Below are 56,679 nucleotides of genomic sequence, written 5' to 3'. Positions count from 1 at the left end.
AAAGGCCTCGCGCTGCACGCCGAGAATGAGCTGCATGGGCGAGGCAACGAAGATCGAGGAATATGCGCCCACGACGATGCCGAAACACATGGCCACGGCGAACCCGTAGATCGCCTCGCCGCCGAAGAACAAGAACGGCAGCATGGCGAGGAGCGTCGTGACATGGGTGAGCACGGCACGCGACAGCATCTCGTTGATCGACCGGTCCAGCAGTTCGACGAGCGGCATGCGCTTGTACTTGCGCAAGTTCTCGCGGATGCGGTCGAAGATCACGACCTTATCGTTGAGCGAATAACCGATAATGGTGAGGATCGCCGCAATACTCGAGACGTTGAATTCGAGTTGCAGCAGCGCATAGAGGCCGATCGTGGCGGTGACGTCGTGCACCAGCGAGGCAATGGCCGCGACGGCGAACTGCCACTCGAACCGGAACCACACATAGATCATGATGCCGATCATCGCGACGACGACCGCCAGCGTTCCGCCCGCGATGAGTTCGGACGAAATCGTCGGGCCGACGATCTCCGTGCGCCGATAGGTAACGGTATCGCCCAGCGCCTCCTTGACCTTGCCGATCGAGGCTTGCTGTTCCTCCTCGGTCGGCTGGGAGGCGATCCGGATCAGCACCTCGTCCGGCGCGCCGAACTCCTGGATCTGCACCTCACCCAAACCGAGACCGCTGATCTTCGAGCGGATGTCCGCAAGCTGCGCCGGGTTCTCCTTCGTCTGCACCTCGATCAGCGTCCCGCCCTGGAAGTCGATCCCCATGTTGAGGCCGACCGTCGCGACCAGCACCAAGGGCGCGAGTGTGAGAAAGGCGGAAACGAACCACGTGATAGCCCGCTGACTGACAAAGTCGATCTTCGTATCCGGTGGAATAAAAGTGATTGCCGCGAAACATGGACGATTCCTAAATTGGCGAAGCTCTGAAGGTGCGAGGCTCTGTGGCGATACGCTCCTAAGAGGGCAATTCCGAAGGGGTAGCTCCTTGGGCCGCTTCCAGCGCAGCCACATGGCGACCAACATGCGTGTCACCGTCACGGCGGTGAACATCGATGCCAGAATGCCGATCGTCAGCGTGACGGCGAAGCCGCGCACCGGACCGGACCCTAGCCAGAACAGCACCAGCACGGCGATCAGCGTGGTGACATTCGAATCGATAATCGTAATCAACGCGCGCGAATAGCCCGAGTCGACGGCCGCGATCGGCGACTTCCCGGCCCGCATTTCCTCGCGAATGCGCTCGTTGATCAGCACGTTCGCATCGACCGCGATACCGATCACGAGCACGATACCCGCGATACCCGGCAGTGTCAGCGTGGCGCCCATCAGCGACAGCACCGCGAAAATCAGCGCGACGTTCACAAGCAGCGCCAGGTTGGCGAAGGCGCCAAACAGTCCGTATGCGATGAACATGAAGGCGACGACCAGGATCATACCGGCGATGGCGGCCTTCTTGCCGCTGTCGATGGAGTCGGCACCGAGGCTCGCGCCCACGGTCCGTTCCTCGATCACGCTCAGCTTGGCCGGCAGCGCGCCGGACCGCAGCAGGACCGACAGGTCGTTCGCTTCCTGAACCGAGAAATTGCCGCTGATCTGTCCCGTGCCGCCGAGGATCGGTTCGCGGATGACGGGAGCCGAGATGACCTTGTTGTCGAGCACGATGGCGAAGGGCAGGCCCACATTCTCCTGGGTGGCGCGGCCGAAGCGTTTCGCGCCCGCCGCATCGAAGCGGAAGTTCACCACGGGCTCGCCCGTGCGCGAGTCGAACCCGGGCTGGGAATCGACGAGGTTTTCGCCGCTCACCATGACCCGGTCCTTCAGCAAATAAGGAACGGGCGGCTCGTCCTCGGAGTAGAGCAGTTCATCGCCCGGCGGAATCTTCTTGCTCAGCGCGACTTCGCCCGCATTCACGGACGGATCGACGAGCTTGAATTCGAGCTTGCCGGTCTCGCCGATCAGCCCTTTCAGGCGCTGCACATCCGAGACGCCCGGTACCTGCACGAGAATGCGATCCCGGCCCTCGCGTTGAATGCTGGGTTCGGTCGTGCCGAACGCGTCCACGCGGCGGCGGATCGTTTCGATCGAGGCCTGGATCGCCGAACTGATGCGGTCGTTCAAGCCGAGTTCGGTGGCTGTCAGCGTGATCTTGTCGCCACTCTTCGCGATCTCCATGTCGTTCCCGGAGAAGCCGCCGAAGACATCGTTGCCGACCGGTGCCGCGAGCTTCTTCAGCTCCGTAAAGGCTTTGTCGACATCCTCGGGCTTGCGAATGCGAACGGACACCGACCGCGTCGCGGCGTTCTTGTTCAAGTCCACGTAGCCGATGCGGTTGCTGCGCAGGGTCTCGCGCACGTCGCCACGGATCGTACCGAGCCAATCGTCGACGAGCTCGGCCTTGTCGATGCGATAGAGCAGATGCGCGCCGCCCTGAAGATCGAGACCGAGATTGACCTGCTTGTGGGGCACCCAGCTGGGCAGCCCCTGCAAGGCGGAGGACGGAAACAGATTGGGAGCTGCGAAGATGAAGCCGGCGAGCACGACGGCGCCAACGAGAATCACCTTCCATTTTTGGAAATGCAGCATTGCCGGATTTTAACTCCAGATCGATCGACGGTTCGGCGCGGGCGCCCTAGTCCGCCGTCTTGGATTCAGATTGCGCCGGGGCGGCACCTTCGCCCTTGCCACGGACCTCCGAGATCGACGTCCGCAAGACCTTGATCCGCACGCCATCGGCGACCTCGACTTGCAGCTCGCCCTCGTCGGCCTTGGCGACCTTGCCGATAATTCCGCCAGACGTCACCACCGTGTCGCCGCGGCGGATCGCTTCGATCATGGCGCGATGCTCCTTCATCCGCTTTTGCTGCGGCCGGATCATCAGGAAATACATGATGCCGATGATCAGAATGGTCGGGATCAGCAGGCTGTTGAGAGCCTCCATGCCGCTCCCCCCCGCCTGCGCATAGGCAAAACCATTCATTGCTCGTCTCTCCCGGTTGGCTTAAGGATGGCCGGAATTGGCCGATTTGGCGTGTCTCGCAAGCGTTTGTGCGAGCAGGCTCCAGCGCGCGATTGTGCGCGACTATACTGAGCTTGCACGCCTTTGCAACGGGGCGGTTATGAACTTTCAGGAACCCATTTCGGGTGTTTTGGAGCGTATCGCACAAGCCCTGGAGCGGCTTGTCCCCTCGCCCCCCGCCAGCCCGGACTTTTCCGCGCGGGCGCGTTTCTGTTTCAGTCGGAATCGGGGACGTTCGTGCCGGTCCGGGCCGTCAATTCCGTGCCCCTTCCGCTTCTCAAAGGGGTCGATCGCAACAAGGACCTCCTGTTCGCCAATACGGAGCGTTTCGCGCGCGGTCTGCCGGCCAATAACGCGCTCCTTTGGGGCTCGCGCGGGATGGGGAAGAGTTCCCTGATCAAGGCGACCCATGCCGCTCTCTACCAGGCGCACCCCCGGCTGAAGCTGATCGAGATTCATCGAGAGGACATCAGCGCCCTCCCCCGCATCCTCGGATTGCTCCGGAACGCGCCCGCCGACCGCTTCGTGCTGTTTTGCGACGATCTGTCCTTCGAGGCCGTGGACGACTCCTACAAGTCGCTGAAGGCGGTGCTCGAAGGCGGCATCGAAGGCCGGCCGTCCAACGTTCTCCTCTATGCCACGTCGAACCGGCGTCACCTGATGCCGCGCGAGATGATGGAGAACGAGTCCTCCACCGCCATCAATCCGGGCGAGGCCGTCGAGGAGAAGGTCTCGCTCTCGGACCGGTTCGGGCTTTGGATCGGCTTCCATCGTTGCAGCCAGGACGACTATCTCGCCATGGTCCGCGGGTACGCCTCGCACTATGGGCTGGATGCGCCGGAGATCGATCTCGACCGCGAGGCCCTGGAATGGGCGGCCACGCGCGGCAGCCGCTCCGGCCGGGTCGCCTGGCAATTCATTCAAGACCTGGCCGGCCGCCTGGAACGGACGCTGTAGGGCGCCCGAGCGTCTAGTTGGCCTGCGCCGCCATGCTGCTCATATATTTCGTCGGGTCGACGGGACGGGAGCCCTTGCGCAGCTCGAAATGGACCTGAGGCTGGCTGACGGACCCGCTAGTCCCCGCCTTGGCGATGACCTGGCCGCGCGAGACCTTGTCGCCGCGCTTGACCAGGATCTGATCGTTGTTGGCGTACGCGGACACCCAGTTGTTGGCGTGGCGCACCAGGACGAGGTTGCCGTAGCCTTTCAGCTCGTTCCCCGCATAGGCCACGACGCCGTTCTCCGCCGCCTTCACCGGCGTGCCCTGAGGCACGGAGATGTCGATGCCGTCATTGTGGCCGCCATCGGACTTGGTGCCGAAGCCGGAAATGATGCGTCCCTTCACCGGCCAGCGGAAGCTGGCACCCGACAGCGGATCGGGTGCCGGAAGCTGCCCGTTGCTGGCCACACCAGAGGCGGCTGCCGCGGGCGCGGACGCCGGTGCCGCCGGAGCGGTCGTCGTCGGTGCCGCGACGGTCGTGGTCGTCACTTTGCGCGGGGCCGGCGTCGCCGGTGCTGTCGGCGGCGTATAGGAGGCTTGAACTGCGGCAGCGCCTGTCGCTGCCGGCGTGCTCTGCACGGACCGCTGCGCCGCGGCCATGTTGGCACCCGGCATGACCAGAACCTGGCCGGGTCTCAGCCGGGCATCGTACAGATTATTGGCGGTTTGGATCGTCCCGATGGGGACTCCGTAGCGCTGCGACAGGCCGCTCAGCGAGTCGCCCTGCTGCACGGTCACGCGCGGCGCCGACGCATAAGAGGCGCTGGACGCGGACCGCGCTCCCGTAGTCTGCGAGCCGTATTGGCGGGTCCGGCTTGGGGTATAGGCTGCCTGGCGCTGGGGCGCGGTGCCGTTATAGCCACCTTGGGGCGGGATCGACGACGTGGTCGAATAGTCGGCGGCCCCGCTCTCGGCCATGCTCAGCGCCGGATAATCGAAGCGGGTGGACTCGTCGCTACAGCCAGCGACGCCAAGCGCTGTACCCAATGCCAAAACGGCGCACGAAATCCCCCGGATAAGTTCCGGCCCACATGCCACGCGCATTCTTCGCTGGCCCCCACGCAATACTCGATGAGGGGCAGTAAAGCGCGCCGCGAGTAAACAAGGCTTTAAGGACTGAGGCTGCTCGACGTGAATGTTCGATGGCTACGCGTGACAGCGGGCCGCTCACCGCGCTTCACGCGCCCAAATCAATCGCGCGTCGCGCGCCATAGTCAGTCGCGCTTCACGCGTCCATGCACCAGCGGCACGAACCGCACGGGCAGAAGCGGCGTCTCGACCAACCCTTCCGGCGTCTTGTCGATCTGCACGAGCGATTGGGTATCGCGTGTCTCCCCGAGCGGAATGATCATCCGGCCGCCTTCCTTCAACTGATCGAGCAAGGCGGCCGGTGCGTCGAGCGCCGCGGCGGTCACGATGATGCGGTCGAACGGCGCTTGGGGCGGCCATCCCAACCAGCCGTCGCCGATGATGGTGGTGACGTTGGTGATCTTCAGCTTGGCGAGCCGCGCCTCGGCCGCTTTCTGCAGCTCACGCCAGCGTTCGACCGAGTAAACCCGGCGGCAGAGCTGCGACAGGATCGCCGCCTGGTAACCGGATCCGGTTCCGATCTCGAGCACCTTGTGGGTCGGTTTCAGTTCGAGCTTCTCGGTCATGAACGCCACGACGAAGGGCTGCGAGATCGTCTGTCCGCATTCGATCGGAAGGGCGATGTCCTGATAGGCATGCTCGGAGAAGGCTTCGTCCACGAAGAGCTCGCGGGGAATCCGTTCGATGGCGCGCAAGACGTCGGCGTCGCGGATACCACGGCGCCGGAGCTGCATGATCAGCCCGATTTGATTTTGCACGTCCGCCACCAGCGCCAGCCTCCTCCCGTATGGGGCTCACGGACAGTATCAGCCGATTCTCATAATCCCCGGTAAGGACTAACACGGTCTCCTGAGGACTATTTATCCTTTTCTTCCAAGACGGAAGCCAGATCCGGGAGGGCGCCGTGGTCGGTGAAATCGAGACAGAGCGGCGTGACGGAGATGAGATTGGCGCGGACCGCCCACAGGTCGGACCTTTCGGCGGGTTGGGACCGCGCTTGGCGATGCCGATCCAGTAATAGGCCTTGCCGCGCGTATCCATGCGGTCGTCGATGTCGAGAAGCGCGGTGTCGCGGAAGCCCTGAACGGTCGCCGCCACGCCCTTCACCTGGTCGGGATCGCAATCGGGAAAGTTCACGTTGATGACCGAGCCGGTCGGCCAGCCGGCGGCGAGCAGTTTCCGCACCAGGTCCGCGCCATGGACCATGGGCGTGTCCCAGGGCGGGATGCCGTGGTCGTAATTGTTGATCGCCTGGCTCATGGCAATCGAAGGGATGCCTAGGAGCGAGCCCTCGATGGCGCCCGCGACCGTCCCCGAATAGTTCACGTCGTCCGCGAGGTTCTGGCCCCGGTTGACGCCCGACAGCACGAGATCGGGCGGGTCGTTCTTCAGGAGATAGCGTACCCCCATGATCACGCAGTCCGTGGGCGTGCCTTTCACCGCGTAGCGGCGCTTCCCGAGCTCGCGCATGCGTAGGGGCTCGGCGAGGGTCAGCGAGTGGGACGCACCGCTATTGTCGGTCTCGGGCGCGACGACCCAGACATCGTCGGTGATGTCCGTCGCGATCTTCTCCAGCACGTCGAGCCCGGCCGCTTCGATGCCATCGTCATTGGTGATCAGGATGCGCATTTTCTCGAGTCGTTTCCGGTCCGTCCTGAGGATTCTTCACGTCTTGAGTCATACTATTAAATGCACGTCATGGCCGGGCTTGCCCCGGCCATCCACGTCTTTGCCGCCGTGCCGGGCCTTTCGTGGATGCCCGGCTCAAGGCCGGGCATGACGACGACAGAGAACACCGAACGACATGGGCATACCCGACAGCATCACCCAGAGGCTTCGATTCTCGTCAACCCGCCCATATAGGGCTGCAGTACATCCGGCACGCGGATGCTGCCGTCCGCCTCCTGGTAGTTTTCCAGCACGGCGATGAGCGCGCGCCCGACTGCGACGCCCGAGCCGTTCAGCGTATGCACGAGCCGCGCTTGCTTGGCGTCCTTCGGGCGGTAGCGCGCATTCATGCGGCGGGCCTGGAAGTCGCCGCAGACCGAGCAGGAGGAAATCTCCCGATACGCGTCCTGCCCCGGCAGCCACACCTCGATGTCGTAGGTCTTCTGCGCGGCGAAGCCCATGTCGCCGGTCGAAAGCACCACCACGCGGTACGGCAAGCCCAGCTTCTGCAGCACGGTCTCGGCGCATTTGGTCATGCGCTCGTGCTCCTCGGTGGATTGTTCCGGCGTCGTGATGGAGACGAGCTCCACTTTCGTGAACTGGTGCTGGCGGATCATGCCGCGCGTGTCGCGCCCGGCCGCCCCCGCCTCGGCGCGGAAGCACGGGGTGCCCGCGGTTACGCGGACGGGAGCTTCCGCTTCGTCGATGATGTCCTCGCGAACGAGGTTCGTGAGCGGGACCTCGGCTGTGGGAATGAGCCAATACCCCTCGCCTGCGGGAAACTGATCGTCTTCGAACTTCGGCAGCTGCGCCGTGCCGAACATGGTGTCGTCGCGCACGAGCAGCGGCGGGTTCACTTCCGTGTAGCCGTGCTGGTCCGTGTGCAGGTCCAGCATGAACTGCGAGAGCGCCGCGTCGAGCCGGGCGAGCGCGCCTTTCAGCACCACGAAGCGGGCACCGGATAGTTTCGCGGCCGTCTCGAAATCCATGAGGCCCAGGGCCTCGCCGAGCTCGAAATGCTGCTTGGGTTCGAAGTCGAAGCGCGGAATGGCGCCGACCTTGCGCAGCTCCACATTGGCGTCCTCGTCCGCGCCGACGGGCACGTCGTCCGCCGGCATGTTGGGGATGCCGGCCAATAGATCGCGCAGGGCCTGATCCTGGGCGCGCTCGTCGTCCTCGCCTTGTTGGATCGTCTCCTTGATCCCTGCCACCTCATCCATCAGACGTTTGGCTTCGGCTTCGTCCTTGGACTGTTTGGCCTTGCCGATGTCCTTCGAGGCGGCGTTGCGGCGCGCCTGCAGGTCCTGCAATTGCTGAATCGTTTCGCGGCGTTGCGAATCGAGCTTGAGGATTTGAGTCAGCGTTCCTTGCGGGTCGTCGAAACAACGGTCGGTGAGACCTTTGACGAAGGCCTCTTGGTTCTCGCGTATCCATTTGACGTCAAGCACGGGGGAAGTCTCTTTCGGGTCGTCGGCTGGTTCGAGTCTGTCGCCCCCGTATAGAGCGCGCGCCCGCCCTTGTCAGCCGGACATATGGGCCAACGAGACCTTATGAGGACGGCGCGGCCGAGGGAGCCTCGGCTTCCGCCCGCTTCTTCTCCACGAGCGTACGGCGAAGATCGAGATCTCGTAGAGCAGCAGCGTCGGCAGCGCCAAGGCCACCTGGCTGATCGGGTCCGGAGGGGTCAGAATCGCCGCCGCCACGAAGACGCCGAGAATGGCGTGGCGGCGATAGTGCGTCAGGGTGCCGGAGCCGACGAGACCGGCCCGCGCCAGAAGCGTCAGCAGGACCGGCAATTGGAAGCAGATGCCGAAGCCCAGGATCAGCATCATGATGAGGGACAGATACTCGCTCACCTTCGCCGTGAGCAGGATCTGCACCCCGTTCTCGCCCGTCTCCTGCATGGACAGGAAGAACTTCATGGCGAGCGGCATGGCGACGAAATAGACGAGCGCCGCCCCGATCAGAAACAGGATCGGCGTTGCGATCAGGAACGGCAGAAACGCCTTGCGTTCGCTGCGATAAAGGCCCGGCGCCACGAACATGTAGAGCTGCGTGGCGATCACCGGAAAGGCGATGAACACCGCGCCGAACAAGGCAAGCTTCACTTGCGTGAAGAAGAACTCCTGCGGCGCGGTGTAGATCAGCTCGATCGGCACGTCCACGCCCGCGGCCACGCGATAGGGCCACAGCAGCAGGTTGTAGATGGGCTTTGCGAACCAGAAGCAGACGATGAAGGCGACAAACGTCGCGGCGAGCGCCCATAGCAGCCGCTTTCTCAGCTCGATCAGATGATCGATGAGCGGCGCCTTGGTTGCATCGATGTCTTCGTCTTCGCTCACGGCTTCGGCTCGCCGTTCCCGTTTGCCGCGGCCTTTTTGGCCGCCCGCGGCGTCTTCTTTGCCGGCGCCTTCGTCTTGGCGGGGGCTTTCTTTGCGGCGCTCTTCCTGGCAGTCGGCTTCTTCTTCGGTGCCTTCGCTTTGGCCGGCGGCTCCGGAAGCGGTGGCTCGGCCGTTTCGGCTTGGGGCGGCGCGACGAAATCGGTCTCGCGCGCGGCCGCGGGTCCCGTCATCAACGGTTTGCCGATGGGCCGGTTCAGGTCCGGCGCGGGCCCCATATTGGCCCGGATCGCCTCGAGGTTCTTCCGCACCTCGTCGGCTTCGCTCTCGGCGATGGCTTCATTGAACTGGCGCTGGAACTCCCCGGCCATGCGGCGCGCCTTTCCGGCATAGAAGCCGATCGTGCGCATGAGCTTGGGCAGATCCTTCGGGCCGACCACCACGATCGCCACGATGGCCACCACCAACAGTTCCGACCATCCGATGTCCAGCATGGGCCTGATAAACGTGTCGTTAGAGCGCGCGCGATCCGCACGGGTCTCGCAGGACTTTCGCGCCTAGCTCGATTTCTGCTTCTCGGTCTTGCGCGACTTCGACGGCGGCACCTGCGTCTCGTGCTGGATGACCTTGGCGTCCGCCTCGCCCTCCTCCTCGTCAGCGAGACCGGACTTGAAGCTCTTGATGCCCTTGGCCACGTCGCCCATGAGATCGGAGATCTTGCCCCGCCCGAACAGCAGCACGAACAGAAGCAGCACAATCAGAATTTGCCACCAACTTGGTCCCATGACCGGCCTCCGTGGCGCTTCTCCCCAAAGGAGATGACGCCATAGGTTTCAACGATTTGGCCGCACTATGGCAGCAAAGAACACCGCACCGCAAGCGCAGGGCCGGCAGCCCGCGCGCGCCGGTTAGTCGTCGTGCGCCGGGAAGACGAGCACCGCACTTTCGTCGACGCTCACGCCGATTTCGGCGCCGCGCGCCGGCATGTCCGCCTCGCGCACCCGGGCCAGAATGGGCCCGTCGAGCCCGTCCACCGCGATCTCGAGGAGGCCGACATCGCCCAGAAAGCGCGTGTCCAGCACCCGTCCCAGGGTTCCCTCTCCGGGGTTCAAGAGACGAAGTCCGCCCTGGCGCACGCAGACGATCACCTCCGTACCGTCGGCGAAACCGCTCGCCGCGAAGCTCCCGAGCGCCGTCGCCGCCCTGCCCCCTTCCACCCGCGCCGGCAGTTCGTTCAGATCCGAAAACGTCCGCGCGGCGAAGATGTCCTTCGGCGTCCGGTAGAGCTCCGGCGCCGGGCCGGTCTGCACCACCCGGCCGCCGCGCATCAGGGCAATCACATCGCCCATGCGCATCGCCTCCTCCGGATCGTGCGTCACCACGATGCATGTGGCCCGGGACTCCCGGACAATGGCCAGGGTCTCTTCGCGCATGCTCTCCCGCAACTGCGCGTCGAGGCCCGAAAACGGCTCATCCATCAGCACCACGCCGGGGCGCGGAGCGATGGCGCGCGCAAGCGCCACGCGCTGCTGCTGGCCGCCGGAGAGGATGTGCGGATAGTCGTGCCCATATTGTCCAAGCCCCACCCGCTCCAGCGCCGCTTGCGCCTCGGCGCGCGCCTGCGGCTTCGTCAGCGAGCGGAGGCCGAAGGCGACATTGTCAAGGATCGTGAGATGGGGAAACAAGGCGAAGTCCTGAAACATCAGCCCGACGCCGCGCTTTTCGGGCGGCACGAAGCGATTGGGGCCCGCCACCTCCTCGCCGTCGATCAGCACGGCACCGCCGCTCGGCGCCTCGACCCCGGCGATGATGCGCAGCAGCGTCGTCTTTCCGCAGCCCGACGGCCCGAGCAAACAGAGGATGGTCCCCGGCTCCACTTCGAGCGACACATCGTCGAGCGCGAGGTTCTGGTCATAGCGGCGGGAGACGCCATCCACGGTGAGGCGGGCGGCGAAGGTAACGGCGGCCCTGCCGCGTCCGCTCCGGGACCGGCCATCGGCGTTTGCCCTTGCCCGCGGCTTGAAAACATTGAGCATCGCAATGGTCTACGCGACGGGGGCGCATCAACGCAACGCTACAAAGACGCGCGGCGGCCGCCCCGACCGGATGGGTCTCAGTCGCTTCGCTCTTCCGGATCGGCGTCCGCAAGCACATCGTCGTCGTTGGCACCGAGAGCCTCGTCGGCCTCGTCGTCTTCGAGCGGATCCTCGTCCTCCCGCAATTCGGCGGCGTCGTCCGGACTTGGCATCGCAAATCCAGGCGGCAGGTTCGAATCCAGAAGTCCCGCGCCCTTGAGCTCCCGCAAGCCCGGAAGGTCCTGAATCTGTTCGAAGCCGAAATGCTCCAGGAAGTCGGCGGTGGTTCCGTAGGTGACCGGGCGCCCCGGCGCACGGCGGCGCCCCCTGAGCTTGACCCAGCCGGTCTCCAGCAGCACGTCCAACGTGCCCTTGGAGGTCGAAACGCCGCGAATTTCCTCGATTTCGGCCCGCGTCACCGGCTGGTGGTAGGCAATGATCGCCAAGGTCTCGAGCGCCGCCCGGGACAGGCGCCGCTGCGCCACCGCCTGGCGCTCGAGGAGATAGGACAGGTCGTCGGCGGTGCGGAAGGCCCATTTTCCGGCCACGCGTACGAGATTGACGCCACGGCCCCCGTAAAGGCCCTGGAGTTCCTCCAGCAGCGCGCGAACGTCCTCGTCCGCCGCAAAGTGCAGGGCGAGATCGGCCTCTTTCAGCGGCTCCGGGGCGGCGAACAGAAGGGCCTCGATGATGCGCAACTTCTCCCGCCGGTCCGCCGACGGCAGCGCCATCACGTTGGACGGCAGCGGCAGCATCGGCGCATCAGCGCCCTGCTCTTCCCTGTCTGCCGTCACCTCAACTACCCTTTCCGCCTGTTCAGCCGACATTTGCACCCCCGCGCCTTTTGTTATCACCGTCTTTTCCGCCTCCGCGTGCGACACATTCGTGGACTCCCGCACGACCGCCTTCAAGACCTCGTCGAATTGCACCAGCGCCGCCTCGCTCTCACCGACGCTTTGGGCGAAGTCCGAAAAGTCGTTCAAGACCTCCGCCAGCGTTGGGGCGCCCGTCCCGGCGGGCATCCGCCCGGTGCCCTCTCGTTTCATCCGAGCGGACTTTGGTGGCGACACTTTGGGCTTCGGCATAGCGCACCCCTCGCAAGCTTGAATTCCGTCGACGCTAACCCTCGCTACTCGAACTCCAACAACGCAATCGCACGGCTCCTGAGAGCCCCTTGCTACCTCGCCTCGCTCCGGCGGCGGACCAGGAGCGGCGCGAAAGACTTCGCCTGGCGAATTTCCACCGTACCCTCGCGCGTCATCTCCAGCGTGGCGGTGAAGCTCGACGCCAGCGCCGTCCGCCTGATCTCGGGTTCCACCAGGAACTCGGCCAGGATCTGATCGAGCGGCGCCCACTCGCAGGCCATGCCCAGGAGGCGTTCCAGTTCGGAGCGCGCTTCCTTCAGCGACCAGACCGTACGCTTCTCCATATGCAGCGTGCGCACCGAATTGCGCTGGCGCTGCTGGGCATAAGCCTTCAGGAGGTCGTAGACATTGGCCTCGTACACGCTTTTCCGCGCGATGCGAATGGGCTCAGGCTCGCCGCGGGGAAAGATATCGCGCCCGAGGCGCTTGCGCGTCATCAACTGCGCCGCCGCGTCCCGCATGGCATCTAGGCGCTGCAGCCGGAAAGCCAGCATGGCCGCAAGTTCCTCGCCCGAGGGCTCGTCCTCGTCCGAAGGCTCGGGCGGCAGCAGAAGCTTCGACTTGAGGAATGTCAGCCAGGCGGCCATCACGAGATAGTCGGCGGCCAGTTCGAGGCGCAGACGTTTCGCCTCCTCGATGAACTCGAGATATTGCTTCGCCAGCGCCAGAACGGAGATCTTGGCGATATCCACCTTCTGCGTGCGCGCCATGGCGAGGAGCAGGTCCAACGGGCCCTCGAACCCCTCCACGTCCACGCGGAGTTTCTCGTCCTCGTCGGCGTCGTGCTCGATGCGTGCGTCCCACGCGGCCTCCGTGCCATCCGGCGCAGTGGCGTCCGGCGCAGAGGCTACCTGTTCAGGCTTGCCATCGCCTGTCTTGTTGTCGCCGGTCCTGCCGCCGTTCGTGGTGTCGTGCTCGGATTGTCCGTCTTCGATCATGCCTGCACCGTCGGGTCTGGTCCCACCTGCGCCACCCGCGTCTCGGCCGCCTCACTGACGAGTGCCAGCGCTTCGGCCTCGTCGAAGGGCTCAGGCGCGCCAAGGCACGCCAGCGCGCGATCGAACCGCTCCAGCGAAAGGCCGGAGAGCGCCGGCGCGGCGGCGGCGACGTCGACCATCTCGTCGAACTTGCCACTGCAGTGAAGCGCCACGTCGCACCCGCCGGCGATGACCGCGCGCGTCAGGTCCCCGGGGGTGCCCGAAAGCGCCTTCATGCCGATGTCGTCCGTCATGATCAAACCGGTGAGCCCCAATTGACCGCGAATCACTTCGTTCATTATAGCCGGAGAGAGCGTCGCGGGGTTCTGCGCGTCATAGACGGGCAACAGCACATGCGCCGTCATCGCCAACGGCGCATCCCGCAAGGCATGGAACGGCCGGAAGTCGACCGCCTCCAGGGCCTCCTTGGAAACATCGATATGGGGCAAGGACTTATGGCTGTCCGCCATGGCGCGGCCATGCCCCGGGACATGCTTGATGACGGGCAGGACACCCCCGGCCAGCATTCCGTCCATCACCGCGCGGCCGAGGACGCCGACCACTTCGGGATCTGTGGAAAAGGCCCGGTCGCCGATAATGTCGTGCGCGCCTTCCTGGGGCACGTCGATGCAGGGCGTGCAATCCACGTTGATCCCAAGGTCGTAGAGCTCGGCGGCCATGAGACGGGCTGCGGCGAAGGCCGCACGTTTGCCGGCCTCCCGATCCTTCGCATAGAGGTCGCCGAAGCAACGCGCCGGCGGCATGGCACGCCAGTATGGCGGCCTTAAGCGCTGGACCCGCCCGCCTTCCTGATCGACCAGGACGAGGACGTCCTCGGTTCCCACGGCCGATTTGAAGTCGGAGACGAGGGCCTGGACCTGGCCTGGATTGCCGACGTTTCTTCCGAAGAGAATAAGGCCGCAAGGACGCGTCTCGGCGAACAGGTCCCGTTCGGCCTTGGTCAGCGCCGTGGTCGCGCACCCGGAAATGAATGCCTTGAATGCCATGCCCCGGGGCTAGCCCCCGGACACGTTACGGTCAAGCGGCGTTTGCGCGAATTACTGCGCCATCACCAGGCAATCGCCATGGCCCTTGGACTTCAGCTGGCCGCAAAGCTTGTAGGCGGCATCCTTGTCGGCCATGGGACCGACCTGGAGCCGGTACCAGGTACCCTTGGGACCGAGATCGGTCTTGCGGACAAGCGGCTGATAATTGCCGAGCAGGCTCGGATATTTCTGCTGCGCATCGGCGAAGTTGGCCAGGGCGTCGGTCTGGCTCTGGCTGGAGCCGAGCTGCACCACATAGGAACTGGAAGCGGCGGCCGTTGCGGCGGCTGCGGCAGCCGGTGCCGCGGTGGCCACTTGCTGTCCGGCGGCAGACTGCTGGATTGCCGGAACCGGCATCATATTCGGCTGCGCCATCATGCCGTCCGCCTGCGCGGTCGCCCCCGCGACGGCCTGATCGGCCATGGCCGCGGGCGCTTGCATCGACCCGTCGGGATTGACGACCATCGTCTTGACCTTACGCGGCCCGCCATCCTCGCCGGCGGCGCCGTCTCGCGACGGAACCGGGCAATCCTGCCGTGGCGGTGGCCGGCGGCAGGGCCGGCACGGCGACGTCTTCCTGGCGCGGCACGAGGCGCTCGGACTCCGGCGTCCCCCCATTGGTCAGGCGGTCGTAGATCAGCTTGTTCTTGTGAGGAAACTCTTTGCCGCCCGGCGAGTCCGGTGCGGCTTTCACGGGGGACGCGTCCGCGGTCACGATCGGCGCATCGCCACTGCCGATACCGCCGCCACTCTGCTTGTAGGCGTATGCGAGGGCACCGCCGAGGGCAATGGCCCCCAAAAGCGCGCTGGCGACCATCACGGTGCTGCGCCCCTTGAGCGTGCCCATGACCTTGGACTTGAGGCCGCCCTCGGAGGCGTCAACGCCCGCATCCATGAAGTCGGCATCGCCGCCGGCGTCGAAGAAGCCTTGCGCGGCGGGCTGCATTCCGGCGCGCGGATCGCCAAGCGGGATCTGCGGCGCCTGGCCGTAATTGGGATCGAGGGTCTGCAATTGGCGGCTCGGATCGGCCGGCGGGACGTGGCCGTACGGCGCCCCTTGCTGATGGGGCTGCTGCGCATACATGGCCGGATCGTCCGTACCCGGCATCGGCTGGCCCGCATAGGCCTCGGGTTGTTGTGGCGCGTAGGCTTCGGGCTGATGCGGCGCAAAGGCTTCGGGCTGATGAGCCGCAAACGCCTCAGGCTGCTGCGGGGCGTAGGCGTCCGGCTGATAGGATGCCGGCGCGGCCTGGTACGCGGCCGCCGGGGCTGCGGGTTCGGGGAACGATGCGTCCTCTTCGGGGAAGCCGGCATCGGCCGCAAGCTCGTCCGCGGCCGGGGCGGCATGGTCCTCGAGACCCGCGCCAAGCTTCATGTCGCCGAAAATCGAATCCGGGAAGCCGGGGTCGACCGCGCCAAAGTCGGGAAGCTCGCGGCTCGGAGCCCCGGCCTGAGGGGCCGCGGGCGTGGCGTAGGCTTGCGGATGTTGGGGCGGTTGCTGGAAATCATGCCCGCCGGAATAGGCTTGGGGCTGTGCGGCCTGGGTCTGTGCGGCCTGGGGCTGTGCGGGCTGGGGCCGTGCAGGCTGGGGCTGAGACGCCAGGACGATGGGATGCGAGGGCGGGATCGGCAAAAGACTGCGGCTGAGGGCTGAAGGCTGCCGGCGCGGCCGCGGGGCGGCGGGCTGGGCTTGTGCCGGGGCCTGTTGGCCGCCACGCGTCACCGGGGTGAAGGACGGCATCTGCGCAAACGAGGGACCGCCGTTTCCGAAAATGGATCGCTGTCCGGGATTTGGCTGACCTGGCCGGCCGACTCCTTGAACCATGGAGGGTACCTCACTCTTTCCGGTGTTTGCCTGGCCTGTCCCCCACGATGGAACCCCAGACGTGCTTGCCGCGTTCTGCCCTTGCGCTTTAGCGCCATGGGCAAAGTTTGAATCGAATACAGAAGGTCCGGTATTTTGTCCGCCGAACCCACCATCTTGCGCGGACATGGTTACTACCCTCGAACCATCCCCGTGTTCTTAAGAGTTCAGCTAATGCAGCTCGTGCACCGCATGAACGCCGAGGATCCCCAAACCCAAGGCCAAGATCCGCTGTGTGGCTACCACAAGCGCAACACGAACACGTGTTAACTCTCGGTCACTTTGGTGAATAAAACGTAATTGTGGCAAGTCTTTGCCTCTGTTCCAAAGACCATGGAAGTCTCCGGCAAGATCGTAAAGATAGAACGCGATGCGATGGGGCTCGTGTGCTTGCGCGGCGGCCTCCACGACGCGCGGGAATTGGGCCATGCGCCGGATCAGCGTGAGGTCGCCCTCGTCGTCCAGCCGATCCAGGTCCGCTGATGCCAATTCTTCCCCCTCCAGCGCAAGGTCCGGAAATGCCTCGGCAACGTTCCGCAGGACCGAACTCGCCCGTGCGTGGGCATATTGGACGTAAAACACTGGGTTGTCCCGCGACTGCTCGGTGACCTTCGCGAAATCGAAATCGAGCGGCGCATCGTTTTTCCGGTAGAGCATCATGAACCGGACGGGACCTGCCCCGACCTCGTCCACGACCTCCCGCAGCGTCACGAACGTCCCCGCACGCTTGGACATCTTTACAGGCTCTCCGGACCTGAACAACCGAACAAGCTGACAAATCTTGACGTCGAGATCGGCGGCGCCGTCGGTGAGCGCCTTGAGGGCAGCCTGCATGCGCTTGATGTGGCCGCTATGGTCGGCGCCCCAAACGTCGATCATCGACTTAAAGCCGCGTCTGAACTTATCGAAGTGATAGGCGATATCCGCAGCGAAATAGGTGTATGAGCCATCGGCCTTGACCAGGGGCCTGTCTTGATCGTCGCCGAATTCGCTGGCGCGGAACAGCAATTGGATCCTGTCTTCCCAGTCCTCGTCCACCTTGCCCTTGGGCGGCGGCAAACGCCCTTCGTAGACCAGCCCCTTCGACTTCAGATTGGCAATGGTCTCGGCGACCTCGTCCTCGCCTTCGGTCATCGACCGTTCGGAGAAGAACACGTCGTGGTGGATGTCGAGCTGGGCCAGATCGTCCTCGATCATGCCGAGCATGGCTTTGAGGGCGACCCCCCGGACAAGCGGAAGCCATTCGGCTTCGGGCATCTCGAGCAGATCGCGCCCATGATTGTTCGCGAGGCTCTCGCCCACCGATTTCAGATAATCGCCCGGATAGAGCCCTTCCGGGATCTCCCCGATGTCCTCGCCCAGCGCCTCCCGGTAACGCAGGAACGCGGAGCGCGCGAGCACGTCCACCTGCGCGCCCGCATCGTTGACGTAGTACTCGCGCGTTACGTCGTAGCCGGCGAAGGCGAGAAGATTGGCGAGCGCGTCCCCGAACACCGCGCCACGGCAATGGCCCACATGCATGGGCCCCGTGGGATTGGCGGAGACATATTCCACGTTGACCGCCTCGCCCTTGCCTATGGCGCTGCGGCCGAATGCCTCGCCCTGCTCGAGCACCATGCGGCACACGCTGGGCCAGAAGCTCTGCTTCAGGGTGAGGTTGATGAAGCCGGGCCCCGCGATCTCCACGGACTCGACGAAGGGATCGGAGGCGAGCAAGGGTACGATGCGCTCGGCCAGCGCGCGCGGCGGCAACTTCGCTGGCTTGGCCAGCACCATGGCGGCATTCGTCGCAAGGTCCCCATGACCGGCGTCCTTGGGGGCGCTCAGGACAATCCCATCGACACTTGCCTCTATCGGCACGACGCCGTCGTGTTTCAGCTGCTGAACGGCCGCCAAGACGTGGCCGTGGAACCCAGAAAAAACGTCCATGGATGCTCCGGAAGAACTCATTTGCGCATGATCTTATCGGAAAACAGGTGCCCACTTTTCCGGATCATGCGTGGGCGCGCGACTATCGCAATTCCGGTGTCGCGTCAAACAAGCGGCGGTGTTCGGCGATGGCGTAGCGGTCCGTTTGGCCGGCAATGAAGTCGGCCACATGACGGGCCGAGGCCCGCGGATCGCCCCCGCGCGCTTCCTCGCGCCACTCCGGCGGCAGCGCCCCGGGATCGCGGGCATAGCGCTCGAAGAGTTCGACCACGATGTCCTCGGCATCGCCCATGATCCGCATCACGCGCGGATGGCGATAGACCCGTCCGAACAGGAACTTATGCAGCGCGTCGAGCTCGGTTCGCATGGGTCCGGAAAAGGCCACCATGGCCTGTTTGGCGGCCCGCACACTGTCCGCGCTCTGGGACGGCAAGTGCTCAAGGCGCTTACGCGTTTCCTCGAGCACGTCGTTGACCATGGCCGTGATCAGGCGCCGCTTCAGTTCGTAAAGGCGGCGCGCAGGCTCGAGGCCGGGATAAGCCGCATCCAGCTCGTCGAGATACCGTCCAGCCAAAGGGATGCGTCCGAGTTCGGAAAAGGTGAAGCACCCGGCGCGATAGCCGTCGTCGACGTCGTGGGCCGTGTAGGCGATGTCGTCCGCGAGCGCCGCAATCTGGGCTTCGACCGAGGCGAAGCTGTCCAGCTCGAGATCGTGGGTCGCGCAGTAGTCCAGAATGGGTTCGGCAATGGGCGCCTCTTCCGCGCGCAAAGGGCCGTTGTGTTTGACGAGGCCCTCGAGTGTCTCCCAGGTGAGGTTCAGCCCGTCGAAGTCGGCATAGATCCGTTCCAGCTTCGTCACCACGCGCAAGGACTGGGCGTTGTGATCGAACCCGCCCGCATCGGCGATCGCGGCATCGAGCGCCCGCTCGCCGGCGTGCCCGAACGGCGGATGGCCGAGATCGTGGGCAAGCGCGACGGCCTCCGTCAGATCCTCGTCGACGCGAAGCGCCCGGGCGATACTGCGCGCGATCTGAGCGACTTCCAGGCTGTGGGTCAGGCGCGAGCGGAAATGATCGCCCTCGTGGTAGATGAAGACCTGGGGTCTGTGGTTGAGGCGCCGGAACGCGGTCGCGTGCAGGATGCGGTCGCGGTCGCGCGCATAGGGCCTGCGAATGGGGCTCGCATCTTCCGCGATCCGCCGGCCACGGCTCGAGCGCACGTCCTGGGCGTAAGGCGCAAGAAGTCCCAGGCTCGCGATTGGATCGCGCTCTGCGGCTCCCTGCCGCAGATGGTCCTTCTTCCGGTGTTCGCTGATTGACAACGCCGTTGGCCGTTCGCATCTTTAGTGCACGAAGGAGTGGCTAACCGAAGATGAGCGAGCCGTCTATCACCATAAGCCAGAGCGCCGCCAAGCGCATCGTGGAACTCGTGAGCGAGGACGATAACGCGCATCTGTTCCGCGTCAGCGTCGAGGGTGGCGGGTGTTCCGGCTTCCAGTACCGCTTCGAGCTGATCGAGAACGCGGCGCCGGACGACACGCTGATCGAGCGCGACGGCGCGACCGTCGCCATCGACCCGACCTCGGTCCCCTTCATCGCCGGCTCGGAGATCGATTTCATCGACGAACTGATCGGCGCCCAGTTCAAGATCTCAAATCCCAACGCCACGGCGTCCTGCGGCTGCGGGACCAGCTTCTCGGTCTAGTGCAAAACTAGCCGGGCCCCGCGCGCAGCCGGTTGCCCCGCCCATGCGGGCATGGCTATGTGGCTGCATGAAAATCGCGACCTGGAACATCAACGGCATCAAGGCCCGTCTCGATACGGTCAGGACTTGGCTCGGTTCGGCCTCACCCGACATCGCCTGTTTCCAAGAAATCAAGAGCATGGACGAAGGCTTCCCCGCGGAGGTTTTCGAAGAGCTCGGCTACAACGTCGCCGTCCATGGCCAGAAGGGGTTCAACGGCGTGGCGCTTCTGTCGAAACTGCCGTTCGACGAGGTGATCCGCGGCCTGCCCGGCGATCCCGACGATGTGCAGGCCCGCTATATCGAAGGCGTGGTCTCGGTCCCGTCGGGGGTCGTCCGCGTGGTGAACATCTACCTGCCGAACGGCAATCCCATCGACTCCGACAAGTTCCCCTACAAACTCGCCTGGATGGAGCGGCTCAAGGCGCGGGTCAAGGAACTCCTGACCTATGAGGAGCCGTTCGTGGTCGCCGGGGACTACAATGTCATTCCGACGCCGGAGGACGTCTACGATCCGGCCGCCTGGCTCAACGATGCTCTCTTCCGGCCGGAGACGCGGGCGCAGTTCCAGAGCCTCGTCAATCTCGGTCTCACCGACGCGTTCCGCGCCTGCCACGACGAACCGCACCAGTTCACGTTCTGGGATTATCAGGCGGGTGCCTGGCAGAAGAACCACGGGATCCGGATCGACCATCTCCTGCTCTCGCCCCAGGCCGCGGACAGGCTGGTGTCCTGCGACATCGACTCAGAGCCGCGCAGCTGGGAGAAGCCCTCGGACCATGTGCCCGTGGTCATGGACCTGGCCCTGTAGAGCCCGTTCGAGGAATTCGGCAAGTCAGGAAGCAAGAGACAGCGGAGCGCGTAGGAAGCCCCTGCCCGCTACTGGAGGCGCCCATGCCGGTTTCCGAGGCACTGAAGCCGGCGGAAAGCCCCATAGCGGCGGGCGGAACCAAGTCCACCGGCCCGAGCCGCGGCCCGGAGCGCGCGGACAGCGAAGGCTGCTGCGCTGCCGGAACGGCGCGGGTCGCCGTGGGGGCAGTCGGGATGTTCACCGCCGTGGCCGTGCCGCGCGGGCCGCCCAGCCCCGGCATCAGCGCTTCGGCTTCGGCCACCGTGACGCGCTCCGCGATCGCGATCGTCCTGTCGTAGCTCTCGACGATCCATTTGGCATCGTCGCTCGAACCAAGCGCATTCTGACGCGCCAGCATGAGCAGAGCCAAGCCCTGCGCCTGCCGCTGCGCGATGCCGTCGCCACGCCAGAGCATCTCGCCCAGCACGGCTTGCGCGCCCGCATGCTGCTTGCGCGCGGCCATGGTCAGCCAGTTCGCCGCAATGGTCGGGTTCTTCTCGACGCCCGTGCCGGTCAGATAGAGCCGCCCGAGCCGGTACTGCGCTTCGGCATCGCCGAAATAGGCGCCCGCATGGCGCAGCAGCCCCGCCGCGTAGGCAGGATCGGGGGGCAGCGGCATGTCCGCGATCCCCTCGACATAGAACCGTCCCAGGGCGCAAAAGGCCTCGCCCACATAGCGCGCGATCGGGCTCGACGTCGGAACGTCCGCATACTGATCGGCAATGTGCTGATAATACTGGAAGGCCTTGGACTGGTCCTTCGGCACGGCGCCGCCCTTGGCATAGAGCCGCGCGAGCTTGAGCTGCGCCCCGAGCACGCCATGGTCGGCCGCATATTGCAGCGCCCGAAGCGCGGCGTCCGGACGGCCCGCGTCCATGGCGCTGACGCCTTGGCGATAGGCCTCCGTGGCCGACGTGTAAGGCGGCGGCGTATCCGTGCTGCTGCGCCCGCGGGCGCCAGAACGATAAAGGCGGCCAGGGCGCCACCGATCTGGGATGCGCTAAATATCGGCATAGCACTTCCCTTCCGCCGCGCCGCCCGGATGGGTCACCGCGCCTTCGCGTGCCGCGCCGACCTGCTGCGCGTATTTCCAGATATAGCCGCTGTTGAAATTCGGATCGGGCCGCGTCCAGTTCGCCGCGCGCGCCGCGAGCTCGTCTTCGTCGACCTCCAGGTCGATCCGGCCCTCGACCGCGTCCAGCGCGATCACGTCCCCGTCGCGCACGAGAGCGATCGGACCGCAGACCGCCGCTTCGGGGCCTACATGGCCGACGCAAAAACCGCGCGTGGCGCCGGAGAAGCGGCCGTCTGTGATGAGCGCAACCTTGTCGCCCATGCCCTGGCCGTAGAGTGCGGCGGTCGTCGACAACATCTCGCGCATGCCGGGGCCGCCTTTCGGTCCCTCGTAGCGGATGACGATGACTTCGCCCTCGTTATATCGTTTGGCACTCACGGCAGCGAACGCTTCTTCCTCGCTATTGAAGCACCGGGCGGGTCCGCGGAACTTCAGATTGGCCAGTCCTGCGATCTTGACGATGGCGCCATCGGGCGCCAGCGATCCCTTCAACCCCACCACGCCGCCTGTCGGTGTGATCGGGGTATCAGCAGAACGCACAACGTCCTGGTCTGGGTTCCATTCGACCTTGGAAAGATTTTCGGCGATCGTCCGTCCCGTGACGGTTATGCAGTCGCCGTGCAGATAGCCGTGGTCCAGAAGCGTCTTCATCAGAAGCGGCACGCCGCCAGCCTCGAACAGATCCTTGGCGACATAACGGGCGCCCGGCTTCAAGTCCGCGATATAGGGCGTCTTCTTGAAAATCTCGGCGACATCGAAAAGGTCGAACGGGATGCCGCATTCATGGGCGATGGCCGGCAGATGCAGCGCCGCGTTGGTCGAGCCGCCGGACGCCGCGACGACGGCCGCGGCATTCTCGAGAGAACGGCGCGTAACGATGTCGCGCGGGCGGATATTGAGCGCAAGAAGGTCCATGACCTTCTCGCCCGCCGTCATGCAGAACCGGTCGCGGATTTCGTAGGGCGCGGGTGCCCCGGCCGAATACGGCAGCGCAAGGCCGATGGCCTCGGACACGGTGGCCATGGTGTTGGCGGTGAACTGCGCGCCGCATGCGCCCGCGGACGGGCACGCCACCTGCTCCAGCTCGTCCAGATCCTTGCTCGACATGTTGCCGACCGAATATTGGCCGACGGCTTCGAACAGATCCTGGACCGTGACGGGACGTCCCCGGAACGTGCCGGGCAGGATCGACCCGCCATAGATGAAGATCGATGGGACATTGAGGCGGCACATGGCCATCATCATGCCCGGCAGGGATTTGTCGCAGCCCGCAAGACCGACCAGCGCGTCGTAGCAATGTCCGCGCATCGTGAGCTCGACGCTGTCGGCAATCACTTCGCGCGACGGCAGCGAGGACTTCATGCCCTGATGCCCCATGGCGATGCCGTCGGTGACCGTGATGGTGCAGAACTCGCGCGGCGTGCCGTCCTTGGCCACGACGCCCTGCTTCACCGCCTGCGCCTGGCGCATGAGGGCGATATTGCACGGCGCGGCCTCGTTCCAGCACGTGGCGACGCCCACGAAGGGCTGGTGAATCTGGCCGCGCGTCAACCCCATCGCGTAATAATACGAGCGATGCGGGGCCCGGGACGGCCCTTCCGTTACATGCCTACTTGGCAAACGGGATTTATCGAACGTCTTTGCGTCCATCTACCCATGCCGGCCAACAGTGGCCGCGCTGACGGTGTTCCGTCTCAGCCCAGCGTGTCAGCCAGTCGCTCCCTGGTCCGCCCCCCTCGCCTTATCTTTGCGAGTGTCTTACAGGACCAATGATCCACTGTACTGGTTTCGATTTCACAAAGTTTTATGGCGCAAACGAGGCGCAACGTCTTGGCTTTGTTGTAAATCAGCTACAGTCGAGGATATTCGCCGGTTTCGGCGTCTCCTGCCTATCGACGGCGGCCCCGAAACAAGCCTCCCGTCGATGGTATCCGACCTGCAGTGCCCGGCAGAACAGCGTCTCAGCCCCTAGAGCACCGCTTCCAGCCGCCTCAGCGCCTGTTCCAGCTTGACGGCGGTCGCCTCCGCATCGGCCTTGCGCTCGCGTTGCTCTTCGACCACGTGCTGTGCGCCCGGGACACAAATTTGTCGTTGGCGAGTTTGGCGTCGATCTGCGTGATCTCGGCGCCCACCTTGTCGATCTCGCGCTTCAGGCGGTTTGCCTCCGCATCGATGTCGATCACCCCCTGGAGCGGCAAGGCGATCGTGGCTTCGTCCAGGACGATCTGCACCGAGCCAGCCGGCGGCGTCTCGGCAAAATCGATGGTCTCGATCCGGGCGAGCCGCGACAGCGTGTCCCAGATGGGCAGCAACGCGGGCCTTGGTCGTGTCGCCGCGCCCGCGATCACCAGCGGCACCTTGGCGCCTGCGGGCACGTTCATTTCCGCCCGGACCGAGCGAACGTCGGTGACGAAGCGGATCAGCCACCCGATCTCCGCATCGGCGCTTGCGTCCTGAAGACCCTGATGGGTTGGCCACTCGGTGAGCATCAAGAGGCTCTCGCGGCGCTCTCCTTCGGGCGCGCGCTTCTCCCAAAGCTCTTCGGTGACGAAGGGCATGAACGGGTGCAGGAGCTGCAGCCCCTTGTCGAGAACGTAGGCCGCCATGGCCCGGGTCTCGGTCTTGGCTGCCTCGTCCTCGCCGGCAAAGACCGGCTTGCTGAGTTCGAGATACCAATCGCAGTAGATGTGCCAGATGAAGTGGTAGATGGCGCCCGCGGCGTCGTTGAACCGGAAGCCCTCGAGGGCCTCGGTGACGGCGGCGACGGTCCGTTCCAGCTCGCCGCCGATCCAGCGGTTCAGCGTCGTCCGCGCGCTCTTGGGATCGAAGCCTGAAACCGGGATGCAGTCGTTCATCATGGCGAACCGCGAGGCGTTCCACAGCTTGGTCGCGAAATTGCGATAGCCCTCGACCCGCGCGCCGGACAGTTTGATGTCCCGCCCTTGCGCGGCCATGGCCGCGAGCGTGAAGCGTAAAGCGTCGGCACCGTAGGCATCGATCAGTTCGAGGGGATCGATGACGTTCCCCTTCGACTTCGACATCTTCTGGCCCTTCTCGTCCCGGACCAGCGCATGGATGTAGATGTCGCGGAACGGCACCTCGTCCATGAAATGCAGGCCCATCATCATCATCCTGGCGATCCAGAAGAAGATGATGTCGAACCCGGTGACGAGCACATCGGTCGGGTAATAGCGGGCCAGCTCCGGCGTCTCGTCGGGCCAGCCGAGCGTCGAGAACGGCCACAGCGCCGAGGAGAACCACGTGTCGAGCACGTCCTCGTCGCGCGTGAGCGGTTCATCCTTGCCGTAATGTTCCTTGGCCAAGGCCTTGGCATCGGATTCGGTTTCGGCAACGAAGACCTCGCCGTCCGACCCGTACCAGGCCGGGATCTGGTGCCCCCACCAGAGCTGCCGCGAGATGCACCAGGGCTGGATGTTCTCCATCCAGTGGAAATAGGTGGCCTCCCAATTCTTTGGCGCGAAGGTGGTCCGCCCGCTCCGGACCGCCTCGATGGCGGGCTTGGCGAGCGTCGCCGCGTCCACGTACCACTGGTCGGTCAGGAAAGGCTCGATCACCGCGCCCGAACGGTCACCGTGCGGCACCGCATGGACGTGCGGCTCGATCTTCTCGAGATAGCCGTTGTTCTCCATGCACTCGACGATCATGGTGCGCGCGGCGAAGCGGAACACGCCGTTCCACTCGAGGACCTTCACTTCAAGCTGAGGCGTCATCTCAACGCCTTGCATGAAATCGCTCTCCGGCCCGATATCGAGCCGCGCGTCCTTGCTGAGCACGCTGATCATGGGCAGGCCATGACGCTTGCCCACCTCGAAGTCGTTGAAGTCGTGGGCGGGCGTGATCTTCACCGCGCCGGACCCCTTCTCGGGGTCGGAATACTCGTCCGCGACGATCGGAATGCGCCGGCCGACGATCGGCAAGATCACGTTCTTGCCGACCAGGTGCTTGTAGCGCTCGTCGTCGGGGTGAACCGCGACGGCCGTATCGCCCAGCATGGTCTCGGGCCGCGTGGTCGCGACGACGATGAAGGTCGAGGCATCGTCCGGATCGAAGGTGACGCCCTCGATCGGGTAACGCAGATGCCACAGATGGCCCTTGCTCTCGACCTGCTCGACCTCGAGATCGGAGATCGCGGTGAGCAGTTGCGGGTCCCAATTCACCAGTCGCTTGTCTTTGTAGATCAATCCGGCGCGATGGAGCTCCACGAAAACCTTACGGACTGCCCTGGACAGACCTTCGTCCATGGTGAAGCGCTGGCGCGACCAGTCGCACGAACAGCCGAGGCGTTTGAGCTGGCCGATGATCGTGTTGCCGGACTCTTCCTTCCACTGCCAGATGCGGTCGATGAATTTCTTGCGGCCCAGGGCCCGCCGATTGGGCTCCTGCCGCTCCATGAGCTGGCGTTCGACGACCATCTGCGTGGCGATGCCCGCATGGTCGGTGCCCGGCTGGCACAACACGTCGCGGCCCCGCATGCGCTCGAAACGCACCAGGACATCCTGCAGCGTGTTGTTGAGCGCGTGCCCCATGTGAAGCGAACCGGTGACGTTCGGCGGCGGGATGACGACGGCAAACGGCCGTGCCCCCTCACGGTCGCCCCGGCCCGCGGCGAAAGCGCGCGCGCGTTCCCAAGCTTGATAAACGGAGCCTTCGAAGTTCTTCGGTTGGTAGGTCTTGTCGAGCATGAACAGTCGTGAACGCCTGGATACGTGGGCCTTGAGAGAACCGCCCAGCGAGGTGGTGCCGGGCGAAAACTTGCGCCTGCGCGTCCTACGACCGCGACTTCCATGCTGTCAATGATCGTCTGTGCAGACGCGGCGGTCTGCCCCGATTCAATCGCGGTTCGCTCGTCCCCGCGATCCAATCCTGCGCGCAGCGTTCAGTCTTGGCCGCAGCGTTCAGTCTTGGCCGCGTCGCTCAGTCTTGGCCGTGTTGCGCAGCGTCCGAATCGAGTTCCTCGCGGATCATGCGCGGCATGTTCTCGTTCAGCCATTCGCGCAGCATCGGGCGAAGCATCTCCTTGATGCTGTCCTCGAGCGACTTGGACCCCGGCGTCTCGTGCGACGCGACGCCATTGGTCACGGCGACGACGGGCTCGGGCGCCGTTTCCGGTACGGGCGGCGTGAACATCGGTGCCGGCTCGGCCGGCGGCACGGCGGTGTCCTGCGGCGGCCAGAACGGCACGCTCTCGGGCTCGGCCTCCTCGAGAACCATCGTGTCCTCGGTCTCGGTCAGAACCAGCTCGTCCCCGGTTTCGGGCTCGAAGCCCTCCGGCGCGAATTCGCCCTCGGAGGCCAGCGGCAAATCCAGCGCGGCATCGGCTTCAGGATCCAGATGGGTTTCGGCTTCCGCCGTCTGCGCGCTCATGGGAACCGCCATCGGGATATCGGTGGGCAGCGGAATAACGCCGGTCGGCGTCTCGACAGCCTCGGCCTCAGGCGCTTCGGGGCTCAGCACGGCCTGTGCGGGGGCCTCGAAACTCGGGGCCGGGGCCTGGAAGCTCGGGGCCGGTGCCGGAGCGGCCGACGGCGACTGCCCGGCCTTCACGCGGCGATGGCCCGCTCGAGTGCGCTTGCCGCCTCTTCGCTGGCGGACAGCTTGGGCGCTTCCGGCTCGGCCTGCATAACCGGCTCCGGTGCCGGCACGGGCGGCATCTCGGGCACGGGCGGCATCTCCGGTACGGCAAACGCCTCAACCTGAGGTTCCGCCTCGACCGGCTCGGCAATTTCGGCGACTTCGACCGTCTCGACGACTTCAAAAGTTTCGGTGACTTCGACGTCCGGCATGAAATCGTCCGACATGAGATCGTCTGGCTGGATGTCGCCGAGCTCCAGCAGATCTTCGGTCTCGTCGACGAATTCGGGGGCCGTATCCAGGACCTCGGCGGTCTCGAGAAGTTCCTCGGGCTCGTCGTCCTCGACCAGCTCGAGCCCGCCAAGCTCGCCGGTGAGATCCATGATCTCCTCGTCCTCGTTGGCCGGGGCGTCGCCGCCGGAACTCAGGACGCGCGCGATGTCGTCGATAATCTGGTTATCGGCTTCGCCCTCAAGTCCCTCGTCTTCAGATTGGGCCGTGGCGGCCGATTTGTCGGCCGGGGCCTTGCCTGTTTCATCGTCTGTGATGATCCGACGGATGGAGGCCAGAATATCTTCCATCGTCGGCTCAGGAGCGCGCTCGGTGCTGCTCATTACGTGTTCCCTTGCCGCTTCTCAAACTGACGGGGCCCGGCGAACTCAGCCAGGACCAATTTCAATCAATAACTTAACACAATGCTAATAGCCAAGTCTCCGATTGGCTCGGAGATTGACGCCTATAGTTAACGTGACGGATTGGGAATGGTTCAGTTGTCCGCAAGCGGCGGTTCTGGCGGTTTTAGGCCAAAAAGCTTGTTCTTGACGATCTCGTAATGCTCGAATGGATCATAATACGGCACTGACAGACCGAGCGTTTGCGCATCCATGCGGCCGATCGCGGAGTATAGCGAATACTCGGCGACAACCCTGTCGCGCAGGGCCGAGACGAGCCCGATCTGGGAATTCAGAAGCTCCCGCTGCGCATCCAGGACATCCAGCGTGGTGCGCTGCCCGACCTTTTCCTCCTCGCGGACGCCGGTCAGGGCGATCTTGTTGGCCGAAACGGCGGACTCGGCGGACCGGATCGCCGGACCCGACGACTGCAGGATCCCCCAGTTGGCAATGACGTCCGCATGGACCCGGAGCCGGGCGTCCTCGACCTCGCGCTTCAGCTGGGTGTTGGTCTCCTTGGCCTGACGAACCCGCGCAGAGACGCTGCCGCCCTGGTAGAGCGGAACGCTGACCCGGCCGGTGACCGAGGTGGTCTCCACGTCCGCGATCGACGAACTTTGATCGAAGGCCTTCTCGTACTGCGCTTGGAGCGAAACCTGGGGCAGCATTTCGCCCATGATCCGCTCGACCGCGTAGAGCGAGGACTCCTCGTTGTAGACGGCTGCGAGAATGGTGGGGTTTTCGCCGTCCCCGAGCGTCATGGCCACATCCAAGGAATTCGGCAGGAGATGACGGATGGACGGGGGCGCCTGCAGGGTGCCCGGCGGATGGCCGACAACCTGCTCGTATGTCGCCCGGCTGCTCTTGAGGTTGGCCTGGGCTCCCGCCAGGGTCGCGAGCGCTTCGGATCGCCGCGCCTCGGCTTGGGCCACGTCGGTCCGCGTCACCTCGCCGACATCGAACCGGTCCCGGGTCGCCTTCAACTGCTCGGTCAGCACGCGCACGTCGTTCTCGCGCAGGCGCACCACGGCCTGGTCGCGCACCACGTTCACATAGGCGGTCGCCGCGTCGAGGAGCACGACCTGCTCCACCTGACGGAGCGCCTCGCGCTGGGCCTGCACCAAGGACTTGGCCTCGCGCACCGCATTCAGGTTCTGAAAGCCGCCGAACAGCAGTTGCGACAGGGTGACGGCATAGCCGTGGGGATGGCTCACGCCGTCGGAGGTGAGCCCTCCGCCCAGCGCGGACAAGGACGTCGACGCCCCCGCGAAGTTACTGTTCTGATTGACGTACGCGGCTTCACCGGTCCCGGTGATGGTCGGTCGCAGCCCGGACTTGGCCAGCGCGACCTGTTCGTCGATGGCACGCAGGCGCGCCCGTTCGGCATTGAGGCGCGGATTGAGGAGATACGCATCGGCCAGCGCCTGCTCGAGGGTCTCGGAAGACGCGGAAGTCGGCGCAAGACCCGAGAACGCGCCCACCAGGAGCCCGACTCCGAGCGCAACCATGCGGCGGCGCGACGAACGCGCCGCGCGGCACAACGACTGACACCTGCCCTGCACACCAAGCACTCTATTGGATCTCCCAACGGTCAACGGAGCCCCGACCGTCGCCACGCCTCACAATAGAGCAATCGAAACGTCAAAAGATAGCCACCAAGGGTCCGTCCCTCCGTATTTCCGTAAAAAACTCAATACACTGTGGGATCACCGCAACAGTGGCCATGTGCCGCGCGCCCTGTCATTTTTTGTCCTACTTTTCCCGTATCCACTGGGCTGGCCGACGCGGCTCGCCGCCCCTTCCCTTGCCTGGAGGCGCCACGAAGTCTCGCGACCGGACGCCTTGTGGGTCTCGGACTTACCTCCGGTTAATTCACGCGGGTGTATGCAAAAAACCAACGAGACGCTGGACACGGGCGCGATGTGCGCTAATAAGTCCAGCCCGGTGGCCACGTGGCGGAGTGGTGACGCAGCGGACTGCAAATCCGTATACCCCGGTTCGATTCCGGGCGTGGCCTCCAACAATCTAGGCACAGTTCAGCGCCTAAGTCTCTGATCCCTCGACATTTTTCTTTTCCTCCTTGCGGCGATGCCACCACACGGTGAGCTGACGCCGCCAGCGGCGCACGACCGGCAGATCGACGGAGAGGACGAGCAGCCCCAAGGGAATCATCCAGAAGCCGAGGACGGGCAGAAAGCCCAACACCCCGCCGCCGATCAACACGGTCCCCAGTCCGATGCGGACGGGCTTGGATTTCGGCAGCTGGAGACGGCGGTCGAAGATGCGGACCTTTTTGGCCATGCTCGGAAACGTCGGCTCCTTGAACAGGCGCATGCGAAAACGCCCGCGGCTTCCCTGATTTCGCCAATTCGGGTTGAACCGGCCGAACGCGGGAGATAAGACCTCCCGGCGCGCACGGCAACCATCGCCAACTTCCGTTGGGCCAGCGCGCGTAAAGCGCTGGAAAGCCCGTCATCGTTTTGCTATCTAGCGCGTCGGCACGGTGCGGGTGTGACCGCCCTGCTCCTGCTCCCCGGTAGCTCAGTTGGTAGAGCAAGCGGCTGTTAACCGCTGGGTCGCTGGTTCGAGTCCGGCCCGGGGAGCCAACTTTTTCAATGTTCTAGTAAATTCATTGCATGGCCATGCGCACCGAGCCGTGGCTATAGGCATTGTTCTAGGCATTAGGGACTTGGCTGGAGAAGGTGTCCTTCCCCGAGCCAATCCAATTCGATGGCAAAGACCGGAAGAAACGCGCCCTGCCCGTGCGGTAGCGGTCGCAAGTATAAGAAGTGCCACGGTGACCCCCTGAGGGACGCCGACGAGGCCGCTCGGGATATGGAGCAGCGATGCGGGCCCGTGCCGCCGAGCACGCGATTCGTACGCACGCAGCCGAGGAAGCCATTCGGGTTGCCCAGCAGGGGCGCGGACGCCCGATCGTTTCCGCCAGGGTCGGCGACCACACCATCGTCGCAACGGGAAGTACGATTCACTGGTCGAAGACGTGGAAGACCTTCGTCGACTTCCTGTCCGACTACATCAAAAGGACGCTGGGCAGCGACTGGGGCAACGCCGAAATGGCCAAACCGCTCGCGGGCAGGCATCCCATCCTCCAGTGGTACGACGCCGTGTGCCGCTACCAGGCTGCGCACCAGGCTAAACAGGGAGAAGTCTTTGTCGGTGAAATGACCGGCGCGCTCAGCTGCTACTACGGGCTCGCCTACAGTCTCTACCTGCTTCACCACAACGTCGAACTTCAAGAACGCCTCGTGGCGAGACTGAAGGACATCCGGCAGTTCCAGGGGGCCTACTACGAGCTGATGGTCGCGAACGGCCTCATCAGGGCGGGCTTCCAGCTGGAACTGGAAGATGAGGCCGATGACGACAACAAACATTGCGAGTTCTCGGCCCGGTCCGAGACCACGGGTACGCGCTACTGGGTAGAGTGCAAGATGCGGAGTGTCCCCGGACTGCTCGGCAAGACCCGCGCTGACGGCTCCGCCAGTCGTGACCCAACCTCCAAGATGACCGACCATATCCGCGAGGCCCTACTAAAGCCAGCCCCGGATCGCCGCATGATCTTCGTCGACCTTAACGGAGAACCCCTCGAAGACGACGGAAAGCCAGTATGGCTCGCCCAGGCTGTGCGTCGGCTTGAGGCCCGAGAGCGCGACCTGGAGGAAGGTCAGGAGGCCTACGTCTTCGTGACCAATATGGCGTTCCACAGGGTGCTCGATGATCCGACGGGTGGCGGGCAGGCGCTCGCTTACGGGCTCGGACTGGCCGACTTTGGCAAGCCCGGCGAGATCAGGCTGTCCGAGTGGTATCGCCAGAAGCGCAAGCACATCGACGCGCACAAGATCGTAGAGGCATTCCAAACATACCAGCAGCTGCCGGACACGCTGGATGGCCGTGCCGCCTCGGAGGCGTTCTCACAAGACGGGAATGCGAGGCTGCGCATAGGTGAGACGTACTTCTTCGAGGACGCCGGAGAAGGCGGAACTACCGGCACGGTGACTAGTGTGGCCGTCATCAAGAAAGACAAGACGGCGATGGCCGCCGTGACGACCAACGACGGTCATAGAGTTCTTCTGGCAATTGACCTGTCCGACGCCGAATTGCAGGACTATGAGAAGTACGGCGACGCGTATTTCGGCGAGCCGAAAGCTAGGCATCACGAGAGCAAGGATATCCTCGAGTTCTATGAGTGGCTCGTCGAATGCTACGCGAAGACGCCGCGTGAACGCCTACTGGAACTCGCCGCCAAGCACCCGGAGATCGAACGTCTTCGGGCGCTGGACCGCGACGACATCGTGCTCGAACTCTGCGAGGCCTGGGCGGCCCCTATGCAAGATCGCCAACTGACGACGCAGGCCAACACGTAGAACGTCTACCGAGCGGCCGACGGCTGTTAACCGCTGGGTCGCTGGTTCGAGTCCGGCCCGGGGAGCCATTCTTTTTTTTGGGTGTTGATTTCTCACGCCCTTTTTCCCTTTTTGGCAAACCGCTCGCTAGGTTGGCCAATCGATGTTCCCGCTTTTACCTTTTCCATCGCGGCACTCGCCAACCTCTTTTGGTCGGCCGCCTTGGTGTAACGGACGATTTCACGCAGGCTGGCATGGCCGGTGATCGCCGCGATCTCGTGTTCGGTGCAGCCGGCCTCGGCCAATCTACGAGCTGCGGCCTTGCGCAGGCCATGGGCCGAACAATGCGTTAGCCCCGCTTCATTACACCGGTCTCGAAACCAGTTGCCAAAACCTGCAGCAGTGAATGGCTTACCGAATTGCGTGGTCAGGAACGTCAGGTGCTCCGACGCCGTTTCGGCGATGATCGCTGCAAGATCGGGATGAATGGGGATCGCCAACTCAGTGCCTGTCTTTTGCTGCCGCACAGACAGCACGGCGTCACGGACATGCTGTCGTCCCATGCCGACAACATCGCCCCTCCTCTGCCCCGTGTAGATCAGTAGCGCGAAGGCCAAGCGTGCGCGTGAGCCGACGTCATGGCGTCTCTCGAAGGCTGCAATCTCATCTTCTGTCCAACTATGGTAGCCGTCGGACTTGACTCGAATTGCCTTCACGTCGCGGGTGGGATCGTCGGATCGTATCCCCGTCTCGACCGCGCGGTGCATCATCCTTCGGAGCGCCTTGAGAAGCCCATTCGCTGATTCTGGCTTATCGGCTCGAGCCGCCATCAGCTTGATGATGTGTTCTCGCTGCAGCGTTGCCGCTCGCTTATCCCCGAGGACCTTCCCGTCCCTGTCTCGCCCATCGCATAAGCGATCGATGGTATTGCGATAGGTTGATTGGGTGATTGGCTTCAACGAGCGGAAGGCCGCCGAATTGTAATAGCTGATAGCAAGAGCTCTTATTGTGCCGGGCTTGGTGCGCGCGCCACCGACCTCGAGGTGCTGTCCCGCCAACGCCGCCTCGTAGGCCTCCATGAATTGCGGAGACCAGGGCAGCCCGGGTAGCGGCACCTTCTTGAAACCAGGGCGCCGGAAATAGAAGCGAGGCTTGCCATGCCTGTCGACAAAGGCGTGAACATATTTTGGCGGGCGCCTCATCATAGACGGTCCCATTCGTTTTCTCCGCTCTCCTCGGCCTCCTCCCGCGGGCGACCGGTCACGACGACGATCTTACCATCTTTATCGATCTCGATCCGCTGGACATCGATGCCGGCCGCAACCGTTGCCCGCAAAGCTCGGGTCACATCTTGCTGGCGGAATGTACAGCGGCCTCGTGCCATCAACCGACCTCTCGAACCAGATGCGGCCTCGTCTTCCTTGACCCAAACAACGATGCGGGGCTGGGAGAAAGACTTCCCGGTGTCGGACGGGCCGCAGCGCCCTCAAGACTTAGCCCCCGCAAACTCACGGCTTCACACCGATATCCATGGTGCTGGTACCCACATTCGCGCGGATGTGGCCCTCGGAAGTCGCACTCATACCCTTGACGCGGCCCGGACCATCGATGTGAACTCTGACGTTCACATCCGCTTGGCCCTTCAACTCCGAATCCACCTTTCCGGTCACGTCGACTTTGCCGGTTATGTCTATTGGTGGGCCGCCACCAAGATCGCGGATCAAAGGTGACATGGGCGGCGGTTCCGGCATGAAGTCCAGTGGCGCCGGCGACATAGCTGGCGAAGGTGGCACGAGCGGCACCGACGGCCTGGCCGGGACACTGCGCGTAGCCTCCGTCTCCGGCAATGGCCAGGGCAGACCGAGCAGCGGCCAGCCGGCAGGCCGCTTGCGCCGTCCTCGGCACCACCGGAACGGAAGGCCCGCCGGGCAAGGCGCGGGGCTCGGCCGCTTTCTCCAACCGAGGCGTCACAGCCGCTCGGCGGCTGAACTCGGCGCTCAACAGCGACTCCGGTGAAGGCTGGGGGCCCTTGCGCACGTTCGATCATGTCGCCAAGCGCTTTGACGCCGGCACCCATGGCCGTCCCCCCCAAATGTTCGCGCAGCCACTTGCCAGTTTCCCAGCCCGGCAGCTTCTTCGACTCTTGACCGGGCTCCGGCGAGAAACCCAAGAGCTTGGCCCAAGCCTGAAAGTTCAATGGCGTCTCGATCACGGCCCGCAGATTCGTCATCGTGTCAGCGAGTTCGTCGAGCACGGTTGCCATAGCTTTGACCGCGTCCGCGTCGAACCATTCCACGATCTTGCCCCAACCGGTCCCGTCAGGGATCTTCGCGTTCGCTAGGCGAGCTATGGAGTCCGCAAGACCTTTGGCGGAGCCTCGACCCGTTGCCAACGCTCCGCCAGCTCCGTGGGCCAGGCTTTATGGACGGCACGGCCGGCCTGCACCAATCCAGCAGCCAGCACGCCCAACGCCCCCACGCGCAGCGCCCCCCATCCTCGACAATCCGCCCAGCCCTTTTGCGAGGGTGCCAACGGCATCCGAGAGGCCCTTCAGGCCGGCACCGACAATCCACATCGCCGGGCCAGCCGCCGCTAGAAGGCCGAAGCCATCGGCCAAAGCCTGCAGCGCACGAGGTTGCTTCTCGATCGTGGCCATGAAGTCTGTTGCCTTTTGCAAGGCCGCATCGATCGTCGGCATCCATCGGGAGGCGAATACGTCGGTTATGTTGACGATGTGGTTCCGGGTGATCTTGAGCTTTTTGCCAAGGCCTTCCATGGTCACCGCGAAAGAGCTGTCCAATTGCACCGCTGCCTTCTGCTCATCCTGAACAAGCTTGAGGCCCTTGCGGTACTTGTCCCAGTTCTGAAACAGGAGCGCGATCGCGGGCGCGGCCTGGTCTTTGAATAGGCTGAACAGAGCTCCGAGCCGCTGGTGAGCGGGGATCACCTCGTTGAGCCTGTCGCGCAACATACCCAGGGCCTTGACCGGCTCTTTCTGCACCTGCTTGGCAAACGCGTCCGCGTCGATGCCGAGCCGTTTGAAGACTTTCAAATTCTCCTTGGAGAGCGCCGTCCCACCGGTCAGCGTCTTGAACAGGTTCTTCGAACTTGTCGCAGCATCGCTCGCGTCCGAACCCGCGGCGATCATCGTCGCGCCGAGCACGGCAATCTGCGCGTTGGTAAAGCCGGCCTGTCGCCCCAACGCGCCGATATCGTTTGTGTAGTCAATGAGCTGCTTTCCGCGAACGTTCATGGAATTCTCGAGCAGGTCCATCCGCCCAATCAGGACGTTCAGCTGATCATTGCTGAGCCCCGCGCTTTCCTTGATGCTCGACAACGCATCTCCAGCCGACGTTGCGTCCATATCAAACGCATCGGCCGTCTTGGCGGCCAACTCGACGAAGCGGGAAACATCCTTGAAGGCGACACCCACCCGCGATGCGGCGGTGGCAAGATCAGTTAGCTGGGCCTGCGACAGTGGAAGCCGCGTCGCCAGCGATTTGATTTCCTGCCGCGCCTGTTCATACACCTCCGGATCGTTAAGTTCGTCGGCGGCCTTTTTCCATCCGAGCATGGCGGTCTGCCACTCGGCCGCTTGCTTCACCATCACTCCGGCCGGCAACGTCGTGGCGAACATGAGGTTGCGTCCCGCGGCAGCCATTGCCACTCCGGCAGCGCCCACAGAAGCCGCCATGCCTTTGTGCACGGCAGCAACCTTGCCGGCGATTGCTCCAAGCGGGCCGCTCACCTTATCGACGGCCGTAATGATCGCGCGCGCGTGCAGGTCAGTCATTGTTGCTGCCCGCCGTCTTGAAGATCACGGCCCGTTCGTGCCAGTAGAGAAGGCGCGAGAACGTCATGTTTTCAACCTCGCTTGGGGACACGCCGCAGATAAAGACAAGTTCGTCTGCGCGTGCCCTGATCAGTTTCCCTCGCCGCCCACCAATTCTGAGATCACTTTGGTTAGAGTGGTCACGTCCTTCATGCCAAGCTCCCCGAGATCCAGCGCGCTAATATCGGAGAGCGCCACGGCCCAATTCATGAGTGCAAGGCGATCGACCTTGAAACTCAGTGAGCCGTCAGCCGTTTGCGAGCCGACGTACAGATCTCCGTGTTCTAGATAATCGCTAAATGTCGGCTCCCGGAGTTTGATCTCCATGATGGGGCCTCCGTGCAACTCGAGCGGTCTCGAGAGCTTGACCACGCGCGGCCCCGAAGGTGCCTTCGCCGCCTTCGGGTCCTGAGGATGATTTGCCGTGCTCACTTCGCCATCCCCCAAGGGAGCGCGATGGGCTTGGAGCCCTTGAAGGTCTCCGCACCAGCCGCTAGCGCGCACAGATGTTCCCGCGAAGGGAGCCCGGTGGTGAAACCTTTGAACTTCGAGCCCATCACCCCAAGCGGCACGGGCACATCGCGGACGGCGGTGATGATCGCTCGTTCATGCATATTCGTCATAGACAGGGTCCTCCTAGTTGGCCCTAAACCTTTCGTAGAGCGTCGTGCGTGCGCTATTTGGGGTACAGCCCGACAATGTTCCCGGCTGTGGTGCCGGCTTCCATCACGCGCCTGGCGCGCACCAGCAGTGTGGACCCCGCAGCTCTGCCTTTGAACGTGACGGGGGTGTCATCGGGCGCCGCCATCGGGATCACGGCGACATCCCCGGATTCACCAATCTCTAGGGCTATCGGGTACTCATTCAAATCGTTGTCGTCGTCTGGCGTGATGAGCGCCGCCCGCTCAGCGGTGCCGAACCGTCCCACAACTTGGGCCCTGTCGGCACGAGACCGCACCGCGTCTTTGCCTACTTCATATGACATTGGTTCTATCCTCCTCGCTAGGGTGTGTGGTGCCGGAGCCGAAGTAAAAGGAAGACAAAGACTCCGAACTCCGGCACCGCGCGTCGCCGTGACCACAACAGCGACAAATCGAACTACCCAACAGTGTCGATCGACGTGCCGACAAAGCCGTTGAGCCAGGTCCGCACGGTTGCGTCACCGCCGGCCGCATACGCGACAGCAATGCCGACCAGCCTGTTTGCACCTTCGACACTGGTGACTTTCTTCTCGGCTGCATCCCAGAAGACAAGCTCGCCGACGTCGATCTCATCGCCGTCGGGCTTGTCCATGTCGAAGACGCCGCGCATTGCGATCTCGACATCCTCGTTCTGTGCCGCGTCGAAGGCGGCGACACCGAACAGCGCGCCGATTGCCACGCCCTCGCCTGAAGCAACAGCTGCCGGCGCTGTGACCGTGAGCATGTCGCCGGGTTGTACAAAGTTCTTCATTTTCACAGTCCTTTCGACGTGTTGAAACGGACGGCCTTGACCTTGCGCCCTTCGAGCGCCGCGATGCGCGACTCGCAGTCGGCAATGGCCGCGGCAAGCTCGCTGTCAGAACGGTACGCGACCTCCTGATCGTCAAATCGGATCGATCGCCTACCCTGAAAACGCGCCTTAAGCAGCGCATCCCGGAAGGCTCGAAGGGTGGCAAGGTCGGTGGCCATCAGCTAAGCCTCACTCGCCGGCGTTGCCGGGGTTGGAATACCAAGACCGCCAGTCGACGAGACCTGCCCCAAAATCGAGCCGCACGCGGATCTGCACGCCATCGACTTCGAAGCCCGCCTTGGTCTCGATCTGCGGCCCTTCCTCGCCTTCCAGATAGGCGTATTCGAGTCCGTCGATCTCGGCCGGATCCGCAACCACATACCAGCGCAGCGCATCCGTGAAGCGGGGTTCGACCACGAGCTGCAATGCGCCGGCAAACGGATTGATATCGTCGGCTTTGGTTGCGGTGATCTGGGCGAGCAGCTTCTCCGCATCGGTCTCCAACTCAGCCGGGACCACGAAGAATTTCGGCGTGACGCTGATGTTCTCGCCTTGCAGACCCGTCTGCTTACGCAATGCCGTGCGCGCCTTGGATAGAAATTCAACGTTGGGGGCGGAACCGACGGAGGAAAGGTTCCCATGCCCTGTATGGAAGAATTTCTTTCCATCGCTCATGGCCGGGCCCAGCCCGCCCCCATCGGTGAGAAGTTCGACCAAGAGCGCGGACTCCGTGGCGGCGGCGGTCTGGCCGAGCCGTCGCGACAGGTCGGTGAAGGCGCCGAGATCGTCGTTGACGAGCGCCTGGCGTGAGATGCCGAACACCTTGCCGTAGGTTAGGAGGCGGTACATCTCTTGTGCCTCCACGAACGTTCCGGACTTGAACTCGCCTGCCTCGTTGACCTTCTCGAGCCGCTGTCCTTCGGAAAGGGCCAGGCGACGCTTGTCGCGAAAGTCCCGAGCTGTCGTCTTGCGGCCGACCCGCTTCAAACCAGACGGCGCCGCCTGATACCCCATACGCAAGGTTCGCCCGACCGCATCTCCTAGGATGAGCGGGAAGTCGCTTGTCGTATGCAGCGCACGCTCCACGACTTTCGCCGGCGACAACCCCGTGAAGGAAAGTCCACGGGTCCGCAGGCAGTCGCGCGCGATATCGAGCGTGGTCATGTAGGCGTACTGCCGCGACGGCTCCGAAAGCTGGTGTGCCGGGTGAGCGCGCGCGAACAAGGCCTCACCGATCACCCTGGCGCGCGCTCCGGATCATCGTTGTCGGAGATCACTTCTGCTGTCGTGGTTCGAACCTGCGCCGCGGGCGCAGAACGTGTCCGCATCGTCTCGAAAGCAGCGGTGCGCGCTTGCTCCACAGTGGCACCTGCATCGATCTGCTGATCGATCCAGGCTTGATCGAGATTGGCGACCTGGGCGATAGACCGGATCTCCGTGTTGACGGTCGCCCGTTCCGCGACGGCCGTCGAGTTTGCTTCCGCGCGGGGGCCGGTTGTGCCGGCGTTGCCGGGTTCTCCGGCTCGTTGGCCGGAGCGGGGTTGTCCGTCATAGCTTTTCCTCGTGTGGTGCTCTGACGGTCAGCGGGAACCGAAACGATGGAGATCTCGCGCACCGTCCACCGTGTCGCGATCTTCTCGCGCCGTCCGGTCTTCGGGTCGGTCTTCTCTCTCCATTCTTCAACCGTGTAGCCGACCGAAACGCCGAAGCGGTTTCCGTCGGCAAGTTCATTGGCGAGGCGCTCAGCAAGGGGGTGTGGCGAGACAGCCTGAGAGTCGCGTGGGCTTTCCCGCCGACCGTGTGAGCTTCAACGACCGAGCCAAGCACGGCCTCAAGACTGTCTCGCCGATGATGGTCGAGCACTGGCGCGTCTTCCGCCCCCGTGAACCCGGCCACATCAAGAAACTCTGTGAAGGCGCCGCGGCTGTCCCATCGCTCGACGGGTGCGCCGGCCGAGAAGACCACATCGAAGGTGCGCGTCTCCGGATCCCAACTCGACGTGTGTTCTGGAGCGCGTCGCGTGTAGATCTCCGCTTCGGTGTGCCCGTCTGGCAAGTTTGGTGCTTGGGTTGCGGCCAACGTCATGCTTGCACCTCCGGGCCTGGTTCGATGTCACCGAAGGCGAGCCCTAGCTTCTTGGCGCGGTCTCGGTCGGCGGCGATCTCACGGTCCAGGTCCTCGATGTCGATGCCTCGTGCAGCAACCGCCTGGCGCCGTGAAATCAGACCCGCGGCGATGGCGGCGATCTCAGCTTTGCAGTCCTTCAGTGGATCCACCCAATCGAAACGTGGCGTGATCCAGTTCACCGAAAGATATGGTGCTGGGTCGCGCTCGAAGCCTGGCGCAGAGATCTGGCCGGAGAGCACCGCCGCGGTAACAAACCGGTTCCAGACCGGGCGACAGAAGCGATAAACGATGACGTTGTATTGCAGTGCCTCGACCCGCCGCCGCCAGTCCACGAGGCCTGCGCGGATGGAGCTGTAATTCACATCTGACAGATCACCGGTCATCGCGGCGTAAGGAACGCCGAGCCCCGAGGCGATCTCGCGTGCCGTGATATTGAGAAAGTCGATGACCTCTGCCCCGACGCGCGCGGGTTCCGAGAAGCGCACATCCTGGCCCGGCTTGAGTGTTCGCATTTCGCCGGGCTCGAGGCTTGTCTCCGAGATACCATCGAGTCCGGCAGTGCCGGCGAGAGAGCCGCCATCACCCTCGATGTCTATGATGAACCCTGTGAGCAATGCTGCAATCTTCTGCCGAACTAGCTGCGCATCATGCGATGCATCGAGGTCGGCCAGGCGGAGCAACACGGGTGCATACCAACTGAGCCCGCGGGCCTGCCCGGAGCTCACGGGGTTGAACAGGTGCAACATCTCAGTCGCCGGCATTCTCACCGTTTCGGTGTTCCAATCGAAGGTGAGACCTGGACGTTTCTTAAAAAGGTGATAGGCCAAACGTCGCCCGGTCTCATCGACTTCGACGCCCTGGACGATCGAAGCGCCACCGGAGAGTGCTTGCGTCTTGCTCGAGTCGACCTGCTCTTGATCGATCAACCGAAGTCGAAGAGGTACGTTTGGGTCGCTGTGGTCGAAAGCAGCAAACGATTCGCCATCGACAACCATGCGCCGAACTCCCAGGGCCATGAGCCCATAGAAGTCGAGCAATCCGTCTGCGTCGGCTTCGTCCGTCCAGCGCTCGAATGCCAAATTGATCTGTTCCCGCACGTTCGGGTCAGGGTGACCGGACTGCGGTTTGATGCCGGTGCCGCATAGCGCCGAGATCCAGGCTTCGCGCCCGAGGCGGCGTATGCGTTGTTCGCGACCACGTAGCGCGCTCGCCGGGCGATCGGGCCGCGCGCGGCATGAAGTGATGAGAGCTGCGCTGCAATTTCCGGCGTCCCGCGCCAACGCGTCCGGGCGCCGCGGCATCGTAAGTCCGCTCGGAAGGCTTTCGATCTCCGCCCCTGAACAGGCCTACGAGCTTATCGAGGATCATTGCACCCGTCCCACGGGCACCAGCTCCACGCCAAAAGTCTTGCTCATGGAATGAGCGAAACCACCAACCACAACATCCAGAGGAAGCTTCAAGCCGTCAGCAATCTCATCGAATGAAACCTGCTCACCGCGGCTCCATTTGTCGGATACGACTTTCTGCATGCGAGCGGAACGCCGGCGAAAAGTCGGCGACTTCATATAGGCGAGAAGTTCTTCGTCAGTGGGGCGCTCGCGATTCATTTGGTAGAGCCCCAAAAGTCACCGAGATCGATCTTGTGCCGCGCGGCACGCTTTCGCATTTCGAAGGCGGCGCGAGTGACATTGCAGAGAGTGATCCGAGTTGGGTTAGGATTGGCCGCCACAATCTCGGTGAGAGTGTCGCAAACCGCGCGGGGCTTCTTCCCGGGCAACTCGATGACCGCGAAGAATATCTCTTCGGCTACGTTGCCCCCTTGATAGAGGTCGTTGCTCGTCGCCGCTACATCCGCCCATCGCTGATCGATCATAAAACCACGCGACGCATGCTGGGCGGCGACGGTCCGGCTTATACCTTGCTTGTTAGCAAACTCATTCGCGATTTCCATGAGCAGTGCGCTGAGGGGTGTATATCGATCCCCCATGGTCGGACCTGGCACTGTAGGAAGCTGATCACGGCGACGAAGTGAATTTATCGCCTCAGGATCCAGGTCAGTGAGTTGCCCCCACTCCACGCGGTTCAACAGTTTCATCGCATGATTCCCTTCCAACACGCTGATAGGTCATGTTGACCTAGCACAACGGGAGGGGGTGGGTCAAGATGACCTACGCACCTGTGGACAAAAAACCGTCCCCGAAGAGACGGCGCTTTGGCGACCATAAGACTGCGGCTTAGGTCCCGGTGCGGCTATACGCCTGCGGCTCACTGACACCCAGGATGCGTGGCTCAATGTGATCACACGGCCTGCAATAACGTTGCCCAAGGAAAAGCCGCATCACCCACCCCGACAGTTGGTGGCCAGCGCTTCACCAAGGCCAACGATAAAGTCTTCGTCGGTTGAATGGGGATCGGTATCCTTAACAACGAGCATCCCCGCATCAAGCGCGCGTTGGGCCTGAACAGCCGTGTGTGTCCAGCTCGTGACTTCCACGCGGGCACCGCAACGTTCACATGTTGCCGTGAACCGGAAAGCATGAGTGCGCCGCCAAGTGGACAATTTGTGACCACGCCGCGCTGCGATTTTTGAAGCCTTCTTACGCATGCACTTGAGTAATCTGCTCCTTGGTCGATCTGCCAAGTCAACCACCATGGTGATGCCACTACTCCGAAGGGGCGTTGCTGTAGCCCACTGGATCCAAACTCGGTTCAGTTGGCCGTCCGTCGATTGCTCTCCGCGACGGCCGCGTCCGCGATTTCTCCAAAAAGGAAGAAGAGTTGTTCACCAAGACAATCGTCCTCGCTGAGGTGATGCTGCGTTAGATCGAGGCCGATACCAGCGAGCAAGCTGATCTTGTGTAGACTTTGCTCCTCTCCGATCTCGACAGCGAGCAAATGTGCCTGCGCGGCCAAAGCGCGGTCCTCGTCCTTCCGATGCTCGGTCAGCCCCTCGACAATGCTGGCACAAAGGTCGACGTGCTTGACCCGCGGCGGCGAGGAGATGGGGGTCATATCGGGAGAATTGGTGCTATGCGTAGTAGCGGTCATTGGCGGGCCTCCTTTCAGGCTTCCGGTGGCAAGTGCCGGCCTGGGTCTGAGCCACCCCGGCCGGCGCGCATCTGAATCATGCTCCTCTGGACTCTCGTGAGCAAGTCGTAGATTAGCGAAATTCAGTTCGCGAAAACGCGAAGAACGCGCTTGGCAATTTGCGAACTTTTCTCGCAAATTGTTGAACGTGAAACAGACACCATACAGCCAGGTGCGGACATGCTGAACGCGATCAGTCTTGACGCTCTAAAAACTGAGGTGGCTAGCATCGTTGCTATAGCCGGTGAGTTGGAGGGAGACGTTTCAGGTTCTGCAGCGCGGCACCTCCGTCGGCACTGCGAACAGCTCCGGCCGAGACTTTCCGGGACGTTCGGCAATGTCGGAGAGCAGATTTCTCGGCTAGCGACAATCGCCCGAAGTTTCGAGCGCAGCTCCTGTGATCGAAGCGAGGCAGATGCGAAATTGGAATTGGCGCTTGGGAGAGTCCAAATAGCGCTCGCAGCTCATGAACAATCGCTGTCCGAGTGAGGAGTCGGCTCGCATGCGCTTCTTCGACCGCACGTTTCTCCTGCCGTTCCTGCTCACGCTTGTAATCTGTCTAGCCGTCGCCGCACTAGGGCTTGATGCCATCAAGGAGTGGCAGACCCTAATCGCCGGCATCTTGGCGCTCGTCGGTGCCACGCTGGTCTTGCTTGCGGCTGACCGACAGATTGCCAATGAACAGAGCCTCGCCAACGACGATCGTGAAGTAGCGAAGAAAGCGGCGAAGATGCGCCTCGCCTACGAGATGGAGTACCTTGCGCAGCAATTTGCACGGATCGTGAACTCGGACCTCGGCTTTCCACTCCAGTCGGTGCCGTTACCACCGTTCCCTGTTCCATCGTTCGCCAATCAGCCTGGAGACCTCGTAGCGTTATCGGCGGAGGAATCCGAAGAGCTCTATACTTTGGCGCGAGAGATTCGTATCGATGCTGGGCAAATTGAGTGGCTGTCCGCCTTGCCTGCGAAGGAGGCAGCTCACGAGCTTAAGGTTTCTTGTTCCGGCGGGCACGCACTTGATTGCGTGAAATGGCGGGATGCACTGGGCCAAGCGATTGGATGGTCACCGATGGTCTTTCCTCCCGCGCAACGACAAAGCATGGAACAGGCAGCAAGTGCGCAAGGCACTAGTTCCGGCTCATCCACTTCGACTTGATAACGCCGGGACGCTCGGCTGGTTTTTCCTTCGGGGCAGACGCATGCGCTGCGGCGCGGTCCAGGTCATCGAACATATCAGGTGTCCCCTCCTGGCGCGGCTTCTCGCGCTCCGCCCGTAGGCGATCCCATTGGTCTGGCGTGAAGCCGTACCAGTGCCGGTGGATCGCTGCGGCCTCGGCGTAGATCTCCGTGTCGAGCACCTCGTTGCGCATACCAGAGGGCAGCTTCCAGATCGATCGTGGATAACCGAACCGGTCAGTCTCCGTAACGCGAACTTCGGCGGTGAGTTGCTGGTAAAACTCTTCGCTCAGCCCTTTGGGATAGCCGCAATATCCACGCGCCAAAGGATCGGCCTTCTTGAGCTGCTGGTAGAGCGACACCTTCAGGCCACTCACGCCGACATTATAGAAGCGCTTCTGGGCGCGCCGGACTTTACCGTCGGCTTTCCGTTCGGTCTTCGTCAGAACCAACGGAGGCGCCTGATCAGACTTGGCACCCCGCGTGACGATCACTCTCGACCAGGGATGGCGCTTGGCCCAAGCGAAAACATCCTTTGTATATGCATTGCCATCGATCGCCAGGAGGTCGAGCCCGCGGCGATTACCGAAGGCGTCGCGCCAAGTTTCTGTGAGGAGTTTATCCAAGGTCTCGCGGCAGGCCTGTTCCCAGATGGGGAACGGTATGACTGCGTAGTCGACAGTCCAACGGCGAAGATCGGAACCGAAGGCCTTAATGTGAACCTCGACTCGGTCTCCCTGGCAATCGCAGCCCGCGGTGAGAATGAGTCCGCCGGGCGGAATCGTTCCCCGATCATGCCCCTCTTCCTCAGCCCGGTCGCGGATGGCCTGCCAAGGCGGCGCTTCGCTAGCGCGCTCGTAGGGCAGACCCAGAACGTCATTGAAGAATACCTGCTCTGTATGCGGATCGCCCTCGGCTTGCAACCACTCATGCGCGATCGACGCCCAGTCTCGAGTCGGCGAGTAAGCACGCCAGATGTGAAATGACGGCTCGCGAGCGCCCGGGTTCTCGGCGACCCAGTATCCTCGAGCGACGATATCGGTCTTGTGCTTGTGTTCAATCAGCCCGCCACAGGCAACGCAACTGAAGCAGGCCTCGTCAGGCCGCGCCGGATCGATGTTCGCCTGGAAGTTAGACCACTCCAACGGTTGATGGTGCCCGCAGTGCGGGCACGGCACGTGCCACCGCTCTTGTGTCCCGGCTTTAAATGCTCGCGTGATACGACACGTGTCCGCGTAGAGCGGTGTCGACAGCTTGACGATCTTTGCCCAGTCAAAAGCGCTTGCCCGGCTATCTGCCTGTCGCTCGGGATCACCGGCGGCATTGGGCTCCCATTTTGATAGATCATCTTCGACAATACGCTGTGTCGAAACCATCGAGAGGCTTGCCGGCGAATTGGCACCGGAAATAAGCAGACTGCCTCGGCCAAACCGCTCTTCCTGGTAAAGAACAGTGTCCCGGGCGTCGCGCGACTTTGCGGTACCGAAAACGCGCTGAAGCGCCCGCGACTGACGACGCATCTTTGCCCACTTCGACCGTGCCCACCGAACGGCATTGTCATGCGTAGGGTGGACCATGAGCATATCGCACGGCGCGAGATCCATGCAGCCTCCGAGAAACACCTGCGCGAGCGTCGTCTTCCCGATTTGCGCCGACCCCATCATCGTGACGATCCGCGAAGGGTGTTCGGGCGACAAGCAATCCAAAACCCGTTCGAAGTAGGGAAAGCTATCCCGGCGGTAGGGCCCAGGTCGCGGACTTTCGTTTCCGAAGACAACGTGATCTTCCGCCCACGCGTTTAGGTCCGGTGATGCGCCGGCGGCAGCACAGACGCCATGACCTCCAGCGCAGCCATCTCAGGATCCTTGAGAAACGTGCTCATACGGCGCTCTCCGCCTCTCTGGTGTGCGCCGCGGCCTTCTCCTTCGCCTGGTCTGCCGCCGACCGGCGATGGGCCCGGTACAAAGCCCGGATCTCCACCGCTAGACTCTTCGCGTCGAGTCCATGCCTATCGGCAATCTCGCGCGCGAGCGCGCCTGTGATGAACGTGTCTATGTCCAACAGAATGCCGGAGAGCTCGCGCGACCAGACCTGCTGGGCCTTTTGCGCATCTATCCATCGACCCGTCTCGCGCTCCATCTTTAGCTGAGCGAGTTTTGCCTCGCTGATATCCTTCGCCGCTTTCGCTTTACGCGCGGAGAGCAGAAAGTCGTCTCCTGCTGCGGTCGCGGAAACCGGTGCCGCACGGGAACCGGTTTCTTCTCGCGGCAGCGCGTCACTAGCCCGGTCGAAGGCAGGCCTGTCTTGAGCGAGTTGCTGACCGATGTGCAGACCAGCAGCCAAATCGCGGTCGGCCTGCTCGACCCAGATCTTCGCCCGCGTCCCCTGTCCTACCAGCGCCGCTGACGTGATTTTCCCCTCGGCGATCCAATTCGAAACGCAAGACGGCCGCCTTTCCTTCATGGCCGCGTATTCCGCCTTGGTCACAACGGTTTTCACGGCGCCACCACCCTTTCTTCAGCAAACTTCACGCACCGCAGCTGAAGTTCATCCTTTGAAAAAGCGCATTTTCTAGCGGGGTTTCGGGGGGCAGCGTGCCGCATCGCCTCGCGGCCAGTCAGTACCTTTTTCGTTCGGCAGCACGCAGTGCCAGCTGGGCGCCGGGGGGCGCGGTGGCGGCTATGGGATACCGAGGGACACTTCTCCGAGCGTCGGCGGATGTGTCCCAGCAGGACTGACCTATTGTTCTCTTTCACCTTTCTCCCTCCCTTAGGGATGATTGGGATAGTTGGGATACCTGATCGCGCGCACATATGAGCAACACCTACCTCGCCTCTCCGTTACGACCCGCGCGCTGCGCTTCTCACGTGCGCCCGCGCGAAAACTGTCGGGACTATCCCACTCCGCGAAGTTTGCTTCGATTGCATGGGCTTAGTGCCACAGACGGTTTGGGACAGATGGGACACTCAAGACACCCCGTAAGACGTTGAGGGAGCGCGGCGCGCCGGAGCCGACGGGGACATCTTCATGTCGAGGTAATTGATCGTGGAGCCCTTGTTCTTGATCCAGCCGTGCTTGGGCACGTGACGCCCAAAGGAGGCCATACGAAGCGGCGTAAGGCCCGAGTCGTAGCACCAGCCGACATAGTGCTCATAAAGGACTCCGCCTGGCACGTGGCTTCCTGGCACGCGTAGCACGCAAGCCTCGAGGAACTGACCAACCGGGTCCATGTCTTCGCGGTGTGCGGCCGTGGCCGCCGCCACGTCCTCGGGTGCAATGAGCTTCCGGGTGTCGAGGTAGGAGACACCGCCCGCAAGCAACCAGTTCAATATCCCGGACCACTCCGGCTCGAAGAGCTTTTGCATCTCCTCCAGTTCGCGCCGTTCTTCTGGCGGGATGAATTCGGTCCAGGGGACGAGGAACAGCCGGCGCCACATGCCCTCAGAGATGTCCGTGATATTCGGCTTCGAGTTGCCGCTCATCGATGCTTTGAAGACCGGACGGAAGGTAAAGAACGGCTGATTGAGTTTTCGAGCGTCAATGGGCTCTCCTCCGGTGACAACCTTGATCAAGTTATCTTGCAGCTGCACGCGCTCGGGCAGTTCGGATACACGGAGGGCCCTGACACCCGGCAGTTTCGCCATGTCAGGCGTTGCTTGATCCCCACGCCGCGACTGGTGCCCCGTGAAGCTCTCGGGGTTCAGCGAAGCGCCATACGGCCCCAGGATACGAAAGATGCACTCGAGGAACGTGGACTTGCCGTTGGCTCCGCCGCCCTGGTGGTAGACGAACGCCTGTGCGCCGGTCAGAGCCGTCATCGAATATCCGTACCAGTCGCGAAGGAAGGCCCGCATCTGCGGTTTCGGCTGGACTCGCGCCAAGAACTTGTCCCATTCGGGGCACGTGGCATCAGCGTCGTAAATCACGGGCGCCAATTTCGTCATCAGATCATCGCGACGATGGGGATCGAGCCGCACACTCCACTTCAACCGCGTCACATCAGGGTCTGGACACTCCGGGTCTGGCTCCTGGAAGAAGCGCAATGTTCCGTTGAGCACATTGAAGGCGAGAGGATCCTGGTCAGCCTCGGATGTCGCTCTGGCCTTGTGTGGGATAGCTCGCTTGATCATGCTCTCAAGCTTGCCGCCATTACCGGAAGTCACGGCGTAACCTGCTCGGCGTGACCAGCGGCCCTTGGGATTGCCCTTGCGGTTCAGATCCTCAAGCACCTTTGCTCGCTGCTCGATCGCGGATGCGTCCTCGGCCGTGCGCTTCTCTGGATCTTTCTCAAGCGCGTGGGCGGCTTGCTCAAAGAGTTTCTGCTCCTCGTTCGTCAGCGGCTTTTCCAATGCGATCCGCTCCGCAGTGATCTGCGCAAACCGCTCAAGCGACTCATCAGCCCCTTCCTTCTCCCAATGGGTGCCGGTCCAGCTGTGCCAGCCAATGCCGCGCACGAACAGAATATCGTCCCCAAAATGGGCAATGAGCCGCTTAGCATTGCCAACATCGTTCTCCGGTTCCCACCAACATCGTCTGACGGCGTCAGGAGGGACGGCACCCCCTGGGTCGACCGGACCCGGTGGTTCAGCGCCCAGTGGCGGCACACTACCTCCACCGCTCCAGTCATCGAGCGCTGCGTGGCGGCGCCTACGCGCCTTTGGCCTGTCCGATGGAAGATCAATTGAGAGTGGGCCGAACGGCTTGGCGCCGGCGATCAATGCCTTGACCCGCTCAGGCCCGTCGTTCTGCAGCACGTCGTTGAAGTCCGCACCGGCTGGAGGCCAAGCTACCTTGATCGTGCGCCCGGGCACATCCCAGCGCGCGGCGGCGCGGCGCAGCTTCATTTCCGTATCCACAGGCTCTGAATCGCTATCACCCAACAGCACGACCTGCGTCACCTGGTCCGGCAGATCGAGATCCTTCTCCGGCTGCAGCTCCGGCCACGGGCCGCCGATTCGTTTCGGCCGCCCCGCCGGCGTCTTGAGCGTCGGGTGCGGAATGGAGTCCCGGGCCTTGCCACCGAGGAAGCCAAGCGCGATCGCGGACCAATAGGCCGTCGACGCCGCCAGCATGGAGGCCCGCTCCGCTTCGTACACCGACAGCACCGTCTCGATGCCTTCCCCAATAACCAGGCGCGTGAAGCCCTTGGGCGTGATCAGGCGGATAGCACCCTTGTTGCGGGTGCCGCGCAACTTCCGCGGATCCAGCATCTCATCCGGCTTGTCCGGATTGGGCAGCTCGAGCTTCTTGCCCGGCCGCGACGGATCCAGCCAAGTGATATGACAGCCGGTGATCTCGCCTTGCGCATCGGTCACCGGCGCCAGCATGGCGGGGCCCGCATAGATCTCGCTCTTGACCTTGTCGCCTTCGCGCTGGTGCCAGTAAGGCTGTTCGGGGGCGTAGCGGAGCGGCAAGGTCATAGGGCCCCTCTCGCCTCCTCCCGCTCGAGCTGTTCCAAATGCTGAGCGGCCTTTAGTAGCCGATCGGCCGCTGATGGCCTCGTGCCTCGAAATGAGGGGCCGACCTGGTCGCAGTCAGAGACAATCGCACGCAGATGGCGAGCCATCACTCGCAGCTCGGTGCTCACCTTGGGGCCAATGACCGAGCCATGAGACCCGCAATGGCGGTTTGCCACTACGCCAAAAACCCCTTTGGGTTCAATGAGCGCCGATAGCGGGGTTTGACACTCTAACCCGTTGATATTTCTTGCCCGGGGCACGCCGGCCCGGGGAGCCAATTTACCGTCACATCTTACCGCCACATCGGCGGAACGAACGCGCCGACCGCCGGTCCGGCTACGATCCCGTCTTCGTCAGTGACCCTGAGAATGTCCGGACGCGTTCCTGCCGCCCCGCTCCGGCCGAAACCGGCTCGCGCAGTCGGCGTACATGATTGTGGACGTCCGACGCCGCGACCGGGCGCCCGAGCAGAAAACCTTGCGCCTTGTCGCACCCGATCCCGCGCACGCGGTCCAATTGCTCTTGGGTTTCGACGCCCTCTGCGGTGACGCGCGTCCCACGCGCATGTCCGAGCTTCGTCACCGAGTCCACAATGGCGAAGGCCTGGACGCTGTCGTCCGCCACGAACGAACGGTCGATCTTGATTTCGTGGAACGGAAATTCCCGCAGATAGCCGAGCGAGGCATAGCCCGACCCGAAATCGTCGAGCGCCACCTTCACGCCAAGCGATCGAAGCTGGTCCAGGAGCCGGAGATTTTCGACGCTGCTTTGCAGAAGCACGTTTTCCGTTATCTCCAAGAGAAGCCGGTCGGGCCGCAAGCCGACCTTGTTGAGTGTGTCGGCCACCTTGAAGGGAAGGCTGGTCCGGAACTGCACGGGCGAAAGATTGATCGCGAGCCCCACGTCCTTCGGCCAGCAAGCTGCTTCCGAGCAGGCCGCCCGTAGCACCCAATCGCCTATCCCTGCGATGAGACCCGTCTCTTCGGCCAGGGGAACGAACTCGGCGGGCTCGACGGGACCGCGTTCCGGATGGAACCAACGCAAAAGCGCTTCAAACCTGACGAGGTTCCCGGACTTCAGATTGTAGATCGGTTGATAGACGAGCTGGAGGTCTCCCGCGTCGAGCGCGCCGGCCAGGTCGGCCTTGAGCCGCTGCCGCAGCTTCGCCTTCTCGGCCATTTGACGAGCGAAGAAGCGATAGCTGTTGCGCTCGTGCTTGGCGAAGTAGAGCGCCGTATCCGCATTCTGGAGGAGCTCCTCGGTCCGCGTTCCGTCTTGCGGGGCGATGGCAATGCCAATACTGGCGCCGACTTCGACCTGGCAGGCTCCAATGTTGAACGGCGATCTGAGTGCATCGACAAGGCGCTCCGCCAACTGATAAAGGCCAAAAGGCGACGTTGTCTGACGTGTTACGAGCATGAACTCGTCACCGCCCAGGCGCGCGAGAACATCGTCTTCGTGCGCGAGAGATCTCATGCGCGCGGTGACCGCCTTCAGAAGCGCGTCGCCGAACGGATGCCCATAGGTATCGTTGACTTCCTTGAAGTGGTCGAGGTCGATGTAGAGCAACGCGACGCCCTGCGCGTCACCACGCAAGTCGCCGAGCAGGCGATCCAACCGATCGTGGGCATGCGCCCGGTTGTAGGCTCCGGTGAGCGTGTCGTGCGTCGCAAGGTAGGTCAGTTGCTCGCGCGTGCGCCGCCGCTCCGTAACGTCTCTGAAGAACAGCGAGATCGCATCACGGCTCGGATAGGCGTGGACCTCGAACCACGTCTCCATCGACTCCAGGTACTCTTCGAAATCAACGGGCTTTTGATGCTTGAGAGCCCATGCGTAGTTCTTGTGGAACGGGCCGCCCAGAGCTTCCGGAAAGGCCTCCCAAAGGCTTCGTCCCAAGCTCAGATCACGGCCTTTCAGGAGGTCGAGAGCCTGCCTGTTGCGGTAGAGAATGCGCCAATCGCGATCGAGAACGATCACACTGTCGGTGGTGCTCTCGAGGACGAACTCGCTTCGGCTGATCTCCAGCCCATCGCGGTCCATGGCGACTCTTGAAGTCATTGGCGATCCTCCGAACAGGCACGTCGAAACTGTTGCGGGAGCTTCTTCCGGGGGGCTTGCCGCAGTGAAACAGGATTTCCGTTAATAAAATGAGAGGTATACCGCCTAACCGGCAAGCATGTCGTTAACGAGACGGAAACGACGATGACAAGGAACGCTGGCTCCCGCGAACCGCGTCCAAGCAGGCTGTCGCCGCGCGCGAAAGCTAAAGATGTCTGGAAAGACGGGCGTGGCGGGACGAGCATGCGCCGTGCAAGCGCGCTTGGCTATTGGGGACGAGCGAGGGGAGCCGTGACCGACTCCCGTCACCCCCGTATACCCGTACGGCGAGCGGGGAACGCACTACAGACCCCGCCACACGATCAGAACTTCCGGGCGGGCGCTGGGGTTCCGCCTCTGGCGATTCAATCCACAAAAAAAACCGGCGCGCTTCGAATGAAGCCACGCCGGAGTCGGTCAGGGAGGAATAGGAAATCCGAGGGCGGATGAGACCTAGGCCGGGATGAACTTGAGCGCGACGCCGTTGATGCAATAGCGCAAGCCGGTCGGCTTCGGCCCGTCGTTGAAGACATGGCCGAGATGGCCGCCACAGCGGCGGCAATGGACTTCGTCGCGGAACATGCCCCAGCTGAAGTCCTTGGATGTGCCGATATTGCCATCGATCGGCGCGTAGAAGCTCGGCCAGCCCGTACCGGACTCGAACTTCGTCTCTGACTTGAACAGCGGCAGATCACAACCCGCGCAGGCAAACGTGCCATCACGCTTTTCCTTGTTGAGCGGGCTCGTCCACCGCGCCTCGGTGTCGGCTTCGCGCAGCACGGCAAATTGCTGCGGCGTCAAAAGCTTGCGCCACTCTTCGGGCGTCTTGGTGATCTCGAATTTGGCCTCGGACGCGGCTGTTGCCGTGGTGCTCTGACCGCGCAGAATGGCCACGCCGCCGGCCGCAGCCGCCGCTGCGCCCGCCGAGCCGAGGAGAATCTGTCGTCGCGTTACCATCGTGGCTCCTTCCCCATTGGGGCGCTCATGCCTGTGGGCCGCTTTTGCGGTGCATGTCGCCAATGAGCATGCCTTGACTCTATGGATTGCGGTCGAAGCTTCAATTCAACTTCAGCGCACAGGCGATCACGAGCGCTTTATCGGCGGCGCTGTCGGGACCCTGCGCCCGGCCTGCCGCCTAGCCACGCGAGGTAATGAGAGACGACGGGATGACGATCTCGCAGCGCACGCCCTCGACCGGGAAGGACAGCGCGACCTTGCCGGAAAGCGCCTTTCCGACGATGTCCTCGATCATCGCGCGCCCGAAACCCGACCTGGAGGGCACCTGAACCTCCGGCCCGCCGCGCTCTTCCCAGGTAAGCGTCAGCGTCTTCTCGTCCTCGCACACCTGCCAGCCCACATGGACCGCGCCTGCCGGCCTGGACAGCGAGCCGTATTTCTCCGCGTTCGCGGTTAGTTCGTGCAGGGCCATGCCGAGATTGTGCACGGCCTCGGGCTTCAGAACGACGTCCTCGCCCTCGATCTCGACCCGGGCAGCCGAACCGTCCGTCTGCCCATCCATATGCCCCTCCAATTGCTGCTCCACCAGCATGCGCAAGGAGGCCCCGTGCCAATCGTCCGCGACGAGAAGGTCGTGCGACAGACCGATCGCATGGAGCCGCGCCCCGAACCGGTCGAGGAACTCGTCGACGGTCGCCGTCTGCCGCGCAGTCTGGCGGGCAATGGCCTGGATCACGGCGAGAAGGTTCTTGGACCGGTGCGTGAGCTCACGCAGCAGGAGCCGCAGTTGCTGCTCGCTGGCCTGCCGTTCGGCATCGAACAGCCGCTCCGCGTCCGCCAACTCCTGGGTGCGCCGGTCGAGATTGGATTCGAGACGCTGCCTTGCCGCCTCCCGCGCCTGACCTTTCCGATGCGCAACGTAGAGATAGATCAGAAGCCCGGCGGCAAGCAGTATCCCGAGAACGGTCGCGATGGTCCCGGCGGCGGAGCTCATACCCACCTGTAACGTCCCCATGGCGAGTGCGCTGTTCATCGCGACGCCCACCCCGCGTGCGCGATCCTCAGACGAGCGCGGCGATCAGCGTGACCAAGAACACGAGCAGGAAGATGAAGAACAAGACCCGCGCGACCCCGGCCGCGGCCGACGCGACGCCGCCAAAGCCGAACACGCCGGCGACGAGTGCCACGACCGCAAAGATAATCGCCCAAGTCAGCAACATTTACGACCTCACCTGCCCTTCGAGCGCGCCGTAAGCCGTGTCCGCTTACGGCAAACGCGGTATTGCCCGAATTGTTGCACGGCGCCGGTGTCAAAACCCGGCGACCGCCGCCAGAATCTCTTGGTCCGTGAACGGTTTTCGGACCAAGGGGGCTCCATTGTGCGCGGGCGGCAGACTCTCGCGCCCGTAGCCGCTCACGAACGCGAAGGGCAGTCCGCGCGAAGTCAGGACGTCGGCGATCCGGCTTGCGGACTCTCCCCCCAGATGCGCATCGAGCAAGGCGCCACGCAACGGGCCGCTCTTTATCGCGTTGAGGGCATCGCTGACCGTGCTCGCAGGACCCACCACGGCCAAGCCGGCGTTTTCGAGCGCGGCCACGATATCGAGCGCAATGAGAAACTCGTCTTCGACGACAAGAATGGGATGTGGGCTGCTCACTTCGAATCCCTCCCGCGCCGTGACCGGCACATGCACAACCAGAACGTGGGGGCTGGCGATCGGTTTCGCCAGTGCGGCGCCCGGCCACGACCTGTGGAAGCCTAGCGCAGCGCGAAGAATAGTCTATGGTCGGCCCTGTCCGGACGATCCCCGCACAGAACCACGATCAGAGTCGCCAAAAATGGGCCCAACAGTTCTCCTCATCATCCTGGTCGCGGTTTTTCTCGCCGTGCTGCCGGCCTGGCCCTATAGCCGTGCTGGGGGGCCTTTCCATCCGGGCTTGTGGGCGCGATCATCCTGTTGCTGCTCCTGCTGATGTTCTTCCAAAAAATCTAGGACCGCTGTCGACGGATTTGCCGCGCGGCCATCAGCTCTTGCGCTTGGCGTGCTGTTCGAAGAACAGGGCCTGGGAGACGATCGCCTTCACCGTATCCGGCTGATACGGCTTGGTGATCAGGAATGCCGGTTCGGGCCGTTCGCCCGTGAGCAGACGGTCCGGATAGGCCGTGATGAAGATCACAGGCACTTCGAACGAACCCAGAATCTCATTGACCGCATCGAGACCGGAACTTCCGTCCGCGAGCTGGATATCGGCGAGAACCAGCCCCGGCGTCTTGCTCTTGGCGGCATCGACCGCCTCGGCATGGGTCCGGGCGAGGCCGGCAACCTGGTGCCCGAGCCCTTCGACGATGGCTTCCAGATCCATGGCGATCATCGGCTCGTCCTCGATGATGAGCACCTCGGTCGCCACCTGCGCAGCGATCTCGCGGCCTGCGTCGTCGAGCAGCGCCTGAACGTTGCTGGGGGTGGTATTGAGGATTTCTGCCGTCTCGTCGACCGAGAACCCCTCCACCGAGCTCAGGACGAAGGCTTGGCGGGCCAAAGGGGTGATTTGCTCCAGCTGCCGGTCGACCGGCGTGTCCCCCCGGTCGAAAACCTCCGTCTTCAAGTTGAGGCCGACGGAGTTCCACATGCTGACGAAGGTGCGGTAGAGCGCGACCCGGGGGTCGAGACTGGCTTCGAACAAGGACGGATCCTCGGCCAGGACCTGTAGCGTCGCCGCGACATAGGCGTCTCCCGCACTCTGGGAGCCCGCAAGGGCACGCGCAAAACGCCTCAGCAAGGGCAGATGCGGCGCGATGGTCTGAGACAGCTGCATGGAACGGGGCTCCCCCAAAGAGCAAGAGACATTAGTCGGTCGACGGCCCCATTGTCTCACATAGAGGGACGAAAGAAACAATGCGCGCGTGCCCGATCGCGCACAAAGCTGGACCGAAACTTCCACAAAACCCGCTTGGCTCCGGAACCGATTGAAGGATCGCGGGTTTTTACGGTGCAGAAGACAAAGCGGTTATCGGTTACAATCGGCGCGCTGATCCGACCGATAAGGAACCGTTGTGACCGAAGACGACAAGGACAAGGCTCACAGGCGCATGGCTGTCGACGCCAGTAAGAGCACCGAGCAACAGGACGGCGGAACGGCCGGCCCTGCTGGCAAGACGGAAGCAACGATGTCACCCGCCCTCCAAGCCCATATCGGCCGGCAGGTTCGAGCCATGTTCGACTCCGTCGCCGACGAACCGGTTCCCGAGCACCTGCTGAGACTTCTCAAGGATCTCGACGACAGCGGAGAGAATTGATTTGCCCCGAACCGTTTCACCGGGCCTGCGGGACGAACTCGTGGCTCAAATCGGTAACCTCCGGGCCTTCGGCGTGTCGCTCTGCGGGGACCGCGAGCGCGCCGACGATCTCGTGCAGGAAACGTTGTTCAAGGCGTGGAACAATCTGGATTCGTTCGAGGAGGGAACGAACCTCAAGGCCTGGCTCTTCACCATCCTCCGGAACACCTACTTCTCCGAACGCCGCAAGAAGAAGCGCGAGGTCGAGGACGTCGATGGCGCCTATGCCGCCAAGCTCTCCTCCAGCCCCGAGCAACACGGCCATATGGACATGCAAGACTTTCGGGAAGCCTTATCGGAGCTTCCAGACGATCAGCGTGAAGCGCTGGTTCTGGTCGGCGCGGCGGGATTTTCCTACGAGGAAGCCGCCGAGATTTCCGGATGCGCCGTTGGCACGATCAAGAGCCGCGTCAATCGCGCCCGCCGCCGCATCGCCGAAACCCTGCATCTGGACGAGACCGACGAGGCCGAGCCGGAGCTGGCGGGCCCGGCTTCCGCCGGCTCGCGCGGCGGCTGAGGGCTTCCTGACCTTCACGACAGCCGTTTCCCGACGGCCCTCCCCCTAGGTCACCAGCCAGATGAAGAGGCTGATGGTGAGCAGCGAACCGAACGTGCTGATCAGAAGCGCGGATGCGGCTTCCGGGATGGCCGTACGGTACTGCACCGCGAGCAT

Annotated in this window: 53 protein-coding genes, 2 tRNA genes and 6 pseudogenes (2 of these 61 cut by a window edge); 12 read left to right on the top strand and 49 right to left on the bottom strand. The window is 63.3% G+C overall.

Going from position 1 to position 56,679, the window contains the following annotated elements; all coding sequences use genetic code 11:
* Both secD and yajC read right to left on the bottom strand, forming a co-directional pair.
* Positions 1-2,586, bottom strand: the 5' portion of a protein-coding gene (gene secD, locus AUC68_RS11000; RefSeq protein ID WP_069437665.1) for a protein translocase subunit SecD. 57 nt of this gene lie to the left of the window's left edge; 2,586 of the gene's 2,643 nt are visible here — the first part of the coding sequence; it begins with the start codon at positions 2,584-2,586; its stop codon lies off the left edge, out of view.
* 46 nt (positions 2,587-2,632) lie between these two features.
* Complete coding sequence (yajC, locus tag AUC68_RS10995) at positions 2,633-2,980, bottom strand: preprotein translocase subunit YajC (protein ID WP_069437664.1); 348 nt, start codon at positions 2,978-2,980, stop codon at positions 2,633-2,635.
* A gap of 276 nt (positions 2,981-3,256) precedes the next feature.
* Between yajC and AUC68_RS10990 the strand changes: the two genes are divergently transcribed.
* On the top strand, positions 3,257-3,976 hold the full coding sequence (locus AUC68_RS10990) for an ATP-binding protein (protein ID WP_425283227.1): 720 nt from the start codon (positions 3,257-3,259) through the stop codon (positions 3,974-3,976).
* Between the two features lie 13 nt (positions 3,977-3,989).
* On the opposite strand, the gene AUC68_RS10985 is transcribed toward AUC68_RS10990, so the two are convergent.
* The 3 genes and pseudogenes from AUC68_RS10985 to surE form a co-directional block, all read right to left on the bottom strand.
* On the bottom strand, positions 3,990-5,012 hold the full coding sequence (locus tag AUC68_RS10985) for a M23 family metallopeptidase (RefSeq protein WP_158008297.1): 1,023 nt from the start codon (positions 5,010-5,012) through the stop codon (positions 3,990-3,992).
* 221 nt (positions 5,013-5,233) lie between these two features.
* Positions 5,234-5,842, bottom strand: coding sequence for a protein-L-isoaspartate(D-aspartate) O-methyltransferase (locus AUC68_RS10980; protein ID WP_069437810.1), 609 nt, complete (start codon positions 5,840-5,842; stop codon positions 5,234-5,236).
* A 122-nt stretch (positions 5,843-5,964) separates the two neighbouring features.
* Positions 5,965-6,686: pseudogene (surE, locus tag AUC68_RS16030) on the bottom strand (5'/3'-nucleotidase SurE).
* Here surE and AUC68_RS17810 point away from each other — a divergent pair.
* Positions 6,606-6,797: a hypothetical protein gene (locus tag AUC68_RS17810; RefSeq protein WP_069437662.1), complete on the top strand. Its 192-nt coding sequence runs from the start codon at positions 6,606-6,608 to the stop codon at positions 6,795-6,797. The pseudogene surE and the gene AUC68_RS17810 sit on opposite strands and share 81 nt — an antisense overlap.
* A gap of 134 nt (positions 6,798-6,931) precedes the next feature.
* On the opposite strand, the gene serS is transcribed toward AUC68_RS17810, so the two are convergent.
* The 12 genes from serS to AUC68_RS10915 form a co-directional block, all read right to left on the bottom strand.
* Complete coding sequence (serS, locus tag AUC68_RS10970; RefSeq protein ID WP_069437661.1) at positions 6,932-8,224, bottom strand: serine--tRNA ligase; 1,293 nt, start codon at positions 8,222-8,224, stop codon at positions 6,932-6,934.
* 72 nt (positions 8,225-8,296) lie between these two features.
* On the bottom strand, positions 8,297-9,118 hold the full coding sequence (tatC, locus tag AUC68_RS10965) for a twin-arginine translocase subunit TatC (protein ID WP_141701227.1): 822 nt from the start codon (positions 9,116-9,118) through the stop codon (positions 8,297-8,299).
* Entirely contained in the window at positions 9,115-9,609 is a 495-nt protein-coding gene (tatB, locus tag AUC68_RS16990) for a Sec-independent protein translocase protein TatB (RefSeq protein WP_069437660.1), read from the bottom strand. The genes tatC and tatB overlap by 4 nt, the downstream gene beginning before the upstream one ends.
* 63 nt (positions 9,610-9,672) lie before the next feature.
* On the bottom strand, positions 9,673-9,900 hold the full coding sequence (tatA, locus tag AUC68_RS10955) for a twin-arginine translocase TatA/TatE family subunit (protein WP_069437659.1): 228 nt from the start codon (positions 9,898-9,900) through the stop codon (positions 9,673-9,675).
* A gap of 123 nt (positions 9,901-10,023) precedes the next feature.
* Positions 10,024-11,151, bottom strand: coding sequence for an ABC transporter ATP-binding protein (locus tag AUC68_RS10950; protein WP_083240651.1), 1,128 nt, complete (start codon positions 11,149-11,151; stop codon positions 10,024-10,026).
* 77 nt (positions 11,152-11,228) lie between these two features.
* Positions 11,229-11,945, bottom strand: a complete 717-nt coding sequence (gene scpB / locus AUC68_RS10945; protein ID WP_069437809.1) for an SMC-Scp complex subunit ScpB — start codon at positions 11,943-11,945, stop codon at positions 11,229-11,231.
* Positions 11,946-12,367: 422 nt separating this feature from the next.
* Positions 12,368-13,273 carry a segregation and condensation protein A gene (locus AUC68_RS10940; protein WP_083240650.1) on the bottom strand — a complete coding sequence of 302 codons (906 nt, stop codon included), beginning with the start codon at positions 13,271-13,273 and terminating at the stop codon, positions 12,368-12,370.
* On the bottom strand, positions 13,270-14,319 hold the full coding sequence (gene nagZ / locus AUC68_RS10935; RefSeq protein ID WP_069437658.1) for a beta-N-acetylhexosaminidase: 1,050 nt from the start codon (positions 14,317-14,319) through the stop codon (positions 13,270-13,272). The genes AUC68_RS10940 and nagZ overlap by 4 nt, the downstream gene beginning before the upstream one ends.
* Before the next feature lie 51 nt (positions 14,320-14,370).
* Entirely contained in the window at positions 14,371-14,823 is a 453-nt protein-coding gene (locus tag AUC68_RS10930; RefSeq protein WP_069437657.1) for an SPOR domain-containing protein, read from the bottom strand.
* A gap of 10 nt (positions 14,824-14,833) precedes the next feature.
* A complete protein-coding gene (locus AUC68_RS16810; RefSeq protein ID WP_158008296.1) occupies positions 14,834-16,183 on the bottom strand; it encodes a hypothetical protein in 1,350 nt (449 codons plus the stop codon).
* Positions 16,184-16,393: 210 nt separating this feature from the next.
* Positions 16,394-18,172 carry an arginine--tRNA ligase gene (gene argS / locus AUC68_RS10920; RefSeq protein WP_069437655.1) on the bottom strand — a complete coding sequence of 593 codons (1,779 nt, stop codon included), beginning with the start codon at positions 18,170-18,172 and terminating at the stop codon, positions 16,394-16,396.
* Between the two features lie 61 nt (positions 18,173-18,233).
* Entirely contained in the window at positions 18,234-19,409 is a 1,176-nt protein-coding gene (locus tag AUC68_RS10915) for a deoxyguanosinetriphosphate triphosphohydrolase (protein WP_069437806.1), read from the bottom strand.
* 113 nt (positions 19,410-19,522) lie between these two features.
* On the opposite strand from AUC68_RS10915, the gene erpA reads away from it, so the two are divergent.
* Together erpA and xth are read left to right on the top strand one after the other, a co-directional pair.
* Positions 19,523-19,855 (top strand): iron-sulfur cluster insertion protein ErpA, encoded by a 333-nt coding sequence (gene erpA, locus AUC68_RS10910; RefSeq protein WP_069437654.1) that lies wholly within the window; start codon positions 19,523-19,525, stop codon positions 19,853-19,855.
* 67 nt (positions 19,856-19,922) lie between these two features.
* A complete protein-coding gene (gene xth / locus AUC68_RS10905) occupies positions 19,923-20,705 on the top strand; it encodes an exodeoxyribonuclease III (protein ID WP_069437653.1) in 783 nt (260 codons plus the stop codon).
* On the opposite strand, the gene AUC68_RS10900 is transcribed toward xth, so the two are convergent.
* The 6 genes and pseudogenes from AUC68_RS10900 to AUC68_RS10875 form a co-directional block, all read right to left on the bottom strand.
* Entirely contained in the window at positions 20,686-21,621 is a 936-nt protein-coding gene (locus AUC68_RS10900; RefSeq protein ID WP_069437652.1) for a tetratricopeptide repeat protein, read from the bottom strand. The genes xth and AUC68_RS10900 overlap by 20 nt on opposite strands.
* Positions 21,622-21,744: 123 nt before the next feature.
* On the bottom strand, positions 21,745-23,469 hold the full coding sequence (gene ilvD, locus AUC68_RS10895) for a dihydroxy-acid dehydratase (protein ID WP_069437651.1): 1,725 nt from the start codon (positions 23,467-23,469) through the stop codon (positions 21,745-21,747).
* Positions 23,470-23,787: 318 nt separating this feature from the next.
* Positions 23,788-26,522, bottom strand: a pseudogene (locus AUC68_RS10890) (valine--tRNA ligase).
* 232 nt (positions 26,523-26,754) lie between these two features.
* The gene (locus AUC68_RS10885; protein ID WP_069437650.1) at positions 26,755-27,384 is read right to left on the bottom strand and encodes a DUF2497 domain-containing protein; all 630 of its coding nucleotides are present in this window, start codon (positions 27,382-27,384) and stop codon (positions 26,755-26,757) included.
* Entirely contained in the window at positions 27,381-28,025 is a 645-nt protein-coding gene (locus AUC68_RS10880; protein ID WP_069437649.1) for a hypothetical protein, read from the bottom strand. Before AUC68_RS10880 ends, AUC68_RS10885 begins: the two co-directional genes overlap by 4 nt.
* A gap of 152 nt (positions 28,026-28,177) precedes the next feature.
* On the bottom strand, positions 28,178-29,590 hold the full coding sequence (locus AUC68_RS10875; protein ID WP_069437648.1) for a TolC family outer membrane protein: 1,413 nt from the start codon (positions 29,588-29,590) through the stop codon (positions 28,178-28,180).
* A 438-nt stretch (positions 29,591-30,028) separates the two neighbouring features.
* Here AUC68_RS10875 and AUC68_RS10870 point away from each other — a divergent pair.
* Positions 30,029-30,102 (top strand) — tRNA-Cys (locus tag AUC68_RS10870).
* Between the two features lie 23 nt (positions 30,103-30,125).
* On the opposite strand, the gene AUC68_RS10865 is transcribed toward AUC68_RS10870, so the two are convergent.
* A complete protein-coding gene (locus tag AUC68_RS10865; protein WP_141701243.1) occupies positions 30,126-30,383 on the bottom strand; it encodes a hypothetical protein in 258 nt (85 codons plus the stop codon).
* Positions 30,384-30,612: 229 nt separating this feature from the next.
* Here AUC68_RS10865 and AUC68_RS10860 point away from each other — a divergent pair.
* The 3 genes and pseudogenes from AUC68_RS10860 (at position 30,613) to AUC68_RS10855 (ending at position 32,464) form a co-directional block, all read left to right on the top strand.
* Positions 30,613-30,688 (top strand) — tRNA-Asn (locus tag AUC68_RS10860).
* 124 nt (positions 30,689-30,812) lie between these two features.
* Positions 30,813-30,881 (top strand): annotated as a pseudogene (locus AUC68_RS18750) (SEC-C metal-binding domain-containing protein); the annotation flags it as partial.
* Between the two features lie 47 nt (positions 30,882-30,928).
* Entirely contained in the window at positions 30,929-32,464 is a 1,536-nt protein-coding gene (locus AUC68_RS10855) for a hypothetical protein (protein ID WP_069437646.1), read from the top strand.
* Positions 32,465-32,556: 92 nt separating this feature from the next.
* On the opposite strand, the gene AUC68_RS10850 is transcribed toward AUC68_RS10855, so the two are convergent.
* From AUC68_RS10850 to AUC68_RS10790, 15 genes and pseudogenes are all read right to left on the bottom strand, one after another.
* Positions 32,557-33,648: a tyrosine-type recombinase/integrase gene (locus AUC68_RS10850; protein ID WP_083240646.1), complete on the bottom strand. Its 1,092-nt coding sequence runs from the start codon at positions 33,646-33,648 to the stop codon at positions 32,557-32,559.
* Positions 33,645-33,827, bottom strand: coding sequence for a hypothetical protein (locus tag AUC68_RS16445; RefSeq protein ID WP_141701226.1), 183 nt, complete (start codon positions 33,825-33,827; stop codon positions 33,645-33,647). The genes AUC68_RS10850 and AUC68_RS16445 overlap by 4 nt, the downstream gene beginning before the upstream one ends.
* Positions 33,828-33,951: 124 nt before the next feature.
* Positions 33,952-34,176 carry a hypothetical protein gene (locus AUC68_RS10845; protein ID WP_141701225.1) on the bottom strand — a complete coding sequence of 75 codons (225 nt, stop codon included), beginning with the start codon at positions 34,174-34,176 and terminating at the stop codon, positions 33,952-33,954.
* A 686-nt stretch (positions 34,177-34,862) separates the two neighbouring features.
* Positions 34,863-36,236: a phage tail tape measure protein gene (locus AUC68_RS10840; protein ID WP_069437644.1), complete on the bottom strand. Its 1,374-nt coding sequence runs from the start codon at positions 36,234-36,236 to the stop codon at positions 34,863-34,865.
* Between the two features lie 129 nt (positions 36,237-36,365).
* Entirely contained in the window at positions 36,366-36,647 is a 282-nt protein-coding gene (locus tag AUC68_RS10835; RefSeq protein WP_425283231.1) for a phage tail assembly protein, read from the bottom strand.
* Between the two features lie 56 nt (positions 36,648-36,703).
* Positions 36,704-36,898: a hypothetical protein gene (locus AUC68_RS10830; RefSeq protein ID WP_069437642.1), complete on the bottom strand. Its 195-nt coding sequence runs from the start codon at positions 36,896-36,898 to the stop codon at positions 36,704-36,706.
* A 53-nt stretch (positions 36,899-36,951) separates the two neighbouring features.
* Entirely contained in the window at positions 36,952-37,260 is a 309-nt protein-coding gene (locus AUC68_RS10825) for a spike base protein, RCAP_Rcc01079 family (RefSeq protein ID WP_083240645.1), read from the bottom strand.
* A 113-nt stretch (positions 37,261-37,373) separates the two neighbouring features.
* Positions 37,374-37,727: a DUF2190 family protein gene (locus AUC68_RS10820; RefSeq protein ID WP_069437641.1), complete on the bottom strand. Its 354-nt coding sequence runs from the start codon at positions 37,725-37,727 to the stop codon at positions 37,374-37,376.
* 2 nt (positions 37,728-37,729) lie between these two features.
* Entirely contained in the window at positions 37,730-37,945 is a 216-nt protein-coding gene (locus AUC68_RS10815; protein ID WP_069437640.1) for a phage head-tail joining protein, read from the bottom strand.
* A 10-nt stretch (positions 37,946-37,955) separates the two neighbouring features.
* Positions 37,956-39,005: a phage major capsid protein gene (locus AUC68_RS17180; RefSeq protein ID WP_204377021.1), complete on the bottom strand. Its 1,050-nt coding sequence runs from the start codon at positions 39,003-39,005 to the stop codon at positions 37,956-37,958.
* Positions 39,006-39,039: 34 nt separating this feature from the next.
* Positions 39,040-39,510, bottom strand: a pseudogene (locus tag AUC68_RS18745) (HK97 family phage prohead protease); the annotation flags it as partial.
* 337 nt (positions 39,511-39,847) lie between these two features.
* A complete protein-coding gene (locus AUC68_RS10805; RefSeq protein WP_141701223.1) occupies positions 39,848-41,194 on the bottom strand; it encodes a phage portal protein in 1,347 nt (448 codons plus the stop codon).
* A 63-nt stretch (positions 41,195-41,257) separates the two neighbouring features.
* Entirely contained in the window at positions 41,258-41,500 is a 243-nt protein-coding gene (locus tag AUC68_RS10800; RefSeq protein ID WP_069437639.1) for a hypothetical protein, read from the bottom strand.
* A complete protein-coding gene (locus tag AUC68_RS10795; RefSeq protein ID WP_141701222.1) occupies positions 41,497-41,988 on the bottom strand; it encodes a hypothetical protein in 492 nt (163 codons plus the stop codon). The genes AUC68_RS10800 and AUC68_RS10795 overlap by 4 nt, the downstream gene beginning before the upstream one ends.
* A 614-nt stretch (positions 41,989-42,602) precedes the next feature.
* Positions 42,603-42,941 carry a hypothetical protein gene (locus tag AUC68_RS10790; RefSeq protein ID WP_141701221.1) on the bottom strand — a complete coding sequence of 113 codons (339 nt, stop codon included), beginning with the start codon at positions 42,939-42,941 and terminating at the stop codon, positions 42,603-42,605.
* A 541-nt stretch (positions 42,942-43,482) separates the two neighbouring features.
* Between AUC68_RS10790 and AUC68_RS10785 the strand changes: the two genes are divergently transcribed.
* Positions 43,483-44,136: a hypothetical protein gene (locus AUC68_RS10785; RefSeq protein ID WP_141701220.1), complete on the top strand. Its 654-nt coding sequence runs from the start codon at positions 43,483-43,485 to the stop codon at positions 44,134-44,136.
* Here the strand turns inward: AUC68_RS10785 and AUC68_RS10780 are convergent.
* The 8 genes and pseudogenes from AUC68_RS10780 to AUC68_RS10745 form a co-directional block, all read right to left on the bottom strand.
* Positions 44,108-45,901 (bottom strand): annotated as a pseudogene (locus AUC68_RS10780) (phage terminase large subunit family protein); the annotation flags it as partial. The gene AUC68_RS10785 and the pseudogene AUC68_RS10780 sit on opposite strands and share 29 nt — an antisense overlap.
* Positions 45,902-46,034: 133 nt before the next feature.
* Positions 46,035-46,655, bottom strand: a complete 621-nt coding sequence (locus AUC68_RS10775) for a hypothetical protein (protein WP_069437634.1) — start codon at positions 46,653-46,655, stop codon at positions 46,035-46,037.
* A gap of 467 nt (positions 46,656-47,122) precedes the next feature.
* Positions 47,123-49,576, bottom strand: a complete 2,454-nt coding sequence (locus tag AUC68_RS10770; RefSeq protein ID WP_069437633.1) for a phage/plasmid primase, P4 family — start codon at positions 49,574-49,576, stop codon at positions 47,123-47,125.
* Between the two features lie 375 nt (positions 49,577-49,951).
* Entirely contained in the window at positions 49,952-51,673 is a 1,722-nt protein-coding gene (locus AUC68_RS10765) for a putative bifunctional diguanylate cyclase/phosphodiesterase (RefSeq protein WP_083240643.1), read from the bottom strand.
* Positions 51,674-52,165: 492 nt separating this feature from the next.
* Entirely contained in the window at positions 52,166-52,669 is a 504-nt protein-coding gene (gene msrB, locus AUC68_RS10760) for a peptide-methionine (R)-S-oxide reductase MsrB (protein WP_069437631.1), read from the bottom strand.
* 178 nt (positions 52,670-52,847) lie between these two features.
* Entirely contained in the window at positions 52,848-53,702 is an 855-nt protein-coding gene (locus AUC68_RS10755) for a sensor histidine kinase (RefSeq protein ID WP_141701218.1), read from the bottom strand.
* A 28-nt stretch (positions 53,703-53,730) separates the two neighbouring features.
* Complete coding sequence (locus tag AUC68_RS10750; RefSeq protein ID WP_424041310.1) at positions 53,731-53,889, bottom strand: DUF1328 family protein; 159 nt, start codon at positions 53,887-53,889, stop codon at positions 53,731-53,733.
* Between the two features lie 90 nt (positions 53,890-53,979).
* On the bottom strand, positions 53,980-54,327 hold the full coding sequence (locus AUC68_RS10745; protein ID WP_141701217.1) for a response regulator: 348 nt from the start codon (positions 54,325-54,327) through the stop codon (positions 53,980-53,982).
* On the opposite strand from AUC68_RS10745, the pseudogene AUC68_RS18740 reads away from it, so the two are divergent.
* Positions 54,281-54,663, top strand: a pseudogene (locus tag AUC68_RS18740) (DUF3309 domain-containing protein). The gene AUC68_RS10745 and the pseudogene AUC68_RS18740 overlap by 47 nt on opposite strands.
* A 31-nt stretch (positions 54,664-54,694) precedes the next feature.
* On the opposite strand, the gene AUC68_RS10740 reads toward AUC68_RS18740, so the two are convergent.
* Positions 54,695-55,486, bottom strand: a complete 792-nt coding sequence (locus AUC68_RS10740; RefSeq protein ID WP_069437628.1) for a response regulator — start codon at positions 55,484-55,486, stop codon at positions 54,695-54,697.
* 238 nt (positions 55,487-55,724) lie between these two features.
* Between AUC68_RS10740 and AUC68_RS10735 the strand changes: the two genes are divergently transcribed.
* Together AUC68_RS10735 and AUC68_RS10730 are read left to right on the top strand one after the other, a co-directional pair.
* Positions 55,725-55,967 carry a NepR family anti-sigma factor gene (locus tag AUC68_RS10735; RefSeq protein ID WP_069437627.1) on the top strand — a complete coding sequence of 81 codons (243 nt, stop codon included), beginning with the start codon at positions 55,725-55,727 and terminating at the stop codon, positions 55,965-55,967.
* 25 nt (positions 55,968-55,992) lie between these two features.
* Positions 55,993-56,523 carry a sigma-70 family RNA polymerase sigma factor gene (locus tag AUC68_RS10730; RefSeq protein ID WP_069437802.1) on the top strand — a complete coding sequence of 177 codons (531 nt, stop codon included), beginning with the start codon at positions 55,993-55,995 and terminating at the stop codon, positions 56,521-56,523.
* 45 nt (positions 56,524-56,568) lie between these two features.
* Here the strand turns inward: AUC68_RS10730 and AUC68_RS10725 are convergent, their stop codons facing one another.
* Positions 56,569-56,679: the 3' end of an AEC family transporter gene (locus tag AUC68_RS10725; RefSeq protein WP_141701216.1), read on the bottom strand. Its footprint extends 939 nt past the window's final position; only the last 111 of its 1,050 coding nucleotides appear in the window; its start codon lies beyond the right edge, outside the window; it ends in the stop codon at positions 56,569-56,571.

It is taken from the genome of Methyloceanibacter methanicus (assembly GCF_001723285.1).
GTDB lineage: Bacteria > Pseudomonadota > Alphaproteobacteria > Rhizobiales > Methyloligellaceae > Methyloceanibacter > Methyloceanibacter methanicus.
The sequence above is the reverse complement of the archived record's forward strand: the minus strand, read 5'-3'. Positions and strand labels throughout refer to the sequence as shown.

Coding starts and splice junctions, on each gene's coding strand:
- yajC (WP_069437664.1), bottom strand. CDS start 2,980: ATGAATGGTTTTGCCTATGCGCAGGCGGGGGGGAGCGGCATGGAGGCT.
- AUC68_RS10980 (WP_069437810.1), bottom strand. CDS start 5,842: ATGCAGCTCCGGCGCCGTGGTATCCGCGACGCCGACGTCTTGCGCGCC.
- tatB (WP_069437660.1), bottom strand. CDS start 9,609: ATGCTGGACATCGGATGGTCGGAACTGTTGGTGGTGGCCATCGTGGCG.
- tatA (WP_069437659.1), bottom strand. CDS start 9,900: ATGGGACCAAGTTGGTGGCAAATTCTGATTGTGCTGCTTCTGTTCGTG.
- AUC68_RS10950 (WP_083240651.1), bottom strand. CDS start 11,151: ATGCTCAATGTTTTCAAGCCGCGGGCAAGGGCAAACGCCGATGGCCGG.
- scpB (WP_069437809.1), bottom strand. CDS start 11,945: ATGCTGCCGCTGCCGTCCAACGTGATGGCGCTGCCGTCGGCGGACCGG.
- AUC68_RS10940 (WP_083240650.1), bottom strand. CDS start 13,273: ATGATCGAAGACGGACAATCCGAGCACGACACCACGAACGGCGGCAGG.
- nagZ (WP_069437658.1), bottom strand. CDS start 14,319: ATGGCATTCAAGGCATTCATTTCCGGGTGCGCGACCACGGCGCTGACC.
- AUC68_RS10930 (WP_069437657.1), bottom strand. CDS start 14,823: ATGGTCGTCAATCCCGACGGGTCGATGCAAGCGCCCGCGGCCATGGCC.
- AUC68_RS16810 (WP_158008296.1), bottom strand. CDS start 16,183: ATGGTTCAAGGAGTCGGCCGGCCAGGTCAGCCAAATCCCGGACAGCGA.
- argS (WP_069437655.1), bottom strand. CDS start 18,172: ATGAGTTCTTCCGGAGCATCCATGGACGTTTTTTCTGGGTTCCACGGC.
- erpA (WP_069437654.1), top strand. CDS start 19,523: ATGAGCGAGCCGTCTATCACCATAAGCCAGAGCGCCGCCAAGCGCATC.
- xth (WP_069437653.1), top strand. CDS start 19,923: ATGAAAATCGCGACCTGGAACATCAACGGCATCAAGGCCCGTCTCGAT.
- AUC68_RS10900 (WP_069437652.1), bottom strand. CDS start 21,621: ATGGACGCGGGCCGTCCGGACGCCGCGCTTCGGGCGCTGCAATATGCG.
- ilvD (WP_069437651.1), bottom strand. CDS start 23,469: ATGGACGCAAAGACGTTCGATAAATCCCGTTTGCCAAGTAGGCATGTA.
- AUC68_RS10880 (WP_069437649.1), bottom strand. CDS start 28,025: ATGAGCAGCACCGAGCGCGCTCCTGAGCCGACGATGGAAGATATTCTG.
- AUC68_RS10875 (WP_069437648.1), bottom strand. CDS start 29,590: ATGGTTGCGCTCGGAGTCGGGCTCCTGGTGGGCGCGTTCTCGGGTCTT.
- AUC68_RS10865 (WP_141701243.1), bottom strand. CDS start 30,383: ATGGCCAAAAAGGTCCGCATCTTCGACCGCCGTCTCCAGCTGCCGAAA.
- AUC68_RS10855 (WP_069437646.1), top strand. CDS start 30,929: ATGCGGGCCCGTGCCGCCGAGCACGCGATTCGTACGCACGCAGCCGAG.
- AUC68_RS10850 (WP_083240646.1), bottom strand. CDS start 33,648: ATGATGAGGCGCCCGCCAAAATATGTTCACGCCTTTGTCGACAGGCAT.
- AUC68_RS16445 (WP_141701226.1), bottom strand. CDS start 33,827: ATGGCACGAGGCCGCTGTACATTCCGCCAGCAAGATGTGACCCGAGCT.
- AUC68_RS10845 (WP_141701225.1), bottom strand. CDS start 34,176: ATGTCACCTTTGATCCGCGATCTTGGTGGCGGCCCACCAATAGACATA.
- AUC68_RS10840 (WP_069437644.1), bottom strand. CDS start 36,236: ATGACTGACCTGCACGCGCGCGCGATCATTACGGCCGTCGATAAGGTG.
- AUC68_RS10830 (WP_069437642.1), bottom strand. CDS start 36,898: ATGACGAATATGCATGAACGAGCGATCATCACCGCCGTCCGCGATGTG.
- AUC68_RS10825 (WP_083240645.1), bottom strand. CDS start 37,260: ATGTCATATGAAGTAGGCAAAGACGCGGTGCGGTCTCGTGCCGACAGG.
- AUC68_RS10820 (WP_069437641.1), bottom strand. CDS start 37,727: ATGAAGAACTTTGTACAACCCGGCGACATGCTCACGGTCACAGCGCCG.
- AUC68_RS10815 (WP_069437640.1), bottom strand. CDS start 37,945: ATGGCCACCGACCTTGCCACCCTTCGAGCCTTCCGGGATGCGCTGCTT.
- AUC68_RS10805 (WP_141701223.1), bottom strand. CDS start 41,194: ATGCCGCGGCGCCCGGACGCGTTGGCGCGGGACGCCGGAAATTGCAGC.
- AUC68_RS10800 (WP_069437639.1), bottom strand. CDS start 41,500: ATGAATCGCGAGCGCCCCACTGACGAAGAACTTCTCGCCTATATGAAG.
- AUC68_RS10795 (WP_141701222.1), bottom strand. CDS start 41,988: ATGAAACTGTTGAACCGCGTGGAGTGGGGGCAACTCACTGACCTGGAT.
- AUC68_RS10790 (WP_141701221.1), bottom strand. CDS start 42,941: ATGACCGCTACTACGCATAGCACCAATTCTCCCGATATGACCCCCATC.
- AUC68_RS10785 (WP_141701220.1), top strand. CDS start 43,483: ATGCGCTTCTTCGACCGCACGTTTCTCCTGCCGTTCCTGCTCACGCTT.
- AUC68_RS10770 (WP_069437633.1), bottom strand. CDS start 49,576: ATGACCTTGCCGCTCCGCTACGCCCCCGAACAGCCTTACTGGCACCAG.
- AUC68_RS10765 (WP_083240643.1), bottom strand. CDS start 51,673: ATGACTTCAAGAGTCGCCATGGACCGCGATGGGCTGGAGATCAGCCGA.
- msrB (WP_069437631.1), bottom strand. CDS start 52,669: ATGGTAACGCGACGACAGATTCTCCTCGGCTCGGCGGGCGCAGCGGCG.
- AUC68_RS10755 (WP_141701218.1), bottom strand. CDS start 53,702: ATGAACAGCGCACTCGCCATGGGGACGTTACAGGTGGGTATGAGCTCC.
- AUC68_RS10750 (WP_424041310.1), bottom strand. CDS start 53,889: ATGTTGCTGACTTGGGCGATTATCTTTGCGGTCGTGGCACTCGTCGCC.
- AUC68_RS10740 (WP_069437628.1), bottom strand. CDS start 55,486: ATGCAGCTGTCTCAGACCATCGCGCCGCATCTGCCCTTGCTGAGGCGT.